This is a genomic window from Klebsiella sp. RIT-PI-d (genome assembly GCF_001187865.1).
GTDB lineage: Bacteria > Pseudomonadota > Gammaproteobacteria > Enterobacterales > Enterobacteriaceae > Superficieibacter.
Genome location: NZ_LGIT01000008.1, coordinates 1 through 41,620, shown reverse-complemented (window position 1 = coordinate 41,620; position 41,620 = coordinate 1). Strand labels below are relative to the sequence as shown.

General features: G+C 48.8%; 61 protein-coding genes and 1 pseudogene. 19 read left to right on the top strand and 43 right to left on the bottom strand.

Annotated elements, in window-relative coordinates; translation table 11 throughout:
• Positions 1–408 (top strand): hypothetical protein (locus tag AC791_RS20665; RefSeq protein ID WP_206742794.1); only part of this gene is annotated, 408 nt, incomplete at its 5' end.
• A 128-nt stretch (positions 409–536) separates the two neighbouring features.
• A complete protein-coding gene (locus tag AC791_RS06575; protein ID WP_049839690.1) occupies positions 537–1,091 on the top strand; it encodes a gamma carbonic anhydrase family protein in 555 nt (184 codons plus the stop codon).
• On the opposite strand, the gene AC791_RS06570 is transcribed toward AC791_RS06575, so the two are convergent.
• From AC791_RS06570 to dprA, 6 genes are read right to left on the bottom strand one after another with little or no spacing between them, the layout of a single operon-like run.
• Positions 1,067–1,324, bottom strand: a complete 258-nt coding sequence (locus tag AC791_RS06570; protein WP_049839689.1) for a DUF1488 domain-containing protein — start codon at positions 1,322–1,324, stop codon at positions 1,067–1,069. The genes AC791_RS06575 and AC791_RS06570 overlap by 25 nt on opposite strands.
• Complete coding sequence (aroE, locus tag AC791_RS06565; protein WP_049839688.1) at positions 1,321–2,139, bottom strand: shikimate dehydrogenase; 819 nt, start codon at positions 2,137–2,139, stop codon at positions 1,321–1,323. The genes AC791_RS06570 and aroE overlap by 4 nt, the downstream gene beginning before the upstream one ends.
• 4 nt (positions 2,140–2,143) lie before the next feature.
• Entirely contained in the window at positions 2,144–2,716 is a 573-nt protein-coding gene (gene tsaC, locus AC791_RS06560) for an L-threonylcarbamoyladenylate synthase type 1 TsaC (RefSeq protein WP_049839687.1), read from the bottom strand.
• Positions 2,706–3,263 carry a type I DNA topoisomerase gene (locus AC791_RS19640; RefSeq protein WP_072094302.1) on the bottom strand — a complete coding sequence of 186 codons (558 nt, stop codon included), beginning with the start codon at positions 3,261–3,263 and terminating at the stop codon, positions 2,706–2,708. Before AC791_RS19640 ends, tsaC begins: the two co-directional genes overlap by 11 nt.
• Before the next feature lie 27 nt (positions 3,264–3,290).
• Positions 3,291–3,764 (bottom strand): DUF494 family protein Smg, encoded by a 474-nt coding sequence (smg, locus tag AC791_RS06550; RefSeq protein WP_049839685.1) that lies wholly within the window; start codon positions 3,762–3,764, stop codon positions 3,291–3,293.
• The gene (gene dprA / locus AC791_RS06545) at positions 3,736–4,860 is read right to left on the bottom strand and encodes a DNA-protecting protein DprA (protein ID WP_049839684.1); all 1,125 of its coding nucleotides are present in this window, start codon (positions 4,858–4,860) and stop codon (positions 3,736–3,738) included. Before dprA ends, smg begins: the two co-directional genes overlap by 29 nt.
• 129 nt (positions 4,861–4,989) lie before the next feature.
• On the opposite strand from dprA, the gene def reads away from it, so the two are divergent.
• The 5 genes from def (at position 4,990) to mscL (ending at position 9,765) form a co-directional block, all read left to right on the top strand.
• On the top strand, positions 4,990–5,499 hold the full coding sequence (gene def, locus AC791_RS06540) for a peptide deformylase (RefSeq protein WP_049839683.1): 510 nt from the start codon (positions 4,990–4,992) through the stop codon (positions 5,497–5,499).
• A gap of 14 nt (positions 5,500–5,513) precedes the next feature.
• A complete protein-coding gene (gene fmt, locus AC791_RS06535; protein WP_049839682.1) occupies positions 5,514–6,461 on the top strand; it encodes a methionyl-tRNA formyltransferase in 948 nt (315 codons plus the stop codon).
• Positions 6,462–6,513: 52 nt separating this feature from the next.
• Positions 6,514–7,803: a 16S rRNA (cytosine(967)-C(5))-methyltransferase RsmB gene (gene rsmB, locus AC791_RS06530; protein WP_049839681.1), complete on the top strand. Its 1,290-nt coding sequence runs from the start codon at positions 6,514–6,516 to the stop codon at positions 7,801–7,803.
• Positions 7,804–7,822: 19 nt separating this feature from the next.
• Entirely contained in the window at positions 7,823–9,199 is a 1,377-nt protein-coding gene (gene trkA, locus AC791_RS06525; protein WP_049839680.1) for a Trk system potassium transporter TrkA, read from the top strand.
• 152 nt (positions 9,200–9,351) lie between these two features.
• A complete protein-coding gene (gene mscL, locus AC791_RS06520) occupies positions 9,352–9,765 on the top strand; it encodes a large-conductance mechanosensitive channel protein MscL (protein ID WP_049839679.1) in 414 nt (137 codons plus the stop codon).
• Here the strand turns inward: mscL and AC791_RS06515 are convergent.
• The 33 genes from AC791_RS06515 to AC791_RS20180 form a co-directional block, all read right to left on the bottom strand.
• Entirely contained in the window at positions 9,740–9,979 is a 240-nt protein-coding gene (locus AC791_RS06515) for an alternative ribosome-rescue factor A (RefSeq protein WP_049839678.1), read from the bottom strand. The two genes, mscL and AC791_RS06515, sit on opposite strands and share 26 nt — an antisense overlap.
• A 58-nt stretch (positions 9,980–10,037) precedes the next feature.
• Positions 10,038–10,463: a Zn(2+)-responsive transcriptional regulator gene (zntR, locus tag AC791_RS06510; RefSeq protein ID WP_049839677.1), complete on the bottom strand. Its 426-nt coding sequence runs from the start codon at positions 10,461–10,463 to the stop codon at positions 10,038–10,040.
• Positions 10,463–10,834 carry a DUF1992 domain-containing protein gene (locus AC791_RS06505; protein WP_049839676.1) on the bottom strand — a complete coding sequence of 124 codons (372 nt, stop codon included), beginning with the start codon at positions 10,832–10,834 and terminating at the stop codon, positions 10,463–10,465. Before AC791_RS06505 ends, zntR begins: the two co-directional genes overlap by 1 nt.
• Before the next feature lie 107 nt (positions 10,835–10,941).
• Positions 10,942–11,328 carry a 50S ribosomal protein L17 gene (rplQ, locus tag AC791_RS06500; protein ID WP_001216372.1) on the bottom strand — a complete coding sequence of 129 codons (387 nt, stop codon included), beginning with the start codon at positions 11,326–11,328 and terminating at the stop codon, positions 10,942–10,944.
• 40 nt (positions 11,329–11,368) lie between these two features.
• On the bottom strand, positions 11,369–12,358 hold the full coding sequence (locus AC791_RS06495) for a DNA-directed RNA polymerase subunit alpha (protein ID WP_001162094.1): 990 nt from the start codon (positions 12,356–12,358) through the stop codon (positions 11,369–11,371).
• A gap of 25 nt (positions 12,359–12,383) precedes the next feature.
• Entirely contained in the window at positions 12,384–13,004 is a 621-nt protein-coding gene (gene rpsD, locus AC791_RS06490) for a 30S ribosomal protein S4 (RefSeq protein WP_002445357.1), read from the bottom strand.
• A 33-nt stretch (positions 13,005–13,037) separates the two neighbouring features.
• A complete protein-coding gene (gene rpsK, locus AC791_RS06485) occupies positions 13,038–13,427 on the bottom strand; it encodes a 30S ribosomal protein S11 (RefSeq protein ID WP_001029758.1) in 390 nt (129 codons plus the stop codon).
• 16 nt (positions 13,428–13,443) lie between these two features.
• Positions 13,444–13,800, bottom strand: a complete 357-nt coding sequence (gene rpsM / locus AC791_RS06480; RefSeq protein WP_049839675.1) for a 30S ribosomal protein S13 — start codon at positions 13,798–13,800, stop codon at positions 13,444–13,446.
• A 146-nt stretch (positions 13,801–13,946) separates the two neighbouring features.
• Positions 13,947–14,063: a 50S ribosomal protein L36 gene (gene rpmJ, locus AC791_RS06475; protein WP_000868187.1), complete on the bottom strand. Its 117-nt coding sequence runs from the start codon at positions 14,061–14,063 to the stop codon at positions 13,947–13,949.
• A gap of 30 nt (positions 14,064–14,093) precedes the next feature.
• Positions 14,094–15,425 (bottom strand): preprotein translocase subunit SecY, encoded by a 1,332-nt coding sequence (secY, locus tag AC791_RS06470; RefSeq protein ID WP_049839674.1) that lies wholly within the window; start codon positions 15,423–15,425, stop codon positions 14,094–14,096.
• Between the two features lie 7 nt (positions 15,426–15,432).
• The gene (gene rplO / locus AC791_RS06465) at positions 15,433–15,867 is read right to left on the bottom strand and encodes a 50S ribosomal protein L15 (protein ID WP_039032065.1); all 435 of its coding nucleotides are present in this window, start codon (positions 15,865–15,867) and stop codon (positions 15,433–15,435) included.
• Between the two features lie 3 nt (positions 15,868–15,870).
• A complete protein-coding gene (gene rpmD / locus AC791_RS06460; protein ID WP_003863301.1) occupies positions 15,871–16,050 on the bottom strand; it encodes a 50S ribosomal protein L30 in 180 nt (59 codons plus the stop codon).
• A 3-nt stretch (positions 16,051–16,053) separates the two neighbouring features.
• Positions 16,054–16,557, bottom strand: coding sequence for a 30S ribosomal protein S5 (gene rpsE / locus AC791_RS06455; protein WP_044373820.1), 504 nt, complete (start codon positions 16,555–16,557; stop codon positions 16,054–16,056).
• Positions 16,558–16,571: 14 nt separating this feature from the next.
• Positions 16,572–16,925: a 50S ribosomal protein L18 gene (rplR, locus tag AC791_RS06450; protein ID WP_000358960.1), complete on the bottom strand. Its 354-nt coding sequence runs from the start codon at positions 16,923–16,925 to the stop codon at positions 16,572–16,574.
• Between the two features lie 9 nt (positions 16,926–16,934).
• The gene (rplF, locus tag AC791_RS06445) at positions 16,935–17,468 is read right to left on the bottom strand and encodes a 50S ribosomal protein L6 (protein ID WP_049839673.1); all 534 of its coding nucleotides are present in this window, start codon (positions 17,466–17,468) and stop codon (positions 16,935–16,937) included.
• Between the two features lie 12 nt (positions 17,469–17,480).
• Positions 17,481–17,873: a 30S ribosomal protein S8 gene (gene rpsH, locus AC791_RS06440; RefSeq protein WP_049839672.1), complete on the bottom strand. Its 393-nt coding sequence runs from the start codon at positions 17,871–17,873 to the stop codon at positions 17,481–17,483.
• Between the two features lie 33 nt (positions 17,874–17,906).
• Positions 17,907–18,212, bottom strand: a complete 306-nt coding sequence (rpsN, locus tag AC791_RS06435; protein ID WP_049839671.1) for a 30S ribosomal protein S14 — start codon at positions 18,210–18,212, stop codon at positions 17,907–17,909.
• 15 nt (positions 18,213–18,227) lie between these two features.
• The gene (rplE, locus tag AC791_RS06430; RefSeq protein ID WP_049839670.1) at positions 18,228–18,767 is read right to left on the bottom strand and encodes a 50S ribosomal protein L5; all 540 of its coding nucleotides are present in this window, start codon (positions 18,765–18,767) and stop codon (positions 18,228–18,230) included.
• Between the two features lie 14 nt (positions 18,768–18,781).
• The gene (rplX, locus tag AC791_RS06425; RefSeq protein WP_007724317.1) at positions 18,782–19,096 is read right to left on the bottom strand and encodes a 50S ribosomal protein L24; all 315 of its coding nucleotides are present in this window, start codon (positions 19,094–19,096) and stop codon (positions 18,782–18,784) included.
• Between the two features lie 10 nt (positions 19,097–19,106).
• Complete coding sequence (gene rplN, locus AC791_RS06420) at positions 19,107–19,478, bottom strand: 50S ribosomal protein L14 (RefSeq protein ID WP_004160583.1); 372 nt, start codon at positions 19,476–19,478, stop codon at positions 19,107–19,109.
• A 167-nt stretch (positions 19,479–19,645) separates the two neighbouring features.
• Positions 19,646–19,900, bottom strand: coding sequence for a 30S ribosomal protein S17 (rpsQ, locus tag AC791_RS06415; protein WP_049839669.1), 255 nt, complete (start codon positions 19,898–19,900; stop codon positions 19,646–19,648).
• Positions 19,900–20,091, bottom strand: coding sequence for a 50S ribosomal protein L29 (gene rpmC / locus AC791_RS06410; RefSeq protein WP_049839668.1), 192 nt, complete (start codon positions 20,089–20,091; stop codon positions 19,900–19,902). The genes rpsQ and rpmC overlap by 1 nt, the downstream gene beginning before the upstream one ends.
• Positions 20,091–20,501, bottom strand: a complete 411-nt coding sequence (gene rplP, locus AC791_RS06405; RefSeq protein ID WP_049839667.1) for a 50S ribosomal protein L16 — start codon at positions 20,499–20,501, stop codon at positions 20,091–20,093. Before rplP ends, rpmC begins: the two co-directional genes overlap by 1 nt.
• A 12-nt stretch (positions 20,502–20,513) precedes the next feature.
• Positions 20,514–21,215 carry a 30S ribosomal protein S3 gene (rpsC, locus tag AC791_RS06400; RefSeq protein WP_000529945.1) on the bottom strand — a complete coding sequence of 234 codons (702 nt, stop codon included), beginning with the start codon at positions 21,213–21,215 and terminating at the stop codon, positions 20,514–20,516.
• Positions 21,216–21,232: 17 nt separating this feature from the next.
• Positions 21,233–21,565 carry a 50S ribosomal protein L22 gene (rplV, locus tag AC791_RS06395; RefSeq protein WP_002919773.1) on the bottom strand — a complete coding sequence of 111 codons (333 nt, stop codon included), beginning with the start codon at positions 21,563–21,565 and terminating at the stop codon, positions 21,233–21,235.
• Positions 21,566–21,578: 13 nt separating this feature from the next.
• On the bottom strand, positions 21,579–21,857 hold the full coding sequence (gene rpsS / locus AC791_RS06390) for a 30S ribosomal protein S19 (protein WP_001138115.1): 279 nt from the start codon (positions 21,855–21,857) through the stop codon (positions 21,579–21,581).
• A 16-nt stretch (positions 21,858–21,873) separates the two neighbouring features.
• Positions 21,874–22,695: a 50S ribosomal protein L2 gene (gene rplB / locus AC791_RS06385; protein WP_049839666.1), complete on the bottom strand. Its 822-nt coding sequence runs from the start codon at positions 22,693–22,695 to the stop codon at positions 21,874–21,876.
• Positions 22,696–22,712: 17 nt separating this feature from the next.
• A complete protein-coding gene (rplW, locus tag AC791_RS06380; RefSeq protein WP_000617546.1) occupies positions 22,713–23,015 on the bottom strand; it encodes a 50S ribosomal protein L23 in 303 nt (100 codons plus the stop codon).
• Complete coding sequence (gene rplD / locus AC791_RS06375) at positions 23,012–23,617, bottom strand: 50S ribosomal protein L4 (protein ID WP_049839665.1); 606 nt, start codon at positions 23,615–23,617, stop codon at positions 23,012–23,014. The genes rplW and rplD overlap by 4 nt, the downstream gene beginning before the upstream one ends.
• Before the next feature lie 10 nt (positions 23,618–23,627).
• The gene (rplC, locus tag AC791_RS06370; RefSeq protein WP_049839664.1) at positions 23,628–24,257 is read right to left on the bottom strand and encodes a 50S ribosomal protein L3; all 630 of its coding nucleotides are present in this window, start codon (positions 24,255–24,257) and stop codon (positions 23,628–23,630) included.
• 32 nt (positions 24,258–24,289) lie between these two features.
• Entirely contained in the window at positions 24,290–24,601 is a 312-nt protein-coding gene (rpsJ, locus tag AC791_RS06365; protein WP_001181005.1) for a 30S ribosomal protein S10, read from the bottom strand.
• A gap of 242 nt (positions 24,602–24,843) precedes the next feature.
• Positions 24,844–25,221 carry a hypothetical protein gene (locus tag AC791_RS06360; protein WP_049839663.1) on the bottom strand — a complete coding sequence of 126 codons (378 nt, stop codon included), beginning with the start codon at positions 25,219–25,221 and terminating at the stop codon, positions 24,844–24,846.
• On the bottom strand, positions 25,218–26,693 hold the full coding sequence (locus tag AC791_RS20180) for a peptidoglycan-binding domain-containing protein (protein ID WP_049839662.1): 1,476 nt from the start codon (positions 26,691–26,693) through the stop codon (positions 25,218–25,220). Before AC791_RS20180 ends, AC791_RS06360 begins: the two co-directional genes overlap by 4 nt.
• A 150-nt stretch (positions 26,694–26,843) precedes the next feature.
• Here AC791_RS20180 and gspC point away from each other — a divergent pair, with 150 nt between their 5' ends.
• Genes gspC through AC791_RS20910 form a run of 12 tightly spaced genes read left to right on the top strand, consistent with a single transcriptional unit; the run spans position 26,844 to position 37,570 of the window.
• The gene (gene gspC / locus AC791_RS06350) at positions 26,844–27,644 is read left to right on the top strand and encodes a type II secretion system protein GspC (RefSeq protein ID WP_148677774.1); all 801 of its coding nucleotides are present in this window, start codon (positions 26,844–26,846) and stop codon (positions 27,642–27,644) included.
• Positions 27,645–27,671: 27 nt separating this feature from the next.
• Complete coding sequence (gene gspD, locus AC791_RS06345; protein ID WP_228136887.1) at positions 27,672–29,642, top strand: type II secretion system secretin GspD; 1,971 nt, start codon at positions 27,672–27,674, stop codon at positions 29,640–29,642.
• Positions 29,639–31,114, top strand: coding sequence for a type II secretion system ATPase GspE (gspE, locus tag AC791_RS06340; RefSeq protein ID WP_049839659.1), 1,476 nt, complete (start codon positions 29,639–29,641; stop codon positions 31,112–31,114). Before gspD ends, gspE begins: the two co-directional genes overlap by 4 nt.
• The gene (gene gspF, locus AC791_RS06335) at positions 31,111–32,310 is read left to right on the top strand and encodes a type II secretion system inner membrane protein GspF (protein WP_049839658.1); all 1,200 of its coding nucleotides are present in this window, start codon (positions 31,111–31,113) and stop codon (positions 32,308–32,310) included. The genes gspE and gspF overlap by 4 nt, the downstream gene beginning before the upstream one ends.
• Before the next feature lie 9 nt (positions 32,311–32,319).
• A complete protein-coding gene (gspG, locus tag AC791_RS06330) occupies positions 32,320–32,763 on the top strand; it encodes a type II secretion system major pseudopilin GspG (protein WP_049839657.1) in 444 nt (147 codons plus the stop codon).
• Between the two features lie 2 nt (positions 32,764–32,765).
• Positions 32,766–33,266 carry a type II secretion system minor pseudopilin GspH gene (gene gspH / locus AC791_RS06325; RefSeq protein ID WP_049839656.1) on the top strand — a complete coding sequence of 167 codons (501 nt, stop codon included), beginning with the start codon at positions 32,766–32,768 and terminating at the stop codon, positions 33,264–33,266.
• Positions 33,263–33,631: a type II secretion system minor pseudopilin GspI gene (gspI, locus tag AC791_RS06320; RefSeq protein WP_049839655.1), complete on the top strand. Its 369-nt coding sequence runs from the start codon at positions 33,263–33,265 to the stop codon at positions 33,629–33,631. Before gspH ends, gspI begins: the two co-directional genes overlap by 4 nt.
• Positions 33,624–34,205: a PulJ/GspJ family protein gene (locus AC791_RS06315; protein ID WP_049839654.1), complete on the top strand. Its 582-nt coding sequence runs from the start codon at positions 33,624–33,626 to the stop codon at positions 34,203–34,205. The genes gspI and AC791_RS06315 overlap by 8 nt, the downstream gene beginning before the upstream one ends.
• On the top strand, positions 34,202–35,182 hold the full coding sequence (gene gspK / locus AC791_RS06310) for a type II secretion system minor pseudopilin GspK (protein ID WP_049839653.1): 981 nt from the start codon (positions 34,202–34,204) through the stop codon (positions 35,180–35,182). Before AC791_RS06315 ends, gspK begins: the two co-directional genes overlap by 4 nt.
• A complete protein-coding gene (gene gspL, locus AC791_RS06305; RefSeq protein WP_049839652.1) occupies positions 35,172–36,323 on the top strand; it encodes a type II secretion system protein GspL in 1,152 nt (383 codons plus the stop codon). Before gspK ends, gspL begins: the two co-directional genes overlap by 11 nt.
• A complete protein-coding gene (gene gspM, locus AC791_RS06300; protein ID WP_049839651.1) occupies positions 36,316–36,798 on the top strand; it encodes a type II secretion system protein GspM in 483 nt (160 codons plus the stop codon). The genes gspL and gspM overlap by 8 nt, the downstream gene beginning before the upstream one ends.
• Positions 36,791–37,570, top strand: coding sequence for a prepilin peptidase (locus AC791_RS20910; protein WP_049839650.1), 780 nt, complete (start codon positions 36,791–36,793; stop codon positions 37,568–37,570). Before gspM ends, AC791_RS20910 begins: the two co-directional genes overlap by 8 nt.
• A gap of 38 nt (positions 37,571–37,608) precedes the next feature.
• Here AC791_RS20910 and bfr read toward each other — a convergent pair whose 3' ends face one another.
• From bfr to tuf, 4 genes and pseudogenes are all read right to left on the bottom strand, one after another.
• Positions 37,609–38,085 (bottom strand): bacterioferritin, encoded by a 477-nt coding sequence (bfr, locus tag AC791_RS06290; protein ID WP_049839649.1) that lies wholly within the window; start codon positions 38,083–38,085, stop codon positions 37,609–37,611.
• A gap of 71 nt (positions 38,086–38,156) precedes the next feature.
• Positions 38,157–38,351 carry a bacterioferritin-associated ferredoxin gene (gene bfd, locus AC791_RS06285; RefSeq protein WP_049839648.1) on the bottom strand — a complete coding sequence of 65 codons (195 nt, stop codon included), beginning with the start codon at positions 38,349–38,351 and terminating at the stop codon, positions 38,157–38,159.
• A gap of 305 nt (positions 38,352–38,656) precedes the next feature.
• Complete coding sequence (locus AC791_RS06280; RefSeq protein ID WP_049839647.1) at positions 38,657–41,227, bottom strand: carbohydrate-binding protein; 2,571 nt, start codon at positions 41,225–41,227, stop codon at positions 38,657–38,659.
• Between the two features lie 256 nt (positions 41,228–41,483).
• Positions 41,484–41,620, bottom strand: a pseudogene (gene tuf / locus AC791_RS19630) (elongation factor Tu); the annotation flags it as partial.

Here is a 41,620-nt window from a genome sequence, read left to right as displayed (position 1 = left end):
GTGTTAGGCCTGCCGCCAGCGTTCAATCTGAGCCATGATCAAACTCTTCAATTTAAGTTTGATGCTCAAAGAATTAAACTTCGTAATGAATTACGTGTTCACTCTGAGACTTGGTATTTCTTTTTTGTCTTGCGACATTTAAGAATCCGTATCTTCGAGTGCCCACACAGATTGTCTGATAAATTGTTAAAGAGCAGTGCAACGCGGCTTTCGCTCACCGTTGCGAGGTGGCGTATATTACGCTTTCCTCTTTCAGAGTCAAGCGTTTATTTTCGCTTTTCTCCGCCGGCATTCCCGGAGGAATTCCTGCTGACCCGGCGGCTTGTAATCCGTTGTTCCGTGTCAGTGGTGGCGCATTATAGGGATCTCTTTTTTTTGCACAAGCCTTTTTTAGATCTTTTTTTCTGACTGTTGTTTTTTCATTCTTATTGCTGTGATCCTGCTCGATCTGCTTAAATTTTGACGTATAAGAGGCTTGATACCGTCAGGTAAAGCCGCCAAAGTTATTATTATCGTGAGTTTTAGCAGAGGTAATCATGTCTACAGTTCTACGTCCTTATAAAGATCTTTTCCCAAAAGTGAGCCAGCGCGTGATGATTGACCCCACCAGCGTCATCATCGGTGATATTCGTTTAGCCGAAGATGTCGGTATCTGGCCACTGGTCGTGATCCGCGGCGATGTTCATTATGTAGAGATTGGAGCCCGTACTAATATCCAGGATGGAAGCGTGCTGCACGTTACGCATAAATCCTCTTTCAAGCCCGAAGGAAATCCTCTTCTTATTGGCTCGGATGTAACGATTGGGCATAAAGTCATGTTACATGGATGCACGATAGGTAACCGCGTACTGGTGGGGATGGGATCGATTTTACTTGATGATGTAGTCGTAGAAGATGACGTAATGATTGGTGCCGGCAGTCTGGTTCCCCAGAATAAGCATCTGGAGAGTGGGTATCTTTATCTTGGTAGTCCGGTAAAACAAATCCGTCCCCTTAAAGAGGCAGAGATTGCCGGATTAAAATATTCCGCTAATAACTATGTAAAGTGGAAAGATGAGTATCTGGATCAGGATAACCAGATCCAGCCCTGATCGTCTTCTTGCTGATCCTGAATAAGCCCTTCGGCCTCCTCTTCAAGGTCCCAACGCTGTTCCTGAAATATTGCAAGCCACTTTGCAGGCGTATTACCACCAAATCGCTGCGCCAGCGTTGCTCCTTTTATGGCACACGTCAGCTGCATACCGCTGACCAGTGCCGGGAAACATACTGCCTGACGGTCCTCTTGCCACTCCTCGCGATCCGGAAACTGAATAGCCTGATTCATTTTCTCAGTTCCCGCTCCAGCTTTTCTATAACGGGTAGCACATCGGGCAACAATCCGTGCCACAAAAGTACCGCATGCGCAGCCTGGCCTACCAACATTCCCAGGCCGTCCGCGCAATGATGGGCACCGTGCTGACGGCACCATTCGAGGAACGGCGTATCCCCTTTCTGATAAAACATATCGTAGCAATAGATCTCAGGACGAATTAAAGAGGCAGGGATAGCAGGTATATCGCCCGTGATGCCGCTGGATGTCGCGTTAATAATAAGATCAAACTCATGCCCATCCAGTTCATTCATTGATAGCGCTTTGATGCTACCTGTATGTGCAAAGAGCTGCGCCAGTTCCCCGGCTCGGGCAGAAGTACGATTAGTGATGGTTAAGGCACAGTCCAGAGAAAGTAGCGGCAATAACACGCCGCGTGACGCACCGCCTGCACCAATCAATAAAATACGCGCGCCGGGTCTGATAAATCCCAGTCGTTGCAGGTCGCTGAGTAAGCCGATGCCGTCAGTGTTATCTCCCAACAGCCGACCATCTTTAAGGCGCTTAAGGGTATTCACCGCTCCGGCTAATGCGGCTCTTTCTGTCAGCTCGTCGGCACGAGCGAAGGCTTCTTCCTTAAAGGGCACGGTAATGTTCGCACCCTGTCCTCCCGCAGCAAAGAAGTCATCCAGTGTTGAAACGAAGTTATTCAACGGAACAAGAATACGTCCATAAGGATGTTTTATCTGCAACTGCGCGGCAAACTGTTGATGAATAAAAGGCGATTTACTGTGTGCTATCGGATGGCCGAATACGGCATAGGTTTCCATCGAGTTATCCCTGTCGAAACTGCTGACCCGTCAGAGCATCACGGATTTCTGACGGATTAAGACGTCCTCCTGTAGTGCCTTCTACCACAGGAAAGTCGTCGCCAAATTGCGCCCGGACTTCTTCTACAGTACGGCATGGTGGGAGCGTTGTCAGATTCGCGCTGGTTGATACCAGCGGTTTTCCGTACGCCTTACATAGCTCCACCACCAGCGGATGGTCGGTAACACGCACTGCCAGCGAATCAAAACGCCCCGTTAGCCAGGATGGCGTTGACGCTTTGGCCGGAAAAACAAACGTTACGGGTCCTGGCCAGCAAGCGAATATCGCTTCACGCTGTGCAGGTGTCAGCATTTCATCATTTATGTAGGGCTGAAGCTGCGCAAAACTAGCGGCAATAAGGATTAATCCTTTCTCTACAGGGCGCTGCTTGAGTGTCAGCAAACGCGTCACGGCTAATTCACTATCAGGATCGCAACCCACCCCAAATACGGCTTCGGTAGGATAGGCGATCACATGTTGATTATTCAGTATGGCTACCGCATCAGCGATAGCCTTAGAAGGCAGGTTATTGTTCACTATTCTGTTCCGCCGCTACCGGCTTTCCACATTGTTTACTTGCACAAAAGAGTCTGACGCCCTGTGCGGTTTTCTTTTCTATTAATAGCGGGTAATGACACTCAGGGCATTTACCCGCTACTGGCTTGAAATTAATAACAAATTGGCATTCAGGATAGCGATCGCATGAGTGAAATGTTTTGCCAAAACGAGAACGCCGCTGGACAAGATGTCCGGCCTGACACTGCGGACAGGTGATGGCGGTATCATCTGGCTTATCAATAACTTCAGTGTGTCCACACTCCGGATAGCGACTACATCCGATAAACATTCCAAAGCGCCCCTGACGAAGCACAAGTACTGCTTCGCATACAGGGCAAGATTGCCCCTCCAGAACTTTCACGATATGCCCGTCAGCCTGGCTTTTTAAAGGCCGTACGTAATCGCATTCCGGATAATGGGAACAACCAAGAAACGGACCGTGTTTCCCGGACCGAATAACAAGTTCAGCCCCGCACTGTGGGCAGGGCTCATTTTTACGCACTGCAAAAAGTGCTGATTTGGCCATAACAGTTCTTAGAAGCTGCACAAAAGATTAGTGCAGCATACCTTCATTCACCTCAAAGAGTAATTCTTCCATCTGCTGGTAAGCATTTTCACAGCCTGGAATATTAAACAGAACCATCAGGATCACCCATTTCAGATCGTCCAGTTCGAATTCTGCTGTATCCAGAGCTAACACGCGCTCGATGACCATTTCCCGCGTATCAAGGTTGAGCACCTGAATTTGCTCCAGGAATAGCAGGAATCCCCGACAACTTGCATCCAGTCGTTCACATTCTTCAGCAGTATAAATACGCACTGAGAGTGGATCGGAAGCGAGCTGCATCGGTTCGACAAGACCTTCCTGATAGTCAGCCAGCTTTTCGAGCCATACTAAAGCGCTGTAAATATCTTCACGGTCGAAACCAGCGTCAGTGAGATCCCGCGTCAGTTTATCCTGGTCCACACGCATCTCTGCTTCGTTATGGATGTAAGTCTCAAACAAATACATTAGTACGTCGAACATGGCTTGCCCTCCTTAATCGGACATAGCCGCCGGGTACAGCTGCGATCCACCCTGCTAACTCCAGTTCAAGTAGCTGAGCCACTGTCATTGGCACAGGTTGGCCGGCACGTTCAGCGACGACGTCAACAGGTGTTACCTCATCTCCTACGTTAGCCAGGAGCTCAGGAAATGGCAATGCTGCGGCTTCGAGTTCAGAAGAATAAATTGCAATTTCTGCTTTATCTGGCAGCGATCGGGGCTTAAGTTGCACGTTTTCAAGGATATCCTTAAGCGCAGTTACGGGAATAGCACCCTGCTTAATTAACCAGTGTGGTCCCTCACTGCCTGGATTACCCAGTGGTCCCGGTAGTGCGAATACCTCCCTTCCTTGTTCGGATGCGCAGCGTGCGGTTACAAGCGAGCCGCTGCGAATGGCCGCTTCTACCACCAGCACGCCAAGACTTAATCCGCTAATAATGCGATTACGCTGGGGAAAGTGTTCAGGTCGGGGTGGTGCTGACAGAGGAAACTCGGAGATAACTGCTCCTCCGGAATGGACAATAGCCGCGGCCAGCGAAGTATGGCTACGCGGATGGACGGAGAATAAGCCATTTCCCAACACCGCTATACTTTTTCCTTTTACCCTGAGCGCTGAGGTATGTGCTATACCATCAATGCCTCTGGCAAGTCCGCTGGTAATAATCACACCATTGGAGGCCAGTTCCTGACTAAAAATCTCACCCCAGCGTTGCCCATACCATGAATGGTTACGACTACCAACGATAGCCATTTGCGAGGCAGCCAGACAATCGGCCGAGCCATTAATAAAGAGTGCACCCGGATAGTCACTTATTGCCCGCAGCTGTGGCGGATAACGGGGATCGTCAGCCACCACCAGATGATGTTCAGGGTGATCAAGCCACATCATGATGCGTTCAATTTCCGGGGACGACAGCGCCATAAATGCGACGCTTTGCTTTGGCGTAAGGCCTGCCGCCAGCAAGAGTGCATTATCAATATGTAACTGCTTCATAAGATGGTGCGCCAGACTAACCATCCGATCGCCATAAAGCTGACGAATATTTATCAGCCGGAGCCAAATTTCAGTGGGCGTCATCCATTTCCCCTTGCCAAAAATACTTTTAACAATCTTTGCGATTGGTCACTGATGCTGTCAATCAGCAGGGGATTTGTCTAGAATAGAGGTAATAATCTTTTCAACTCCTGAACACAACTCTGGAAATTTATGGCAGTTTTGCACGTGTTACATATTCCCGACGAGCGTCTTCGCAAAGTCGCTGAGCCGGTTAAAGAAGTGAATGCAGAAATTCAGCGTATCGTTGATGATATGTTCGAAACGATGTACGCCGAAGAAGGCATCGGTTTGGCTGCAACTCAGGTCGATATTCATCAACGTATCATCGTGATTGATGTTTCTGAAAACCGCGATGAGCGTCTGGTGCTGATCAACCCGGAGCTTTTGGACAAAAATGGCGAAACAGGTATCGAAGAAGGTTGCCTGTCTATTCCTGAGCAGCGTGCGCTGGTCCCGCGTGCAGAAACCGTCAAAATCCGCGCGCTCGATCGTGACGGTAATACTTTTGAGCTGGAAGCAGGCGGCCTGCTGGCGATCTGTATTCAGCATGAAATGGATCATTTAGTGGGTAAACTTTTTATCGATTATTTATCGCCACTTAAACAGCAGCGTATTCGTCAAAAAGTTGAAAAACTGGATCGGATGAACGCCCGGGCGTAAGGATAAGGAATATCGTGTCAGAAAAACTTCGCATTATTTTCGCGGGTACTCCCGACTTCGCAGCGCGTCATCTTGACGCGCTGTTGTCATCTGGACATCAGGTCATCGGCGTATTTACTCAGCCCGACCGTCCAGCAGGACGTGGCAAAAAGTTGATGCCCAGCCCGGTAAAAGTTCTGGCGCAAGAAAAAAATATACCGGTATTCCAGCCTGCCTCGTTGCGCCCGCAGGATAACCAGCAGCTTATTGCTGACCTCAATGCCGACGTTATGGTTGTCGTGGCCTATGGGTTGATCCTGCCAAAACCGGTGCTGGACATGCCTCGCCTCGGCTGCATTAATGTCCACGGCTCGCTGCTACCGCGTTGGCGCGGTGCCGCGCCAATCCAGCGCGCTTTATGGGCTGGCGACAGCGAAACAGGCGTAACCATTATGCAAATGGATGTAGGCCTGGACACGGGTGATATGCTTCACATGCTCTCCTGCCCGATTACTACAGATGACACCAGTGCCACGCTGTATGACAAATTAGCGCATCTTGGTCCGCAGGGCCTGATTGAGACTTTGCACCAGTTAGCGACAGGTCGCGCGCAACCGCAGGTACAGGATGAAGCACTGGCAACGTATGCACAAAAACTGAGCAAAGAGGAAGCCCGCGTTGACTGGTCTCTGTCTGCCCGGGAGCTTGAACGCTGTATTCGGGCATTTAACCCATGGCCAATGAGCTATCTGATTATTGACGATCAACCGGTGAAGATTTGGAAAGCATCCGTAATCGATACCCAAAGTGATAGTGCGCCAGGCACCATTATTGACGCAACGAAACACGGTATTCATGTTGCAACAGTTGATGGTGTGCTGAATCTTGAGTCATTACAGCCCGCCGGTAAAAAAGCAATGAGTGCCCAGGATTTGCTGAACTCTCGTCGGGAATGGTTCGTTCCAGGCAGTATATTGTCCTGACGTTTATCTATTCATAAGCCCGGCGTTACCGGGCATTTTTATTTTTGCGGTTATGAAAAAACAATTTAATTTACGCAGCATGGCGGCCCAAGCCGTTGAACAGGTACTTGAGCAAGGCCAGTCATTAAGCCAGGTATTGCCTGCACTGCAGCAAAAAGTGTCTGATAAAGACCGCGCTCTGCTGCAGGAATTATGCTTTGGCGTTTTGCGCACCCTTCCCCAGCTTGACTGGCTTATCAATAAGTTGATGTCACGTCCAATGACGGGCAAACAGCGTACGGTCCATTATTTGATTATGGTCGGTTTCTATCAGCTGCTGCATACCCGAATCCCACCCCATGCTGCGCTTGCAGAGACGGTCGAAGGCGCAGTAGCTATCAAGCGCCCTCAGTTAAAAGGCCTGATTAACGGCGTGTTACGTCAGTTTCAACGTCAGCAGGAGACGCTGCTTGAAGAATTTGCCAGCAGCGATGCACGTTTTCTACATCCCTCATGGCTATTAAAACGCCTACAAAAAGCCTATCCGACGAAGTGGCAAGCAATTGTCGATGCTAATAACGCACGCCCGCCGATGTGGTTGCGCGTGAACCGTAATCATCATACCCGAGATAGCTGGCTTACATTGTTGGCAGAAGCTGGAATGGAAGGTCATCCACATGCTGATTATCCTGATGCTGTTCGCCTCGAATCTCCGGCTTCCGTTCTTGCGTTACCGGGCTTTGACCAGGGCTGGGTGACCGTACAGGATGCCTCCGCACAGGGATGCATGGCGTTTCTTGAGCCACAAAACGGTGAACGTATTTTGGATCTCTGCGCGGCTCCGGGGGGGAAAACAACGCATATTCTGGAAGTGGCTCCTGATGCTCAGGTGCTGGCTGTTGATGTTGATGAGCAGCGACTTTCCCGGGTATATGACAATCTTAAACGACTTGGCATGAAAGCAGAGGTAAAACAAGGCGACGGGCGCACGCCAGCACAATGGTGTGGCGATCGGCAGTTCGATCGCATTCTGTTAGATGCTCCCTGCTCTGCAACTGGCGTGATCCGCCGTCATCCCGACATAAAATGGCTGCGCCGTGACCGGGATATTGCTGAACTGGCAAAACTTCAGGCAGAAATACTGGATGCCATCTGGCCACATCTGAAACGGGGCGGAACGCTGGTTTATGCGACTTGTTCGGTGCTGCCAGAAGAAAATAGTCAGCAAGTTGCGGCCTTTCTGACACGGACCCTGGATGCACGCCTGAGTGTTACCGGTACGCCAGAGCATCCCGGCCAGCAAAATCTACCGGGTGCAGAAGATGGCGATGGCTTCTTTTACGCTAAGCTAATCAAACAGTGAAGATAACGGATCGCGACTGATGAAAATTATTATTCTGGGTGCAGGGCAGGTCGGCGGTACGCTGGCAGAAAACCTCGTCGGGGAAAATAACGATATTACCGTCGTGGATACGAATGGTGAACGTCTGCGCATACTACAGGATAAGTTTGATTTGCGCGTAGTTCAGGGGCACGGCTCGCATCCTCGGGTACTGCGGGAAGCAGGCGCGGACGATGCAGATATGCTGGTCGCCGTGACCAGTTCAGATGAAACCAATATGGTCGCGTGCCAGGTTGCCTACTCACTATTCAATACCCCAAACCGTATTGCCCGCATTCGTGCTCCGGACTATGTACGCGATGCTGAAAAATTGTTTCACTCTGAAGCCGTGCCTATCGATCACCTGATTGCCCCTGAGCAACTGGTCATCGACAGTATTTATCGTCTGATCGAATACCCTGGTGCATTACAAGTAGTCAATTTTGCTGAGGGGATGGTCAGTCTGGCAGTCGTAAAAGCCTATTATGGCGGCCCGCTGGTGGGAAACGCGTTATCAACTATGCGTGAGCATATGCCGCATATCGATACGCGCGTAGCGGCTATTTTCCGTCACGATCGTCCCATTCGTCCTCAGGGTTCAACTATTGTGGAAGCAGGTGATGAAGTATTTTTCATTGCGGCATCACAGAACATCCGCGCAGTGATGAGTGAATTACAACGACTGGAAAAACCGTATAAACGCATCATGCTGGTGGGCGGGGGAAATATTGGCGCGGGGCTGGCGCAGCGTCTGGAAAAAGATTACAGCGTTAAACTAATCGAGCGGGATCAACAACGGGCCGCAGAGCTGGCTGAAAAACTGCAAAATACCGTGGTCTTTTTTGGTGATGCATCGGATCAGGAGCTGCTGGCAGAAGAGCATATCGATCAAGTGGATCTTTTTATTGCCGTAACCAATGATGATGAAGCAAATATCATGTCGGCCATGCTGGCTAAACGCATGGGCGCTAAAAAAGTCATGGTACTGATCCAGAGGCGGGCCTATGTCGATTTAGTCCAGGGCAGCGTAATTGATATCGCCATTTCCCCGCAACAGGCGACTATCTCGGCTCTACTGAGTCACGTTCGTAAAGCCGATATCGTAGGCGTTTCTTCTCTGCGACGGGGCGTCGCTGAAGCTATCGAAGCTGTAGCACATGGCGATGAAAGCACCTCACGCGTTGTAGGCCGCGTTATCGATGATATCAAATTACCGCCGGGCACTATCATAGGCGCTGTAGTCCGCGGCAACGACGTGATGATCGCTAATGATAATCTGCGTATTGAACAGGGCGATCACGTTATTATGTTTTTGACTGATAAAAAATTTATTACTGACGTTGAGCGCCTTTTTCAGCCCAGCCCCTTCTTTTTATAATGACTACCAGGCATTCACTGGATGCCTGCTGTTATCTTCTTTAACCCTCTGGTTAATATGGAATATCCTTATTAACATTCAGTTTTCATGAATGGAAATTATGATGACATTTGTTAAACTTATTACTATCTGAAGGTGTTGAGGAGAGAAAGATGAGTTTTTTTAAAGAGTTCCGTGAATTTGCAATGCGCGGAAACGTGGTTGATTTGGCCGTTGGTGTGATTATCGGCGCGGCGTTCGGTAAAATCGTATCGTCTCTGGTCGCCGATATCATTATGCCACCGCTGGGATTACTTATTGGTGGCGTAGATTTCAAACAGTTTGCACTCACATTACGCCCTGCTACTGGAGATACGCCCGCAGTAATTATGCACTATGGGCTCTTTATCCAGAATATTTTTGATTTTGTTATCGTAGCCTTTGCCATTTTCCTGGCGATTAATGTAATCAATAAACTGCATCGCCGTAAAAAAGAAGAACCAAAAGCGCCGCCTGCCCCCTCTAAAGAAGAAGTATTATTGACGGAAATCCGTGACTTGCTTAAAGAACAGAATAATCGCTCTTAAAGGTCTTTAAAGTAAGAAGGCCAGTGGTAAAAAAGCGATTCGCTTGTTTGCCACTGGCCTCCCAGTTCCCTTTCTTACCGTGTTTCGCTTTACGCAAAAAGCTTCCCTTTCCCTTTTTATTTTTTTCAACACGCTGCCTGAATAACGGATCGTGTAATAGGGCTTCAAGCGCATTATCGTTTATCTGCCCTTTAGTATGCTGATAGCGACTCATAATATCTCCGAAATTGTCATAAAAAACGGCACGAGTGTAGATCTCTGTAGTGAAGAAATCAACACTCCTTAACCAGGCCGCTCGCCCCTTGTTCCAGTGCCTCAAGGATCGAGCAGTACACGCTGCTATGCGCCGTACCACAGCAGGCATCGTTTAGCCTTTGCAAAGAGCGGCGCATGATTTGCAGCTCCTCAATTCTTGCCTCGACATCTGCCAGACGGCTTTGCACAATACTTTTTGATTCCTGACAGGTGTGGTGCTCAGGATCGATCCGGATCGATAAAAGCTCACGAATGGATTCAAGTGTAAATCCCAGCTGCCGGCCATGGCGGATAAACTTGAGGCGCTGGAGATCTTGCTCGCTATATAGCCGAAAACCGCCATCTGTGCGCACTTCATGATCCATCATTTGTTGCTTTTCATAATAGCGGATGGTGTCAGGCGTCACTTCCGCCAGTTTAGCCAGCTCTCCGATACGATACATCATTTTTCCTCACTTACTTTATGCAGCAATCTGTCGGCATATTCACCATGGAGAAAATCTGTGTGGATCCCCGCCTGACGCAGTTTTAACTCAAGCAACAGCAGATGACGATTAATCTCGCAATATTCTGCACTGTCGCGCTGAACATTTTTTAGCAGATCAGCAAGTTTGATAGCGTCTTTACGCTGTTGGAGCTCCGGCGGCAAACATCCGGCATTCTTTAATAGCCGATATCCTGAACGAAGATCTTCCGGTACGTGTGAATCATCATCGAGGATCAATGGTTTACCGCTTCCCGAAAGATTATCAAACTCACCATTACGTTGAGCGTCAAGGATGTGACGTTCTGCCCACTGATCCATTAATAACATAAAGATTCTCCAGGGGATGAGCAAAAAGGGTACAACATTTTCAACAGGTAGGGATATTAGGGATATAAAAAAACCCGCCGAGGCGGGTTTTTTCATGTTACTACAGATTACTCTGCAGCAGCTTCTGCTTTCGACTCAGAGCGATCAACCAGCTCGATGTATGCCATCGGCGCGTTGTCGCCTGCACGGAAGCCACACTTCAGAATGCGAGTGTAACCACCGGCGCGGCTCGCGAAACGCGGGCCCAGCTCGTTAAACAGTTTTGCCACGATCTCGTTATCACGAGTGCGGGCGAATGCCAGACGACGATTAGCAACGCTATCAGTCTTGGCAAGAGTAATCAGCGGCTCAACTACGCGGCGCAGCTCTTTCGCTTTAGGCAGGGTCGTCTTGATGATCTCATGACGAACCAGTGAACCTGCCATATTGCGGAACATAGCCTGGCGATGGCTGCTGTTGCGGTTCAGTTGACGACCACTCTTACGATGGCGCATGACCTTATCCTTCTCAGTAAAACCTTAACCTGCGATCCGGTTACTCGTCAGCAATGCTTGCCGGCGGCCAGTTTTCCAGGCGCATGCCCAGAGACAGTCCACGCGAAGCGAGCACGTCTTTAATCTCGGTAAGAGATTTTTTACCCAGGTTAGGCGTCTTAAGAAGCTCAACCTCGGTACGCTGTACCAGATCACCGATATAATGGATAGCTTCTGCCTTAAGGCAGTTAGCAGAGCGGACAGTCAATTCCAGATCGTCAACAGGGCGCAGCAGGATCGGATCGAATTCTGGTTTCTCTTCTTTCACCTCTGGCTGACGTACATCACGTAAGTCAACAAAAGCTTCCAGTTGTTCAGCCAGGATGGTTGCCGCACGACGAATCGCCTCTTCAGGATCGATTGTGCCGTTGGTTTCCATTTCGATGACCAGCTTGTCCAGGTCGGTACGCTGCTCTACGCGCGCTGCTTCAACATTGTAGGCAATACGCTCTACAGGGCTGTAGCATGCGTCGACTAGCAGACGGCCGATCGGGCGCTCATCTTCTTCCGAATGAATTCGGGTAGACGCCGGCACATAACCACGGCCGCGCTGAACTTTGATACGCATACTAATAGATGCGTTCTCATCGGTCAGGTGGCAGATCACGTGCTGCGGCTTGACGATTTCGACATCACCGTCGTGGGTGATATCGGCTGCAGTCACAGGGCCAATGCCAGATTTATTCAAGGTAAGAATAACTTCATCTTTTCCCTGAACTCTCACCGCCAGCCCTTTCAGGTTGAGCAGGATTTCCAGGATATCTTCCTGAACGCCTTCTTTGGTGCTGTACTCATGTAGTACACCATCAATCTCAACCTCGGTCACCGCGCAACCCGGCATCGATGAGAGCAGAATACGGCGCAGTGCGTTACCCAGAGTATGGCCAAAGCCACGCTCTAAGGGCTCAAGGGTCACCTTGGCGTGCGTCGAACTCACTTGCTCGATATCTACCAGGCGCGGTTTTAGAAACTCTGTCACAGAACCCTGCATTGTGTCCTCTCTTTGGTACTAAGCTTTACTTGGAGTAAAGCTCGACGATCAGGTGTTCGTTAATGTCCGCAGACAGATCAGAACGCTCAGGCTTACGCTTAAACGTACCTTCCATCTTGCCAGCATCAACTTCCAGCCAGGTTGGCTTTTCACGCTGCTCAGCCAGCTCCAGAGCGGCTTTCACGCGAGACTGCTTCTTCGCTTTCTCACGAATGCTAACAACGTCATTCGCTTTAACCTGATAAGAAGCGATGTTAACAACACGACCGTTTACCATAATGGCTTTATGGCTAACCAGCTGACGTGACTCTGCACGAGTGGCGCCGAAGCCCATACGGTATACAACGTTGTCCAGACGACCTTCCAGCAGAGCCAACAGGTTTTCACCGGTGTTGCCTTTCAGACGTGCTGCTTCTTTATAATAGTTACGGAACTGACGCTCCAGCACACCGTAGATACGGCGAACTTTTTGCTTTTCACGCAACTGCACACCATAGTCAGACAGACGCGGTTTACGCGCACCGTGCTGGCCAGGAGCTTGTTCAATTTTACACTTGGTATCGATCGCGCGAACGCCAGACTTAAGGAATAAGTCGGTGCCCTCACGACGGCTCAGCTTGAGCTTAGGACCCAAATATCTTGCCATTTTCTTTCTCCAACAAACCTGGAAAACGAAGCGTTATACGCGGCGTTTCTTCGGCGGACGACAACCGTTATGAGGGATCGGAGTCACATCAGTAATATTAGTGATGCGGAAACCAGCGGCATTCAGAGCACGAATAGTAGATTCGCGGCCTGGACCCGGACCTTTAACCATAACTTCCAGATTCTTGATACCGTATTCTTTTACAGCATCAGCGCAACGCTCTGCTGCAACCTGAGCTGCAAACGGAGTAGATTTACGCGAACCACGGAAACCGGAACCACCGGCTGTTGCCCAACCCAGCGCGTTACCCTGACGATCGGTAATGGTCACGATGGTGTTGTTAAAAGAAGCATGGATATGAGCCACGCCGTCAGAGACTTGTTTTCTTACACGCTTACGTGCACGAACTGGTGCCTTTGCCATTATTCAATCACCCCGATTATTTCTTGATCGGTTTGCGCGGACCCTTACGGGTACGTGCGTTGGTCTTGGTACGCTGGCCGCGAACCGGGAGACCACGACGATGACGCAAACCGCGATAGCAACCAAGATCCATAAGACGCTTGATGCTCATGCTAACTTCACGGCGCAGATCACCTTCAACGACAAATTTGGCAACTTCGTCACGCAGCGTGTCGATTTGTTCTTCAGACAGCTCACTGATCTTAACATTTTCAGCGATACCCGCTGCAGCCAGAATGGCTTTAGAACGGGTCTTGCCGACACCGTAGATCGAAGTTAATGCGATCACGGCGTGTTTTTGATCAGGAATGTTAATGCCTGCTATACGGGCCACTATGCACTCCTACTATTTAATATGTACGCACCATGCTGAAAAGCCCGTTTTCAGGATACTCGGATGGAAACGTACAGACATACAAAAGATTGGCTGGCTAATCTAGCCAGCTCAACCCAACTTTGCAAGAAAAATATGCGAATAAATCAGCCTTGGCGCTGTTTATGCTTCGGCTCGGCACTGCAAATCACACGGATGACACCATCACGCTTAACGATTTTGCAGTTACGGCATAATTTCTTGACGGAAGCACGAACTTTCATTTTTACTCTCCGTAACTTCTCGAGCGACCTTTAGCGGCTATAGCCTTTGAGGTTCGCCTTCTTCAATGCAGACTCATACTGACTAGACATCATCAGAGTTTGCACTTGAGCCATAAAGTCCATAATCACAACAACAACGATAAGTAACGAGGTCCCACCAAAGTAGAACGGCACTTTCATTGCATCACGCATGAACTCCGGGATCAGGCAGATAAAAGTAATGTACAACGCACCAATCAGAGTCAGACGGGTCATTACTTTATCGATATACTTCGCCGTTTGCTCTCCCGGACGAATTCCTGGTACAAATGCACCGGACTTCTTCAGGTTATCTGCTGTTTCACGCGGGTTGAAAACCAACGCCGTATAGAAGAAACAGAAGAAGATGATTGCAGACGCATAGAGTAACACATAAAGCGGTTGCCCAGGCTGCAAATACAGCGAAATTGTTGTCAGCCAGTTCCAACCGGTACCGCCCCCGAACCATGACGCGATGGTCGCCGGGAACAGAATAATGCTGGAAGCGAAGATTGCCGGGATAACCCCTGCCATATTCACTTTCAACGGTAAATGTGTGCTCTGTGCAGCATACACACGACGACCCTGCTGACGTTTTGCGTAGTTTACCACAATACGGCGTTGACCACGCTCAACAAATACAACAAAGAACGTCACTGCAAATACTAATACTGCAACCAACAGCAACAGGAGGAAGTGCAGGTCGCCTTGACGCGCTTGCTCGATAGTATGGGCAATGGCTGGCGGGAGTCCCGCAACGATACCAGCGAAGATAATGATTGAGATACCGTTACCGATACCACGCTCAGTAATCTGTTCGCCAAGCCACATCAGGAACATAGTCCCTGTAACCAGACTTACAACAGCGGTGAAGTAGAATGCAAAGCCTGGATTCATTACCAGACCTTGCATACCAGGCATATTCGGTAAACCGGTAGCAATACCGATTGACTGGAATATCGCCAGCACCAGAGTGCCGTAACGGGTGTACTGACTAATCTTACGACGGCCAGACTCCCCTTCTTTCTTAAGTTCTGCCAGCGGTGGATAAACCACCGTCAGCAGCTGCACGATAATCGATGCCGAAATATACGGCATGATACCTAGTGCAAAGATTGAAGCACGGCTGAGAGCACCACCAGAGAACATGTTGAACATTTCAATGATGGTGCCTCGCTGTTGCTCAAGCAGTTTGGCAAGTACAGCGGCATCAATACCAGGGATCGGAATGAAAGAGCCAATACGGAACACAATAAGCGCACCGATTACAAACAACAGTCTGCGTTTCAGCTCGCCTAAGCCACCTTTGGCACTTTGAAAATCTAATCCCGGTTGTTTAGCCATCTGCTACTTATTCCTCGATTTTACCGCCAGCAGCTTCGATAGCAGCACGAGCGCCTTTAGTCACGCGCAGGCCACGAACAGTTACCGGAGTCGAAACTTCACCAGACAGGATCACTTTCGCGAACTCGATCTGAATACCGATAATGTTAGCTGCTTTCAGCGTGTTAAGGTCTACTACACCGCCTTCTACTTTCGCCAGGTCAGACAGACGGACTTCCGCTGTGATCGCTGATTTGCGAGAAGTGAAGCCGAATTTCGGCAGACGACGGTACAGAGGCATCTGGCCGCCCTCGAAACCACGACGTACGCCACCGCCAGAACGAGAGTTCTGACCTTTGTGACCACGACCGCCGGTTTTACCGAGGCCAGAACCGATACCACGACCCAGGCGTTTACCCGCCTTTTTAGAGCCTTCGGCCGGAGACAGAGTATTTAAACGCATCTCTTACTCCTCAACTTTAACCATGAAGTAAACCGCGTTGACCATACCACGAACAGCGGGAGTATCCTCGCGTTCTACGGTGTGACCAATACGACGCAGACCCAGGCCAAGCAGCGTTGCCTTGTGTTTCGGCAAACGACCGATTGCACTGCGGGTTTGAGTAATTTTAATAGTCTTTGCCATGGTTTATTTCCCCAGAATTTCTTCAACGGATTTACCACGCTTGGCAGCGACCATTTCTGGAGAATTCATATTTTCCAGGCCATCAATAGTTGCACGAACCACGTTAATCGGGTTGGTGGAACCATATGCTTTAGCCAGTACGTTATGAACTCCAGCAACTTCCAGAACGGCGCGCATTGCACCACCGGCGATGATACCGGTACCTTCGGAAGCTGGCTGCATGAATACACGAGACCCTGTATGCACACCTTTAACCGGGTGCTGCAGAGTGCCGTTGTTCAGCGCGACATTAATCATATTGCGACGGGCTTTTTCCATCGCTTTCTGGATCGCTGCTGGAACTTCACGCGCTTTACCGTAACCAAAACCAACACGACCGTTACCGTCACCCACTACAGTCAGAGCTGTGAAGGAGAAAATACGACCGCCTTTTACGGTTTTAGATACGCGGTTAACCGCGATCAGCTTTTCCTGCAGTTCGCCAGCTTGTTTTTCGATGTGAGACATCTTACACCTCTACCTTAGAACTGAAGGCCAGCTTCACGGGCAGCATCTGCCAGTGCCTGGACACGACCATGATATTGGAACCCGGAACGGTCAAAGGACACATCTTTGATGCCTTTTTCCAGAGCGCGTTCGGCGACAGCTTTACCCACAGCTGCTGCAGCGTCTTTGTTACCGGTGTACTTCAGTTGTTCAGCGATAGCTTTCTCAACAGTAGAAGCAGCTACCAGAACTTCGGAACCGTTCGGTGCGATTACCTGTGCGTAAATATGACGCGGGGTACGATGTACCACCAGGCGAGTCGCACCCAGCTCCTGGAGCTTGCGGCGTGCGCGGGTCGCACGACGGATACGAGCAGATTTCTTATCCATAGTGTTACCTTACTTCTTCTTAGCCTCTTTGGTACGCACGACTTCGTCGGCGTAACGAACACCCTTGCCTTTATAAGGCTCAGGACGACGGTAGGCGCGCAGATCTGCTGCAACCTGACCGATCACCTGCTTATCAGCGCCTTTCAGCACGATTTCAGTTTGAGTCGGACATTCTGCAGTAATACCTGCCGGCAGCTGATGTTCAACAGGGTGTGAGAAACCTAAAGACAGGTTTACTGCATTCCCTTTGATTGCTGCACGATAACCTACACCAACCAGCTGCAGCTTCTTAGTGAAGCCTTCGGTAACACCGATAACCATTGAGTTCAGCAGGGCACGCGCGGTACCAGCCTGAGCCCATGCGTCTACGTAACCATCACGCGGACCGAAGGTCAGTGCATTGTCTGCATTTTTAACTTCAACAGCATCGTTGAGAGTACGAGTCAGCTCGCCGTTTTTACCTTTGATCGTAATAACCTGACCGTCGATTTTTACATCAACGCCGGCAGGAATAACGACCGGTGCTTTAGCAACACGAGACATTTTTTCCTCCGATTAGGCTACGTAGCAGATAATTTCGCCACCAAGACCAGCCTGGCGCGCTGCACGATCAGTCATAACACCTTTAGAGGTAGAAACAACTGCGATACCCAGACCCGCCATAACTTTCGGCAGCTCATCTTTACGTTTATAGATGCGCAGACCTGGGCGACTGATACGCTGAATGCTTTCTACAACAGCTTTACCCTGGAAATACTTAAGAGTAAGTTCCAGTTCCGGCTTGGTGTCGCCTTCAACTTTAAATTCTTCAATAAAGCCTTCTTCCTTCAGCACGTTGGCGATTGCCACTTTCAGCTTGGAGGAAGGCATGGTGACCGCAGCTTTATTCGCGGCCTGACCGTTACGGATACGGGTCAGCATATCCGCGATCGGATCTTGCATGCTCATCTGTCTTTACTCCCGTGATTCAATTGGTGACAATTACCAGCTAGCCTTTTTCAGACCCGGGATTTCACCGCGCATAGCGGCTTCACGGACCTTAATACGGCTCAACCCGAACTTCCGCAGGAAAGCGTGCGGACGACCAGTTTGACGGCAGCGGTTACGCTGACGAGACGGGCTGGAATCACGCGGCAGAGTCTGCAGCTTGAGAACAGCATCCCAACGATCTTCGTCGGAAGCGTTCACATCAGAGATGATTGCTTTGAGTTCAGCGCGTTTAGCGAAGAATTTTTCAGCTAAAGCCACGCGCTTTACTTCGCGTGCTTTCATTGATTGCTTTGCCATGAACGTAACCCTGGTTTACTTGCGGAACGGGAAGTCAAAGGCAGCCAGCAGAGCACGGCCTTCTTCGTCAGATTTCGCGGTAGTGGTAATGGTAATATCCATGCCACGTACGCGATCGACTTTGTCATAGTCGATTTCTGGGAAGATGATCTGCTCACGGACACCCATGCTGTAATTGCCACGACCGTCGAATGACTTAGCGGACAGGCCACGGAAGTCACGGATACGCGGTACAGCAATAGTGATCAGGCGCTCAAAGAACTCCCACATGCGTTCGCCACGCAGAGTTACTTTACAGCCGATCGGATAGCCCTGACGGATTTTGAAGCCTGCAACTGATTTGCGTGCTTTGGTGATCAACGGCTTTTGACCGGAGATTGCTGTTAAGTCAGCTGCTGCGTTATCCAGCAGTTTCTTATCAGCGATCGCTTCACCAACACCCATGTTCAGGGTGATCTTCTCGACCCGAGGGACTTGCATGACAGAATTGTAGCCGAACTCTTCAAGGAGTTTTTTGACTACTTCGTCTTTGTAGTAATCATGCAGTTTCGCCATCGTACTACTCCAAATTACTTGATAGTTTCGCTATTAGACTTGAAGAAACGGACTTTTTTGCCGTCTTCGAATCTAAAGCCTACACGGTCAGCCTTGCCGGTTGCCGCATTGAAGAGAGCAACGTTAGAAACCTGAATAGCAGCTTCTTTTTCAACGATGCCGCCTGGTTGGTTCAGAGCCGGAACCGGCTTCTGGTGTTTCTTAACCAGGTTGATACCTTCAACGATGACCTTGCCGGAAGACAGGACATTCTTAACTTTACCGCGCTTACCTTTATCTTTACCGGTTAACACGATAACTTCGTCATCACGACGGATTTTAGCTGCCATGATTCGCTCCTTAGAGTACTTCTGGTGCCAGAGAGATAATTTTCATGAACTTTTCAGTACGAAGTTCACGAGTTACCGGCCCAAAGATACGCGTGCCGATTGGCTGCTCACTGTTATTGTTTAAAATAACGCATGCATTACCATCGAAGCGAATGACAGAACCGTCAGGGCGACGAACACCCTTTCTGGTGCGCACCACTACCGCCTTCAGCACATCGCCTTTTTTGACCTTACCACGCGGAATTGCTTCCTTGATGGTGATCTTGATGATGTCGCCGACGCCTGCGTAGCGACGGTGCGAGCCACCCAGAACCTTGATACACATTACGCGACGTGCACCGGAGTTGTCGGCGACGTTCAGCATAGTCTGTTCTTGGATCATTTCAGTGCTCCGCTAATGTCAACTACTACCTGAGACTCCAAATTCAGAGCCATTAAAAAGCCCCATATATCGAGGGCGCGGCATTATAACACCACTTTTCGAATATGGGTAGAAAAAATAAACGGCCCAGTTTTGAGCCGTTTATTTGTATCAAGCACGGTACTGTATTACAGAACCGCTTTCTCTACAACTCGAACCAACGTCCAGGACTTAGTCTTGGACAGCGGACGGCATTCACGGATTTCAACCTTGTCGCCGATACCACATTCGTTGTTCTCGTCGTGTACGTGCAGTTTGGTCGTACGTTTGATGAATTTACCGTAGATCGGGTGTTTCACAAAACGTTCGATAGCAACAACAATGGATTTCTCCATTTTGTCGCTAACAACGCGACCTTGCAGAGTACGGATTTTATCGGACATTACGCACCCGCCTTCTCAGTCAGTAAAGTCTTAACGCGTGCGACATCACGACGCACTTGCTTCAACAGGTGAGACTGTTGCAGCTGGCCACTTGCTGCCTGCATACGCAGGTTAAACTGCTCGCGCAGTAAGTTCAGCAGTTCGGCGTTCAGCTCTTCAACGCTTTTCTCACGCAGCTCTTTTGCTTTCATTACATCACCGTCTTAGTTACAAAGGTGGTTTTAATCGGCAGTTTCGCTGCTGCCAGCTTGAATGCTTCACGGGCCAGCTCTTCCGGTACGCCGTCCATTTCATACAGGACTTTACCCGGCTGAATCAAGGCAACCCAATACTCTACGTTACCTTTACCTTTACCCATACGCACTGCCAGCGGCTTTTCAGTGATCGGTTTGTCCGGGAATACACGGATCCAGATCTTACCTTGACGCTTAACTGCACGGGTCATAGCACGACGTGCTGCTTCGATCTGACGGGCAGTCAGACGACCACGGCCAACAGCTTTGAGACCGTAAGTGCCGAAGCTAACATCCGCGCCCGCAGCCAGACCACGGTTGCGGCCTTTGTGCATCTTACGGAATTTTGTACGCTTTGGTTGTAACATCAGCGACGCTCCTTATTTACGGCCTTTACGCTGCTGCTTTTTAGGTTGCGCAGCCGGTTTTTCCGGTTGTTCAACAGCAGCCATACCACCCAGGATCTCGCCTTTGAAGATCCACACTTTAACGCCGATTACACCGTAAGTGGTGTGCGCTTCAGAGGTGTTGTAGTCAATGTCAGCACGCAGAGTGTGCAGAGGTACGCGACCTTCGCGGTACCATTCGGTACGTGCGATTTCCGCGCCGCCCAGACGGCCGCTAACTTCAACTTTGATACCTTTAGCGCCCAGACGCATTGCGTTCTGTACCGCACGCTTCATAGCACGACGGAACATAACACGACGTTCCAGCTGTGAAGTGATGCTGTCAGCAACCAATTTTGCGTCCAGTTCAGGCTTACGCACTTCGGCGATATTGATCTGGGCAGGAACGCCAGCAATATCAGCTACGACTTTGCGCAGTTTTTCTACGTCTTCGCCTTTCTTACCGATAACGATACCCGGGCGAGCAGTGTGAATAGTCACACGAATGCTTTTAGCCGGACGCTCGATAACGATACGAGATACAGACGCTTTAGCCAGTTCCTTTGTCAGGTACTGACGTACTTTAAAATCGCTGTCCAGGTTGTCAGCGAATTCTTTGGTGTTCGCAAACCAGGTTGAATTCCATGGTTTTACAATACCCAGGCGAATACCATTAGGATGTACTTTCTGACCCATTGCTAGTCTCCAGAGTCTCAGCGATCGGACACAACCACAGTAATGTGGCTGGTGCGCTTCAGGATGCGATCTGCACGACCTTTAGCACGCGGCATAATGCGCTTCATGCTCGGGCCTTCGTCTACGAAAATTTTCGCAACTTTCAGATCGTCAATGTCAGCGCCATCGTTGTGTTCAGCGTTAGCAATGGCAGATTCCAGGACTTTCTTGACCAGTACAGCCGCTTTCTTATTGGTGTAGGTCAAAATGTCCAGAGCCTGCGACACTTTCTTACCGCGGATAAGGTCAGCAACAAGGCGAACCTTCTGAGCAGAAGAACGAGCGTGGCGATGTTGAGCTAAAGTTTCCATCTCTTCCTCCTACTTATTTCTTCTTGGCTTTTTTATCAGCCGCGTGACCGCGATAAGTACGGGTCGGTGCAAATTCACCCAGTTTGTGACCGACCATTTCGTCGGAAACAAATACCGGAACGTGCTGACGACCATTATGGACAGCGATGGTCAAACCGATCATGTTAGGAAAGATCGTTGAACGACGGGACCAAGTGCGCAGGGGCTTCTTGTCTCCGCTTTCCACCGCTTTCTCTACCTTCTTCAGCAAGTGCAGGTCAATAAAAGGACCTTTCTTGAGAGAACGTGGCATGGCTTATCCTCTAAAATTATTTGCTACGGCGACGTACGATGAATTTATCAGTACGCTTGTTGCTGCGGGTCTTCTTACCTTTGGTCTGTACGCCCCACGGTGAAACCGGGTGCTTACCAAAGTTACGACCTTCACCACCACCATGTGGGTGATCGACCGGGTTCATCGCAGTACCGCGAACGGTAGGACGAACACCACGCCAGCGTGCAGCACCTGCTTTACCCAGAACGCGCAGCATATGCTCAGCATTGCCAACTTCGCCCATGGTTGCACGGCATTCTGCTTCTACTTTACGCATTTCACCAGAGCGCAGACGCAAGGTGACATAAGCACCATCACGAGCAACGATCTGAACGTAAGTACCAGCGGAACGCGCCAGCTGACCGCCTTTACCTGGTTTCATTTCTACGTTATGAACGGTAGAACCAACCGGGATATTGCGCATCGGCAGGGTGTTACCTGCTTTGATTGCAGCATCAACGCCAGATTGGATCTGGTCGCCAGCTTTCAGGCCTTTAGGGGCCAGGATGTAACGGCGTTCGCCATCTTTGTACAGAACCAGCGCGATGTTCGCGGAACGGTTCGGATCGTACTCAAGACGTTCAACAACAGCCGGGATACCATCTTTGTTGCGTTTAAAGTCAACCAGACGATAAGCCTGCTTATGGCCACCACCGATATGGCGGGTGGTGATACGGCCATTGTTGTTACGACCACCGGATTTGCTGTTTTTTTCAACCAGCGGAGCAAAAGGTTTGCCCTTGTGCAGCTCTGGGTTGACCACTTTAACGACGTGGCGACGACCCGGAGATGTCGGTTTACACTTAACAACTGCCATTGTATTACTCCTCCGACTTACTCAGCGCCGCCAACGAAGTCCAGATTCTGGCCTTCTTTCAGGGTGACGTAAGCTTTTTTCCAGTCGCTACGACGACCGATACGCTGTCCGTGACGTTTAACTTTCCCTTTAACAACCAGGGTGTTAACGACTTCGACTTCGACTTCAAACAGTTTCTGCACAGCAGCTTTGATCTCTGCTTTGGTCGCGTCTTTAGCAACTTTGAGAACGATGGTGTTAGTTTTTTCCATCGCAGTAGACGCTTTTTCAGAAACGTGCGGTGCACGAAGCACCTTCAGTAAACGTTCTTCACGAATCATGCCAGCATCTCCTCAACTTGCTTAACAGCATCAGCAGTCATTACGACTTTGTCGAAGGCGATCAGGCTAACCGGGTCGATACCAGTTGCATCGCGTACGTCAACCTTGTGCAGGTTGCGCGCAGCCAGGAACAGGTTCTCGTCCAGCTCACCGGTGATGATCAACACATCTTCCAGAGCCATGTCTTTCAGTTTCTGTGCCAGCAGCTTGGTTTTCGGTGCTTCAACAGAGAACGTCTCGACAACGATCAGACGATCCTGACGTACCAGTTCGGACAGAATGCTTTTCAGCGCGCCGCGGTACATCTTTTTGTTAACTTTTTGACTGTGGTCCTGCGGACGCGCAGCGAAGGTCACGCCACCTGAACGCCAGATCGGGCTCTTAACAGAACCTGAACGCGCACGGCCGGTGCCTTTCTGGCGCCATGGCTTTTTGCCGGAACCAGTTACTTCAGCACGAGTTTTCTGAGCACGAGTGCCCTGACGAGCTCCAGCTGCATAAGCAACAACAACCTGGTGTACCAGCGCTTCGTTGAAATCACGACCGAAGGTAGTTTCGGAAACAGTCAGCGCGCTCTGCGCGTCTTTCAATACTAATTCCATTGCTATCTCCTCACGCCTTCACAGCTGGTTTAACGATCAGGTCGCAGCCGGTTGCACCCGGGACAGCACCTTTAACCAGCAGCAGGTTGCGCTCAGCGTCAACGCGTACTACGTCAAGGCTCTGAACGGTGACACGCTCGTTACCCATCTGCCCTGCCATTTTCTTGCCTTTGAACACTTTGCCCGGAGTCTGGTTCTGACCGATAGAACCCGGAACGCGGTGGGACAAGGAGTTACCGTGAGTAGCGTCCTGGGTACGGAAGTTCCAGCGCTTAACGGTACCTGCGAAACCTTTACCTTTAGAGGTACCGGTTACGTCAACTTTTTTGACTTCAGCAAACAGCTCAACGCTAATGTCCTGACCTACAGTGAACTCTTCGCCTTCAGCAAGACGGAATTCCCACAGACCACGGCCAGCTTCAACGCCAGCTTTAGCGAAGTGACCCGCTTCAGGTTTGGTTACACGGTTAGCTTTTTTAGCACCGGTGGTAACCTGAATTGCGCGGTAGCCATCGTTAGCCAGGTCTTTAACCTGAGTAACGCGGTTTGCTTCAACTTCGATTACGGTTACTGGGATAGAAACGCCATCTTCAGTGAAGATGCGGGTCATACCCACTTTTTTACCGACTAAACCAATCATTGTTTCAACCTCTCAATCGCTCGATGACCTGATTAACCCAGGCTGATCTGCACGTCAACACCGGCAGCCAGATCCAGACGCATCAGAGCATCAACGGTTTTTTCAGTTGGCTCAACGATGTCAACCAGACGCTTGTGAGTGCGGATTTCGTACTGATCGCGCGCGTCTTTGTTAACGTGCGGAGAGATCAGAACGGTAAAACGCTCTTTGCGGGTCGGCAGCGGGATCGGACCACGGACCTGCGCACCAGTGCGCTTGGCAGTCTCGACGATTTCCGCGGTTGATTGATCGATCAGACGATGATCAAACGCTTTAAGACGGATACGGATTCTTTGGTTCTGCATGAGACCAGAAGCTCCAGTTATTTATAGACGAAAAAAATTACTCCTCACACCCATTACGATTGATGGGGGAGTGTAATCGTTCTTACGTAGCCCCCTAATTGGGAGCATTGTAGACAACAAAATGCGTTGCCTGGGTTCATATCGAACCAGCTGTCAATAATGACAGGCCCGCGCATTATACGTATTTACAGACTTAATGCAAGTGAACCGACTCGATAATAACCAGTATTTCAGGCAAAGTGCTACTGCTGGTCGATTTCAGCCATTGCCTGCTTTACCCTCGCCTTTAAGTCGGCGTTTGCGCCAGGTTCTTGCGCCTCATCTGACGGCCTGGTGCTGGTGCCGTCATCGGCTGCATCCTCTATATCAATTTCTGGCAGCGGCCTCTTCTTATAGATGAAGTGCTCATCAGACAGATGGTAGCTTTCTGCGACATGTTTCGACTCTACCGCTGCGTGTCGGATGTATAGGCTATGTACATAAAATCCAATTATTAAAAAGGCAACGGCATACACCAGCCAACCAATTGCCATCCCTGAACTACGCCATAAGGTGAATGGCATATTCGGCTGGTCAAAGCGCTCATATGCGGCCAAAACCTCTTTCCTTTCCATATTCATGGCTTTCCTCTGTCCTGTAAAAGTCCGGGACTTTCGTCCAGCGCCTGCCATAGACGGATAAGCGACAACCGTCCTGCAATGCCGTCGACCTGAATGTTATTTTGTTTTTGAAACTGGCGGATTTTTTCAGTTAGTAAAGGGCTCCACTCTCCCGTACCTTCTGATTCGACATTCAACACACGGCTGAGCATGGTATCAAGCCAAAGAATATCATCCGGTTCACTGTGCTTAGTAATGGCCAGGTTGCCTTCAGGCGAAGGTTTCCACATCAACCTGTAATTACCGTCCCATACGCTGGTAAACCACGCTTTATCGATGATCCACGTTTTTACACCGGACAGTGCGGTTAGCGTCTTATCGCCTGCGCCAATGATTACCACCGGCACACGGGCATTATTAATGTTTAGCGTAGCAATCCACGGAAGCCCCTGTGCCTGAAGCGATACCAGCGTATCTGAGCCGGACAAACAAACCATTCCAGCCCTGAAAGCCTGGTCGCACCACGCATCTTCTTTGTCAACTTCATATCCCCAGACGCTATAAAGCAGGGCGAGAGAATCATTGGCAGACATAGTTTCGGAAGTTAATTCGGGAGATGCGTGCACAGGAGCCTGTAATGCGGTGGATAACAGATTCGCCGACATTAACCAACGTGAGAGTGGCTGATTGAACGTCCAGCCGCCTCCCGCAAATAATGCAGCCACCATTATTAGCGCAATACTGGTGACAACCTTTCGCCCCGGAGCAGGCAAACGACGTAATACATCGCGTTGCCTGGCCAGGTTGATAGCAACTTCCTGCCCGCCTTCTTCCGGGCTATTACTACTACATTGTAAATAATGCCCTGCTCGCGCTACCAGCTGTAAATCCCCCCGACACCGTTTCATAATGCGATGAATAAATCGATCCGGAAGTGAGTCCGCAGCATCTTGCTTAAGGGCTGCATAGAAAGCGATGACTGTACGACAGTCATGATGATCAGGCGCGGGTATATTGAGCCACAGCGGATGCATCTGGCGTAGCTGACGCTGTTGACGTCGATTGAAGTTGCCGGTTAGCAACAACCGTGCTTTCGGCATTATTGCGAGAAACGTCTTAACGATAGAAACAATTTCTTTTATTAATGTGTCGGCATCCTCAAGGATAAATAAAGGCATAGCGCCTTGCGTATCACCCATTGCGCGCAACATGCTGCGCCAGAGCGCCTCAAAAGACCAGGACTGTCCGATAAAGTTGTCGGAATGTTGAGTATCGGCGGTAATGATCCCCTCCCATTGATAGCCTCTTCTTTGCACCGGGCTTATCATCACGACCCGGTGTGACCAGGCATCCAGGACGCCGCGGGCAACTCTACTTTTTCCCGTACCTTTATCGCCCTGTAAAACCAGCCACTGCTCTTGTAGTAATGCGGAAACAATATTATCCCGCAACAGGTAATGGCGGGCAGTATAAAAATTATTGAACTCATCCATGAATAGTCGTATTTTCCCAAGATGTTATTTCATTCCTGAAGCAGGAAAACATTTTATCAAAACTCTTGTCGCTTGACAGCAACCAATTATACTATTGCCAACAGCAACAAGAAATAGATTCATTGTTCAGCCGCATGCAATTATAAAATTATGATAACCAATTTACGCATATTAAAAGGCGCATCACCTTGCTGGATGATATATCCGATTATTATATTGACCAGCATTATAATATCATTTGTTTGCATTCATTCAGGATATAACAAGTGGAAGGTGGGTGCATCACTACAGAAAAAAGACAATTATATTCATAGGATAGATAATCTGGATACAAAAAATAAATGGCATCTATCAACCACGCCACTCACTCAGCCTGGCATGCCTGTATCGTCGGCAGAAAAAGTTGATATACTGCCCACTATTACTGTTAGCGGAATTATTAATAGTTCAGATAAATTAACGTCGCGTGCCATTTTGTTGGAGGGTGAAGATCAGAATGTCTATGCCATTAATGATGTTCTAAAATCTGCTGCCAATACGCGCATTACTGATATTACTAAAAATGAGGTCACTCTGAAGTCGGGCGCGCAGACGCACCGCCTTTCGCTGCTGGCCGAACTGCCCTCCGGAGCAGCAGCACCCGAAGATGCGCATCATACGGCAGTATTATCCGACTTTATTGAAACCAAACCGGTAAGAGGTAATAATGTTTTACATGGATTACGTATTTTCCCACGCCAGCAGGCTGAACGTTTTACTGGCTCTTCTCTTGAACCTGGAGATATGGCAATTAGGTTAAATAATATCTCGCTGACCCAGCAGGATAACATCATTAAAGCGCAAGAGGCGCTTAGACATCTTCAGATAGCTCAGTTCACCGTATTACGCAATTCATCACCGCGATTAATTAACATCTCAGTTCAGCAATTCCAGGGAAAAAAGGAAGATTAAATGGGATGCACCACGCTACATCGGCAGTTGAAAGGTTTGTCATTTTTATTTTTATTGGCCGCGCCCTGTAGGCCCGTACTTGCGGCTAACTATACCGCTAACTTTAACAATGCAGATATTCAGAGTTTTGTGAGTATTGTCGCGCAAAACACCGGTAAAACTATTTTGATAGATCCTGACGTCAAAGCGTCAATTTCTGTCAGAAGTACAGATACCTTCAACGAAGATGAATACTATCAGTTTTTCCTGAGCGTCCTCGATCTCTATGGTTTCTCAATAGTTACACTTGATAATGGATTATTGAAAGTTGTTCGTTCAGAAAAGATTAAAACGCTGCCTGGAAAAGTCTCAACTGGAACACAGCCCGCTAAAGGCGAAGAGTTAGTCACGCATATCGTCTCGCTGGAAAATGTGCCCGCCCGGGTATTATCCCCGTTGCTTCGACAGATGCTTGATGGTGAAAGCGTGGGTAACGTTGCCCATTATGAACCTTCAAATGCGCTGATTATTACAGGTAAAGCGTCGACGGTTAATCGTCTGCTGGAGGTCGTCAAGCGCGTAGATGTTATGGGGGATGCCGCAGAACAGATTTTCACACTGAAGTATGCTTCAGCAACCGATCTGGCCGAGGTTCTTAACAATCTCTCACGCGAAAATGGTAAAGAAGCAAAGCCTGCCACGTTACAAGCCACAGTCATTGCTGATAAACGCAGTAATGCACTTATCGTCAGCGGTTCTGAACAAGCGCGGGCACGGATGGCACGCCTTATCTCCCGCCTTGATACGCAGGAACAAGGCCAGGGTAATACGCGTGTCTGGTATTTGAAGTATGCAAAAGCGGACAAACTGGTTGATGTACTCACCGGCGTCACGCAAAAAATGAAAGATGATAAAAACAATAATTCGAAATCGTCTGTCAGCGGTAACAATAACGACATTTCGATTACGGCGGATGAGCAGACTAACTCTCTGGTGGTGACCGCAGATCAGGGCATTCTTCAACAACTGGGAGATGTGATTGCAAAGCTGGATATCCGCCGCGCACAAGTGCTGGTTGAGGCCATCATTGTTGAAGTTCAGGACGGTAAAGGGATCAACCTTGGGGTCCAGTGGATAAATAAAAATGTGGGTATGCAGCAGTTTACCAAGACTAATCTCCCCATCTTTAACGCTGCTCAGGGAATCGATGAGTTCAAAAAACAGGGTGGTATGACCAGCGATAATCCTGCTTATAACCTGTTTAGCAATTTTAACGGCATGGCGGCTGGTTTCTTCAACGGCGACTGGGGAATGTTACTGACAGCGCTGAGCAGTAACAGTAAAAACGATATTCTTTCAACTCCCAGCATCGTCACGCTCGACAATAAAGAAGCCTCTTTTAATGCTGGCCAGGATGTCCCTGTCCTCAGCGGTTCACAAACGACCTCAGGTGATAATATTTACAACACCGTTGAGCGAAAAACCGTGGGTACCAAGCTTAAAGTCACACCTCAAATCAATGAAGGTGATTCAGTATTAATGGAAATTGAGCAGGAAGTTTCCAGCGTCGACTCTACGGCAACCTCCTCTTCACTCGGCCCAACCTTCAATACCAGAACGATTCAAAATGCGGTGCTGGTGAAAAGTGGCGAAACAGTTGTGCTGGGCGGATTGATGGATGATGCCAGCAAGCAAGAAGTGTCGAAAGTGCCAATTCTGGGCGATATCCCTCTGATTGGACAGTTATTCCGTTACACCTCGAACGAAAAAAGTAAACGTAACCTGATGGTTTTCATCCGTCCCACGATTATTCGTGACGATGACGTTTACCGCTCGTTGTCGCGAGATAAATATACCGGCTTTAAAGCGATGCAGGAAGAGAGAGCCCAGAAGCAAAATAGTACGCTTCTTAATGTTGAGAGCATTGAGCAGCTCAATGACAGCGGGTTTAAGGAAAAAAATACTACATCAGCTCATCCGGTGGCTAAAAACCCCTTCACCAGTGGAGGGAAAAAATGACCTCATTTACATGGAAAAAAGCCCAACGTTATGGAGTTGTCATACATCAGGGAGAGCTTATTTACACTGAAAACACGTCGATTGAGCACATGCTGGAAGTTGCCGCTGCAGCGAATGATTGCCATCGATTTAGCCGTCTTCCTTCTCAACAATTTGAGGAAAAACTGGAGCAGATATATCAACAACACAGCGGTAGCGCCCAGCTGATTGCTGAGGACATCGATAAATTCGACGATCTCAATATACTTTCCGAAGAGATCCAAACGAATGAAGACCTTCTCAATGAACAGTCTGAAGCCCCTGTCATCAGACTGATTAATGCCGTTCTCAGCGAGGCTATCAAAGAACATGCCTCAGACATTCATATCGAAGTTTTTGAAAAAACGATGGGCATTCGCTTTCGGGTGGACGGTGTGCTCCGTCCGGTCGTGCAGCCAAATAAGAAGCTAGCAACATTGCTTATCTCACGAATAAAAGTGATGGCAAGGCTGGATATTGCCGAAAAAAGGCTGCCGCAGGATGGTCGCATTACGCTAAAAATAGGTCAGCGAAATGTCGATGTCCGCGTTTCTACGCTTCCTTCACAGCATGGTGAACGTGTCGTGTTACGTTTACTCGACAAAACCAGTCTGCGCCTGTCGCTGGAAAGACTGGATATGTCAGTGGAAGATACGCAGGCGCTGAAAGATCTGATTGCCCTTCCCCACGGCATTATTCTGGTTACCGGTCCCACGGGCTCGGGTAAAAGTACCACTCTTTACGCCATTCTTTCTGCACTAAACAGTCCTGAACGCAACGTCCTGACAGTTGAAGATCCTATTGAGTATGAGCTGGAAGGCATCGGACAGACACAGGTCAACAGCCGGGTAGATATGTCCTTTGCCCGCGGGCTGCGCGCCATTTTACGTCAGGATCCTGACGTGGTGATGGTAGGTGAGATACGTGATGCTGAAACAGCTCAAATTGCCGTTCAGGCCTCGTTAACCGGACATCTGGTTCTTTCAACCTTGCATACAAACAGTGCCAGTGGCGCAATAACGCGGCTGCGGGATATGAGTATTGAATCGTTCCTGCTCTCATCATCGCTAGTGGGCGTCATCGCTCAGCGCCTGATAAGACGGTTATGCGATCGGTGCAAGGTGCCCTATCCCGTTACCCATCAACAACAGCAACTATTGCTTGCTCAGGGGATAAACGCGTCCCAGCTCTGGCAAGCAGAAGGCTGCCCAATATGCAGACAGAGCGGGTATCAGGGGCGCCTGGCGATCCATGAACTTCTCAGGGTCACGCCGGAACTGCGCGAGGCTATTCATACAGAAGTTAATGAGCAGCAACTGGAGCAAATCCAGCGTCGTCATCACCGCAGCCTGCTGGCTAATGGCCTTCGGGCGGCGGCAGAAGGGATGACGTCGCTGGAGGAAGTACTACGAGTCACATCGGAAGGGCAAGCAGCCACGGAGAAATCTGCATGAAATTTAGCTGGTCGGCCATCGATGCAAAAGGAAATCGTCATACCGGCGTTAGCGATGCAACGAGTGAACGAGAGGTGGTCGCGCAGTTACGACGTCAGGCGCTGCTACCCGAAACTATAAAATCTCAGCGGGCCAGGCCAGCACTAAATCCCTTCCCTAAACGGATAAGCCACAGTGAACTGACGCTTTTTACACGTCAGCTCGCAACACTTATCGCCGCGGCGTTGCCGCTGGATGAAGCGCTCGCTGTCGTTCAGCAGCAAAAAGAAAACAAGAGTCTGGCCGAAGTCATCAATGCCCTTCGTCTGGCGATCCTCGAAGGACAATCACTTTCTACAGCAATGCAGAGCCACCCTCGCCTGTTTGATACGGTCTTTTGCACGCTAGTAAAAGCAGGTGAAACCGTTGGCCAGCTCGGTGCGGTTCTGGAAAAGCTGGCGGATTACAATGAAGCACGGCAGCGAATGCGCAGTAAACTTACCCAGGCTTTGATTTACCCTTCTCTGCTCACGACAGTCGCTATTTTGGTGGTTGTTATTTTGCTTACGACGGTGGTTCCCAAAGTTGCAGCGCAGTTTATCCATCTCAAACACGAACTTCCGCTTACCACCCGGACCCTGCTCGCCATTAGCCATTTTTTGTCCGTCTATGGGCCGTGGGTCCTGCTTGCTCTTATTTGCGCCGGGGCCGGGTTTTCTTTCTGGATTAGGCAAAAAGGAAACCGGCATCGTTTTCACCGCTGGCTCATTCAGTTCCGATTAACTGCCCCACTGGTATGCGCGGTTAATAGCGCCCGCTATTTACGCGCCCTGAGCATTCTCAACGGCAGCGGCGTTCCTCTCTTGCAGGGAATGTCGCTTTCCGCTGAAGGGGTGAGTAATCAGGAAATACGCCAGCGGCTAAGTGAAGCGGCTGAAAGCGTTCGCCAGGGAAATAGTGTTAACCAGTCGCTGGAAAGAACAAACATTTTTCCCACCATGATGATCTACATGATCGCTTCAGGTGAGAAAAGCGGTCAGCTTGGAGAGCTTATGCAAAGGGCAACGGAAAATCAGGAAGTTCAACTACAAAATCGTATTACTTTGACGCTGGCCATTTTTGAACCGGCATTAATTGTCGTAATGGCCATGATCGTGTTGTTCATCGTCGTATCGGTTATGCAACCTATTTTACAACTCAACTCTTTAATGAACTAAGGACGGTTTATGAATCTGCGCACACAAGTAACAGAACGTGGTTTTACGCTGATGGAATTGATGGTGGTGATAGTCATCCTCGGGGTGCTCGCCAGTCTGGTCGTACCTAATCTCATGGGTAATAAAGATCGTGCAGATAAGCAAAAAGCAGTGAGTGATATCCTGGCGCTCGAAAATGCTCTGGACATGTACAAGCTGGACAATCACCGTTATCCCACTACCGAACAAGGTCTTGAAGCGCTCATCACAGCGCCAGAACTGTCACCTCGTGCCGAAAACTACAATCCTGACGGCTATATTCGACGTCTGCCAGACGATCCGTGGGGTAACGGCTATATCCTGATAAGTCCGGGAGAGCATATGGTGATTGATATCAGTTCCGCAGGCCCCGATGGCGAGCCGGGCACAGCAGATGATATCAATAATTGGGATAACAACAAAAAACCACGCTAACTATGACTCATCAGAAAGGATTCACACTGCTGGAAGTGCTGCTGGTGATCGTCATTATTGCCGTTTCAGCGGCAGGCATTGTGACCATGCAAAGCGAGCGACTGGGGCCGTCAGGAAAGCTGCGCCAGCAGGTTGAAATATTCAGTCAAACGGTCGAGTTTGCCGCAGATTTGGCTCTGCTGGAAAAGCATGTCGTCGGCTTACAGTTGACGACTGACGGTTGGCTATTTTATCAGCCGATCCGGGATCCTGCTCATGGATGGCAATGGGAAGAAATGGCCAATAGCGATAACCTGCCCCTGACAGGACAGTGGGGAGCATCCCTAAAACCCGACGTAGCCCCACCACCTGAGCGTGCGAAACCACAAATTATTATTCTACCGGATGGTTATGTCACGCCATTTGCATTGGGATTCAGCCATCAAAATGGCGGAGCGATGTTATCTTTACGCTGTAACGGCTCATTGCCACTGGATATCCGTCTTCCGGAGGAGCCTCAATGAAGCAACAAAGCGGCATGCTCCTTCTTGAGGTTCTTCTGGCAATGGCGATCTTTGCAACAGCCGTCGCAGGGCTGACCGGCAGTATGCAGTGGCAACTGACGGCCCTTGACACCCTCAAAGCTGAAACCCTGGCATTATGGGTTGCTGACAATACGCTAGCCAGTACGCTTACTGATGCAACCGCTACGGGCAAAGGACAGTCCTCTCAGCTTAATGAGACCTTCGTCTGGCAGCTCTCTTCAGAGCCTCGAAATCAGCGCGCCATAATACAAAAAAAGGTCAGCGTTACCTCATTGAGTGGGCGAAATCTGAGCCTCTACGCCTGGACGCCGGACAGTCAAACGACAGAGGCCAAACATGAGTAAGCTGTCACGGGGCTTTACGCTGCTGGAAGTCATGCTGTCTATCGCTATCTTCTCCACGCTTATTTTTTTGGCTACGCTCATTTTTTCACAGGCGACAGAACAGCATCAGCGTGCAAAGCAGACTGCCGATGATTTTGATGCCGTTCAGCATACAATGCTAATGCTGGAAAATGATTTAATGCAGTATGTCCCGCGGAAAAACCGTCAAACCGCTCAGTCATTTTCAGGTGAAAAAGACGGTGTGATCTTTACAACCCAGGTACGAGATCCTGCCCTTCCCTTCAGAGCCGCGTTTGTGATGGCAACGGTTCACTGGTATGTCAAAGACGGGCGCTTATTTCGCGCAACAAGACGCGTTCCTGACGGCAAGGAGGAGAACAGACCGCAGGTTTTTCTGCATAATGTGGCTCATTTCACAGCAACGATGGTACCGTCTGAAAATAACAGCGCTTACGCAATTGCTACCATTAGTCTTGAGCATGAAAACAAGGAGCAGCTTACCCGACGTTTCATTTTGCCCGGCGGATCCATGCAAGAACAGGCGATCGCTCAGGAGTCAGGAGCAGCAAAATGAGCGTACAAAAAGGATCGGCTTTATTGGTGGTTCTGATGATCCTCGCCCTGATGGCCGCTCTGGCGACAGATATGACCATCAGCTTTCAAACTCAGCTTCAGCGTAGCCGTCGTATCAATGACAGCCTGCAGGCTAAATATGCCTTGCTCTATGCTGAAGCGCAAGCTGCCGCCAGCCTCCAGAGCGCAGCAGAAGTTTCGCCGTCAACATCACAAGAGACGCTTACTGAATCGGAAGAAGTTGATGAAAACACTAAGGTAAGCTGGAAAACAGAAGATCGGCAAAATTGTTTTAATTTAAATTCCTTAAAAGATATGCCGATCGGCATTCTGGAGGATGTTCCCTATAAAATTGGCGTCTTTGAAGCCTTACTGGAAAAACGCGGGGTTGAAAAATACCGTGTGGAGGAAATTGGCCAGTCGATAGCAGATTATATTGATAACGATACCTCCCCGCGCATAAAAGGCGCAGAAGATGATTATTATCAGCACCGACCCAAAAAATATCTCACGGCTGGGCAAAATATCTTTTTGCCTGCAGAAATACGCGACGTCAAAGGAATGACTGAAGATATCTATCAAAAGCTATCGCCTTTTATCTGCGCTACGTTTAGCAATGAACTCGCTATCAATATTAATACGCTTACTGAACAGCAGGCTTCTTTGCTGGCAGCACTCTTCCTTAATAATATTAGTGAGTTAGATGCGGCAGCACTAATAAGAAAACGTCCTGATAACGGCTGGAAAACGGTAGATGCTTTTCTTTACCAGGCTCAGCGCGACTTTACTGCTACTAAACCACTGGTGGATTCGCTAAAAAAACAGCTAACCACTCGCAGTAGCTATTTTCTGATTACGTCTACGGTTCACCAGGGTGAACTGACCTTAGGTATGCGCACTTTTCTTTTATATGACGAAAAAAATAAAACCACCAAAATTTATTTACGACAGCTTACGGATGGCAGTAGTGAAGACTAAAAAAGTTACGGATATCTCGTCAAAACTGTTGATTCGCCTTCCAGCCGAACGGCGAACGCAGATGGAATGGGCGCAATGCAGTGAAAGTGATTGCGGAGACATTCAGCATCTGCCGATTGAGCATTTAGCGCAACTTGCCGCACTTCCGGCAGCAAAATGCACTCACGTGCTCGTACCCGCCCACAAGGCAATAAGCAGGGTCCTGGTGATCCCTGACGAGCAATATGAACTTACGGAACAAAAGCTTCAATGGCTTGCTGACGCCACCCTGGATGAAGGAATGCCCGCCTTACACTGGACTATCTTTTCTCGTCAGGAGACGCGTATCTCGGTCGTTGGTATAGATGCCGACTGGCTTGAGTCCCAGCTGCGTTCCCTTGCAGATGCAGGGTTAACCGTTAGGTTTGTTACATTCGACGCCTTTTGTTTACCGACTACGTTAAACGGCTGGACGATCTTTAAGGACACGACTGGATGGCTACTTAACACTCAGGATAGCGGCATTTCCTCAATGACGCAGGCATTCCTTTCGCATCTGCTGATCCACTTCCATCCCGGGCAGCTTACCCATTATGGAGCGCTACCTGAACCCTGTACCTCGGGAAACATGAAAGAGGAGTGCCCTATTATGGCGCTGTATCCCGGTAGCGTGCCTCCCAATCTGCTGCATGGCAAAATGCGTACACGCCTGCCGCCCTCAGCGTCAATCGTCAATCTGAAGCGGGCAGCGGGCCTCAGTATTGCTCTCACTGCGGGGATCGCACTATGTACTCAGGGCGTAATCTATTGGCATTCTTATAATATGCAACAACAACTTAGCCAGGAACTGACCCACCAGTGGCAACGCTATATTCCTGAAAACCGACACCGCAGTAATTTGAAAACTTACCTGCCAAAGCAGCTATCGCAGCTTGCTCCGGCTCCGGCCTTGCTTCTGCCACGCCTTAAATCTCGTCTGGCCTCTTTTCCAGGGCTGGCGCTGGAAGGTGTGAACTATAACCCGGTGGGTAAATCGCTGCAGCTTTTCCTCTACGCCAGCGATGAAAGTCAGATTCAGGCTTTCATAAAAGAAAAGATCTACGGCCTTTCATTAAAGGTCGATAAACATGAACAGGGATTGTGGACGCTACGAAATGATTGAACGTATCCGGATGTGGTTTGAGCAAAAAAATCCTCGTGAACAGCGAGCCGTTGTCGCGTTATTTATGAGCTGTCTGGCGACTTTTTTCTGGTTTGGGTTATACCGGCCAGCAGAGCAGGCTATTGATTCCGTACAATCCCGCTGCAATAAATTGCAGCTGGACCTTCAGTGGCTTGATCAACAAGCCCTGGCGGCGGGAGGAATTGCGCTGCACACGCCAGCGCAGTCACCAGAAGCGCTGGTCAAAAACACCCTAAAAAAAGCGGGCTTTACCGCAACGGTAAACCAACAAGACGGCGACAAACTCAGCATTACCTCATCCGCGATTAAAATTGACGACTTTGTCCGCTGGCTTACGCTACTACAGCAAGGCTCCGGCCTGCGCATTGTGGCACTCGAGTTTCATGCCAGTAAGCAGGATACTGACAGCATTACCCTGACCCGGTTGATCATTGAGGCAAAAAAGCATGGATAGCGGTGGAATAATACTGTTTCTGTTTATCGGACTGGTGGCTGGAAACATGATCGGAACCATCGCCTGGCGTCTGCCATTAACGATTTTACAGTCGATACCGGCTGATCAAACCTCACCATGTCTTCACCTTTGGCTGCCAGGATCGCGCTGCTGCAAATGTGAAACGCCGCTGGCATGGTATGACAATATACCGCTATTCAGCTGGTTGTATCTGCAGGGCAAATGCCGCCATTGTGGGTACCCTGTCTGCTGGCATTATCTGCTACTCGAAGTAATATGCATAGCGATGGCCGTTTTGTGCTATGCGTTACATCCTCAGACAATTCTGCTGGCGCTGGCTCTCTTCCTGTATTTCTGGTTTGCTCTGACGCTAAGTACGATTGACATAAAACACTATCTTTTACCCGACAAACTGACGCTTCCTTTGCTGTGGCTGGGGCTATTATTTAATACCTTTACGGGTATGATTCGCTGTGAAGACGCTATCGCTGGTGCTGCAGCAGGATACATCATCCTGTGGTTGATCTACTGGGTAATCAGGCTGATATGGCATAAAGAAGGGCTGGGTTACGGAGATTTTAAAATGCTGGCGGCAGTCGGGGCCTGGAGCGGCTGGCAAAGCTTGCCGATAATCCTTTATATCGCCTCAATTGCAGGCGTTGTCTACGGTCTCTTACTGTGGTTTAAAGAGGGGCGGCGCGGAGCACCGATACCCTTTGGGCCTGCACTGGCATTGAGCGGTTGGGGTTATTTCTGCTGGATCAGCCTGTAAGAGATCAGGAAGGAACAGCGCCTTCCTGATATCGCCAGCTACTTCTCTTCGCGGATTTGCGCCTGCAAATAATTTTGAATACCCATTTTATTAATGAGATCCAACTCGGTTTCCAGCCAGTCGATGTGCCCTTCTTCATCAGCCAGAATTTCAATCATCATGTCACGGCTGACATAATCAAATACGCTGTCGGCGTAAGCGATAGCCTCACGCAGATCTTTGGCACCCTCCAGTTCTAACCGGAGATCGGAACGCAGCATCTCTTCAACATCTTCACCGATACCCAGCCTGCCAAGATCCTGAAGATTGGGGATACCTTCCAGAAAAAGAATACGCTCAATATATTTATCAGCGTGCTTCATCTCGTCAATGGACTCATGGTACTCCACGTCATTCAGACGCTTCAGACCCCAGTTTTTGAACATTCTTGCATGGAGAAAATACTGATTAATTGCGACAAGCTCATTTCCCAATAACTTATTGAGATAATTAATTATCTTAACATCACCTTTCATTATATAGTCCCTCCGCTTCCACACTTAGAGCGTAGATCGGACTCGCGGGATGTCAAAGAAAAGAGTGTGACTCAGGCGATCTCTTTATATTCTGGCATCTGCATTAACTCTTCCTGCATAACTTCCCGCGCAGCGCGAATACATTTACCACATTGATTTCCAACAGGAATAAATTTACGCAACTGCTGAAAAGACTGCGGATGAAACTGGCGTACTGCCTGGCGAATTTTTTTATCACTGATGCCGTTACATAAACAGATGTACATATGCACTCCCGAACCGTGGACGCAACAATGATAAATGATTACTATTCTCAATACAATCGGGATCTAACAAAACCTGACTCAGAACAATGCATTTCTACTTCTTTAAAAAAGCATTGACTAAAACCCTCCCATAACAGTAAAGACAGATTTTTGGGTCAACCGGATTTGGCTATGCCAACGCCAGCATTAAGCTCCCGTTATTATTTTTTCAAGATCCAGAGAGTTACACTACTTAAGTAAAAAGGCCTGAGCAGAATATATTTCCTGGCTCAGGCCCTAATATTAATTAAACCAATATATTACATTTATTTTAGCATATCTTTAGTTACTAATACCTTAGCAAGGGTAGCCGGATTAGGCGCAACACGCTCAACCACTACAGTTTCGCCAGCCGATATAGCACGTTCATCTGATTTAACCGTAGTAATGCCATCTTTCGTTGATTTAGAAGAGTAATAGCATTTGCCGTTATCACAGCTAAATACATAGTTGCCATTTTTCTCATCGCCCATGACTTTAATGACATAGGCACTGTCGGATCCAGCGGCGACTTTATCAGCAGCAAAATCAACATAAACCATCGGAACGCCGTTTTCTTTCTTCACTGATACAGACTTAACATCACTACTACTGACCAGCGGATTAATGCCATTGAGCATATCGTTTGTAACAGTCAGCGTTGACAGGACCTTAGCATCAGGCTGGGTACGTTTAACCGTAACAACAGACCCTGCATGTAAAAGGTTGTTCATACCACCCGTTCTAAGCGTTGATTGAGCGCCGTAATTATAACGATAGCTGTAGTAATTTTTATTTCCTTCTGTAGAAAAAATATACTTTCCATCGACTTCAACTCTGTAATTATTAGAGCCGGTCAGCTTGCTGGCATCAAAATTAACGTTGATTCGCTGTGAGCCATCAAAAACATCGATATAAACGGCTTTAACATCACCGGCTAAATCGCCTGCAGTTCCTTGATCGTCTGCGGTTCCCTGATCGTCTGGGGTTCCTTGACCGTCTGGGGTTCCCTGATCGTCTGGGGTTCCTTGACCGTCTGGGGTTCCTTGATCGTCTGCGGTTCCTTGACCGTCTGGGGTTCCTTGATCGTCTGCGGTTCCTTCACTTTTAGTAAACGGTGCAAAAACGTCACTAAATGCATACTGCGACGCCTGCTGTGCGGTTAAGCCACTGTGCTCAGGCGAAACCTGCTTAGCCACGCCCGGCTGATCGCGCATCATTGACCAGATGCCAATCATGCCCATGTTGCGGTCTGTCGCATCCTGCATCACCAGTTTTGCATCAGACATATAGAACGCTTCACCCTGAACATCGTTATAGCCGATCATTGGGGTAGTCCCCATCATCGCATCGATTTCAGCATCACTCTTATCGGTAAAAATCTGCTTCATCTGACTGTGCAAGTTTTCAATTGCAGAAGTTGCACACTTGCCGTGGATATTTTGTCCTTCAGTACCGGCTGACTGACAAATGCTATTGCCGTAGTCCATGGTCATTACGTTCACACCTGACAACTCTACGCCTTTAGCTTTGGCATCTTGCAGTACGTAAATACCTTCTGGGGTCAGACCAGTCGGCAGAATCGGTAGGGTATACCAGATACCTACTTTACGTCCTTCTTGATTCCATTTGTCCTGAACAACTTTGACCGCTTCGTTACGACGGTTAATGGATTCGTGATCCGCAACCCATGTCCCTTCAATATCGAAGTCCAGAACGTTGAGATTCAGATTATCTACAATATCGTAATAATGCTGTTGCAGATCGTCGATATTCTTACAGGAAGCCGCCAGCGGTGAGTTATTAGCGCCGCCAATGGAAACCATGACATCGCCGCCAGCTTCACGCAGTGCTTTGATTTTGCTGTACTGTGCATAGTCGTTAATATTATACGCAGTGCCCCACGTCGGCAGACAGGTCTGTGCGTCTTTACTCACGATAAAAGCCATCGTGTAATGATTTACGTTGTGATTCTGCGCCAGGCTAACCATATCGGGCTGAGAGTTCAGCGTAAAGTCGACATATGGCGCATAAACATGGGCAGGCCACGGCGATTTTGGTGTACCTACTTTTTCTTTGGTTCCGGTCCAGTCAATAAATACACGCCACGGATTTTTATCAGTCGGAGAAACTTTCTGTACTTTAGTTTCTGACACGTAGTTTTTTCCGTTATAACGAATCAAGCTACCGCTTTCATATGTTGTTGAGCCGTTATATGCCGGTGCCTTACTCAATTGGTCCTGAGAATAAGAGACAACAGCACCCAGTACTTTCCATGGGCGACCGTTAGAACCCGTTGGGTTTTGGTTCGCCGCCAGTGATGGGTCGTCTCCAATAGTATAGAAATAAGCTTCATATTCCTGGCCGTTTTTCTGAACGCGATCGCCTTTATTATAAACAGTAGAGGATGACCATTGTGGAATTTCAGCATAAAGCATCCACGGATTACTTTGCCCTGGAGCAAAACCATATGCGCTCTGGGCAGCGGTTGTCTTATATGTTGCATTATTATAAGTTACAACATCGCCAGCTTTATACGCCGTGTCGTTATTATATGCCGGATAAGCTACCGTGCCGCCGCTGGTTTCACAGCTCGTCGGATTACCATATTTATTCATTTCATCGGCAGTAGCTGCGCGCTCATAACGCCACGGGTTATTTGCCTGATCGTCTGCTACATTTCCCGGACAATTAGATGCGCCAACCCACCATGCATTGTTATAAACACCACCGTCGAAAATAACTTCGTAAGTGCTACCGCCTTCCTGACCATTCCATGCTTCGAGAGCAAATGCAGGCAGGGCAGCACAGGTCAGACCCATACAAAATAAAGCTTTTGTTGCTAAGTTTAGTTTCATTTAAACATTCCTGTTGTTAAAAATCCGTTCTTTTATTACATGACCATGTAACAGGAGATAAAGTATTAAAAATAACAATTCTTTTCAATTTTTATAAATGAAACTACGTGCAATTAAGAAATAAACACGATCATCCTACCAGTTAATAACATTTTATATTGTTGTGATTTAAAATAATTTTTTTGTTTTTAAAATAAAAAAAACCCCGAAATACATTCGGGGTTTTTAAGTTTAATAAGTTAATTAAACTTATTAATTAGCTCAGTACTTTAGCAACAACGCCCGCACCAACGGTACGGCCGCCTTCACGGATTGCGAAACGCAGACCGTCGTCCATCGCGATCGGGTGGATCAGGGTAACAACCATTTTGATGTTGTCGCCCGGCATTACCA

What these genes read in the sequence shown, in the direction of transcription:
- AC791_RS06575 (WP_049839690.1), top strand. Translation starts at nt 537, where the DNA reads ATGTCTACAGTTCTACGTCCTTATAAAGATCTTTTCCCAAAAGTGAGC.
- AC791_RS06570 (WP_049839689.1), bottom strand. Translation starts at nt 1,324, where the DNA reads ATGAATCAGGCTATTCAGTTTCCGGATCGCGAGGAGTGGCAAGAGGAC.
- aroE (WP_049839688.1), bottom strand. Translation starts at nt 2,139, where the DNA reads ATGGAAACCTATGCCGTATTCGGCCATCCGATAGCACACAGTAAATCG.
- AC791_RS19640 (WP_072094302.1), bottom strand. Translation starts at nt 3,263, where the DNA reads ATGGCCAAATCAGCACTTTTTGCAGTGCGTAAAAATGAGCCCTGCCCA.
- smg (WP_049839685.1), bottom strand. Translation starts at nt 3,764, where the DNA reads ATGTTCGACGTACTAATGTATTTGTTTGAGACTTACATCCATAACGAA.
- dprA (WP_049839684.1), bottom strand. Translation starts at nt 4,860, where the DNA reads ATGACGCCCACTGAAATTTGGCTCCGGCTGATAAATATTCGTCAGCTT.
- def (WP_049839683.1), top strand. Translation starts at nt 4,990, where the DNA reads ATGGCAGTTTTGCACGTGTTACATATTCCCGACGAGCGTCTTCGCAAA.
- rsmB (WP_049839681.1), top strand. Translation starts at nt 6,514, where the DNA reads ATGAAAAAACAATTTAATTTACGCAGCATGGCGGCCCAAGCCGTTGAA.
- trkA (WP_049839680.1), top strand. Translation starts at nt 7,823, where the DNA reads ATGAAAATTATTATTCTGGGTGCAGGGCAGGTCGGCGGTACGCTGGCA.
- mscL (WP_049839679.1), top strand. Translation starts at nt 9,352, where the DNA reads ATGAGTTTTTTTAAAGAGTTCCGTGAATTTGCAATGCGCGGAAACGTG.
- AC791_RS06515 (WP_049839678.1), bottom strand. Translation starts at nt 9,979, where the DNA reads ATGAGTCGCTATCAGCATACTAAAGGGCAGATAAACGATAATGCGCTT.
- zntR (WP_049839677.1), bottom strand. Translation starts at nt 10,463, where the DNA reads ATGTATCGTATCGGAGAGCTGGCTAAACTGGCGGAAGTGACGCCTGAC.
- AC791_RS06505 (WP_049839676.1), bottom strand. Translation starts at nt 10,834, where the DNA reads ATGTTATTAATGGATCAGTGGGCAGAACGTCACATCCTTGACGCTCAA.
- rplQ (WP_001216372.1), bottom strand. Translation starts at nt 11,328, where the DNA reads ATGCGCCATCGTAAGAGTGGTCGTCAACTGAACCGCAACAGCAGCCAT.
- AC791_RS06495 (WP_001162094.1), bottom strand. Translation starts at nt 12,358, where the DNA reads ATGCAGGGTTCTGTGACAGAGTTTCTAAAACCGCGCCTGGTAGATATC.
- rpsD (WP_002445357.1), bottom strand. Translation starts at nt 13,004, where the DNA reads ATGGCAAGATATTTGGGTCCTAAGCTCAAGCTGAGCCGTCGTGAGGGC.
- rpsK (WP_001029758.1), bottom strand. Translation starts at nt 13,427, where the DNA reads ATGGCAAAGGCACCAGTTCGTGCACGTAAGCGTGTAAGAAAACAAGTC.
- rpmJ (WP_000868187.1), bottom strand. Translation starts at nt 14,063, where the DNA reads ATGAAAGTTCGTGCTTCCGTCAAGAAATTATGCCGTAACTGCAAAATC.
- secY (WP_049839674.1), bottom strand. Translation starts at nt 15,425, where the DNA reads ATGGCTAAACAACCGGGATTAGATTTTCAAAGTGCCAAAGGTGGCTTA.
- rplO (WP_039032065.1), bottom strand. Translation starts at nt 15,867, where the DNA reads ATGCGTTTAAATACTCTGTCTCCGGCCGAAGGCTCTAAAAAGGCGGGT.
- rpmD (WP_003863301.1), bottom strand. Translation starts at nt 16,050, where the DNA reads ATGGCAAAGACTATTAAAATTACTCAAACCCGCAGTGCAATCGGTCGT.
- rpsE (WP_044373820.1), bottom strand. Translation starts at nt 16,557, where the DNA reads ATGTCTCACATCGAAAAACAAGCTGGCGAACTGCAGGAAAAGCTGATC.
- rplR (WP_000358960.1), bottom strand. Translation starts at nt 16,925, where the DNA reads ATGGATAAGAAATCTGCTCGTATCCGTCGTGCGACCCGCGCACGCCGC.
- rplF (WP_049839673.1), bottom strand. Translation starts at nt 17,468, where the DNA reads ATGTCTCGTGTTGCTAAAGCACCGGTCGTTATTCCTGCCGGCGTTGAT.
- rpsH (WP_049839672.1), bottom strand. Translation starts at nt 17,873, where the DNA reads ATGAGCATGCAAGATCCGATCGCGGATATGCTGACCCGTATCCGTAAC.
- rpsN (WP_049839671.1), bottom strand. Translation starts at nt 18,212, where the DNA reads ATGGCAAAGCAATCAATGAAAGCACGCGAAGTAAAGCGCGTGGCTTTA.
- rplE (WP_049839670.1), bottom strand. Translation starts at nt 18,767, where the DNA reads ATGGCGAAACTGCATGATTACTACAAAGACGAAGTAGTCAAAAAACTC.
- rplX (WP_007724317.1), bottom strand. Translation starts at nt 19,096, where the DNA reads ATGGCAGCTAAAATCCGTCGTGATGACGAAGTTATCGTGTTAACCGGT.
- rplN (WP_004160583.1), bottom strand. Translation starts at nt 19,478, where the DNA reads ATGATCCAAGAACAGACTATGCTGAACGTCGCCGACAACTCCGGTGCA.
- rpsQ (WP_049839669.1), bottom strand. Translation starts at nt 19,900, where the DNA reads ATGTCCGATAAAATCCGTACTCTGCAAGGTCGCGTTGTTAGCGACAAA.
- rpmC (WP_049839668.1), bottom strand. Translation starts at nt 20,091, where the DNA reads ATGAAAGCAAAAGAGCTGCGTGAGAAAAGCGTTGAAGAGCTGAACGCC.
- rplP (WP_049839667.1), bottom strand. Translation starts at nt 20,501, where the DNA reads ATGTTACAACCAAAGCGTACAAAATTCCGTAAGATGCACAAAGGCCGC.
- rpsC (WP_000529945.1), bottom strand. Translation starts at nt 21,215, where the DNA reads ATGGGTCAGAAAGTACATCCTAATGGTATTCGCCTGGGTATTGTAAAA.
- rplV (WP_002919773.1), bottom strand. Translation starts at nt 21,565, where the DNA reads ATGGAAACTTTAGCTCAACATCGCCACGCTCGTTCTTCTGCTCAGAAG.
- rpsS (WP_001138115.1), bottom strand. Translation starts at nt 21,857, where the DNA reads ATGCCACGTTCTCTCAAGAAAGGTCCTTTTATTGACCTGCACTTGCTG.
- rplB (WP_049839666.1), bottom strand. Translation starts at nt 22,695, where the DNA reads ATGGCAGTTGTTAAGTGTAAACCGACATCTCCGGGTCGTCGCCACGTC.
- rplW (WP_000617546.1), bottom strand. Translation starts at nt 23,015, where the DNA reads ATGATTCGTGAAGAACGTTTACTGAAGGTGCTTCGTGCACCGCACGTT.
- rplD (WP_049839665.1), bottom strand. Translation starts at nt 23,617, where the DNA reads ATGGAATTAGTATTGAAAGACGCGCAGAGCGCGCTGACTGTTTCCGAA.
- rplC (WP_049839664.1), bottom strand. Translation starts at nt 24,257, where the DNA reads ATGATTGGTTTAGTCGGTAAAAAAGTGGGTATGACCCGCATCTTCACT.
- rpsJ (WP_001181005.1), bottom strand. Translation starts at nt 24,601, where the DNA reads ATGCAGAACCAAAGAATCCGTATCCGTCTTAAAGCGTTTGATCATCGT.
- AC791_RS06360 (WP_049839663.1), bottom strand. Translation starts at nt 25,221, where the DNA reads ATGAATATGGAAAGGAAAGAGGTTTTGGCCGCATATGAGCGCTTTGAC.
- AC791_RS20180 (WP_049839662.1), bottom strand. Translation starts at nt 26,693, where the DNA reads ATGGATGAGTTCAATAATTTTTATACTGCCCGCCATTACCTGTTGCGG.
- gspC (WP_148677774.1), top strand. Translation starts at nt 26,844, where the DNA reads ATGATAACCAATTTACGCATATTAAAAGGCGCATCACCTTGCTGGATG.
- gspE (WP_049839659.1), top strand. Translation starts at nt 29,639, where the DNA reads ATGACCTCATTTACATGGAAAAAAGCCCAACGTTATGGAGTTGTCATA.
- gspF (WP_049839658.1), top strand. Translation starts at nt 31,111, where the DNA reads ATGAAATTTAGCTGGTCGGCCATCGATGCAAAAGGAAATCGTCATACC.
- gspG (WP_049839657.1), top strand. Translation starts at nt 32,320, where the DNA reads ATGAATCTGCGCACACAAGTAACAGAACGTGGTTTTACGCTGATGGAA.
- gspH (WP_049839656.1), top strand. Translation starts at nt 32,766, where the DNA reads ATGACTCATCAGAAAGGATTCACACTGCTGGAAGTGCTGCTGGTGATC.
- gspI (WP_049839655.1), top strand. Translation starts at nt 33,263, where the DNA reads ATGAAGCAACAAAGCGGCATGCTCCTTCTTGAGGTTCTTCTGGCAATG.
- AC791_RS06315 (WP_049839654.1), top strand. Translation starts at nt 33,624, where the DNA reads ATGAGTAAGCTGTCACGGGGCTTTACGCTGCTGGAAGTCATGCTGTCT.
- gspK (WP_049839653.1), top strand. Translation starts at nt 34,202, where the DNA reads ATGAGCGTACAAAAAGGATCGGCTTTATTGGTGGTTCTGATGATCCTC.
- gspM (WP_049839651.1), top strand. Translation starts at nt 36,316, where the DNA reads ATGATTGAACGTATCCGGATGTGGTTTGAGCAAAAAAATCCTCGTGAA.
- AC791_RS20910 (WP_049839650.1), top strand. Translation starts at nt 36,791, where the DNA reads ATGGATAGCGGTGGAATAATACTGTTTCTGTTTATCGGACTGGTGGCT.
- bfr (WP_049839649.1), bottom strand. Translation starts at nt 38,085, where the DNA reads ATGAAAGGTGATGTTAAGATAATTAATTATCTCAATAAGTTATTGGGA.
- bfd (WP_049839648.1), bottom strand. Translation starts at nt 38,351, where the DNA reads ATGTACATCTGTTTATGTAACGGCATCAGTGATAAAAAAATTCGCCAG.
- AC791_RS06280 (WP_049839647.1), bottom strand. Translation starts at nt 41,227, where the DNA reads ATGAAACTAAACTTAGCAACAAAAGCTTTATTTTGTATGGGTCTGACC.